The following is a 57,671-nucleotide window of genomic DNA, read 5'->3' on the forward strand; positions in this document are numbered from 1 at the left end:
CCGGAGTTGGGCTGCATCGAGACCTTGTCGTAACCGGTCACCTCGACCAGCATCGCTTCGAGCTCGTCGATCAGCTGCATGTAGCCCTGGACCTGATCGCGCGGCGCGAACGGGTGAATATTGGCGAACTGGGGCCAGCTCAGCGGAATCATCTGGGCGCTGGCGTTCAGTTTCATGGTGCACGAACCCAGCGGAATCATGCCGTGGGTCAGACTGAAGTCTTTGTTCTCCAGACGCTTCAGGTAACGCAGCATCTCGGTTTCGGAGTGGTAGCTGTTGAATACCGGGTGAGTCAGGAACTCGGAGGTACGACGCAGCTCGGCTGGGATGCCGTCCTGCTGGCCTTGGCTGATCGTCAGGTCAATCGCATCCAGATCCTGACCATGATCCGCCCCCAACAGCAGTTCCCACAGCTGCTCGACATCTGCTGCCGTGGTGGTCTCATCCAGGCTGATGCCGATCTGATCATCACCTACCGGGCGTAGATTGACACCGGCGGCATAGCCACGTTGTAGAATCCTCTGCTGATCGGAGGTTTTTAGCGCCAGAGTATCGAACCAGCTGTTATTCACCAGTTCAGCACCCGCCGCCTGCAGACCGGAAGCCAGAATACTGGCGAGACGATGAACCCGGTCGGCGATCCGTTTCAGGCCTTCCGGACCGTGGTAGATGGCATAGAAACCGGCCATGTTGGCCAGCAGTGCCTGGGCGGTACAGATGTTGGAGGTCGCTTTCTCGCGGCGGATGTGCTGCTCACGGGTCTGCATCGCCATCCGCAGGGCCTGATTGCCGCGGCTGTCGATCGACACACCGATCATCCGCCCAGGAATCGCACGCTTCTGTTTTTCGGTGGTGGCAAAGAAGGCGGCATGGGGACCACCAAAGCCCATCGGCACACCAAAACGCTGGGCCGAGCCGAATACCACATCGGCGCCCAGCTCACCGGGAGCCTTCAGAGATACCAGCGCCAGCAGGTCGGTCGCGACACAGCTCATCGCCTTCTGGGCTTTAGCCTTAGCGATCAACGCCTCGATATCGCAGATCGCACCGGTTGTTCCCGGGTACTGCATCAAGACGCCGAACGCCTCCTGTTGATCCAGCAAACTGTCCAGATCACCCACCATCACCTCGAAACCGAAATACTCGGCCCGGGTCTTAACCACATCGATGGTTTGCGGATGAACCTGGTCGTCGACCAGGAACAGATTGCTTTTCTTGCGGTTAGCACGCTTACACAGCGCCATCGCTTCAGCCGCCGCGGTCGCTTCGTCCAGCAGAGAGGCATTGGCCAGATCCATGCCGGTGAGGTCCATCACCATCTGCTGGAAGTTCAACAGCGCTTCCAGACGGCCCTGGGCGATCTCCGGCTGATATGGCGTATAGGCGGTGTACCAGCCAGGGTTCTCCAGCACGTTGCGCAGAATTACATTGGGAACACGGCAGTTGTAATAGCCGCTACCGATATAGGACTTGTTGACCTGGTTCTTCGACGCAACCTCACCCAGGTATTCCAACACCTGCGCTTCACTCTTGCCGTCGGCCAAGGCTAGCGGCTGGCTCAAGCGGATCGACTCCGGCACGGTTTGATCGATCAACTGAGCCAGATGCTGGAGCCCCAAGGCCTCCAGCATCTGATTTTGTTGAGGGAGGTCGGGGCCAAGATGGCGCTCAGTGAACTCGCTGGCGTTTTGCAAAACCGACAGCGGAATATGATCAGAAGGAGTCATACCTGAATACCTATTCATCAAAATGTCGCAGGGATACGACATAAAGTAAGGGTCAAAAAGTCGCTTGGCGCCACTTCTTTTCTCACGGCACTGAGATACAGCTTCACTGCACTAATAAAGCGCTCAGGATACAAAAAGTTCCCTTTTCAGTGCCCATAACAGGGCGTGAACTGTAGCAAAAAAGTCATCCCGAAGGGAGCCGGCACGACACCTGATCGAACAGTCTCCTTCGCCGCGGAACAGACTGTCACCAAAAGTGGCGCCACAGGCGCCACAGGCGCCACGCCTTCAGGAATGTGAATATTTTCAACAAAAAGCGATAACTAATTGATTTAAATTACTTTTACGACCGTGTTCCAGAAATTTAACAGCAGCAAAATGGCGCACAGAGATGCTAATAAAGCACCTATTAAGCTCTACTAGCATCAAGTAGCGATATTGTTGGACCTAAAACCATCTGCTTCAATCAAATCGCTAGGCGAGCAGTTGTCGTTCACCCTACCGTTTTTATGTGAATTTCAAGACGATAGACGTCTTTAGATGAGCAACAAAATGGTAATTATTTTGAACAGGTGGCATAACGCTTGCATTATCGGGAATTACAACAACACGACCCGTTAGCTTTATCCAACCTCTTAATAAATAAGGTGGATAACCTGACAACAGAAGGAACAATTATGAAAAAAATCACTTCTCTTGCAGCCGTTTCAGCCATTGCAATGGGCATGGCATCAGGCGCACAAGCCGCAAGCGCCACCCTTGATGCCGTCAAGGAGAAAGGTTTTGTCCAATGCGGTGTTTCTACCGGTCTTCCGGGTTTCTCGAATCCCGATGAAAAAGGTAACTGGCAAGGTATGGACGTTGACGTCTGCCGTGCCGTTGCTGCCGCCACCCTGGGGGACGCCTCCAAAGTTAAATATATCCCGCTGACCGCCAAAGAGCGCTTTACTGCACTGCAGTCCGGTGAGATCGACGTACTGTCTCGTAACACCACCTGGACTCAAACCCGTGACACCACCCTGGGCCTGAACTTCGCCGGCGTAAACTACTACGACGGTCAGGGTTTCATGATCAGCAAAAACCTAGGCGTTAAAAGCGCCCTGGAACTGGACGGTGCAGCTGTTTGTATCCAGTCCGGTACCACCACCGAACTGAACCTGTCCGATTATTTCCGCGAGCACAAAATGAGCTTCTCGCCGGTGGTATTCGATACTTCCGACCAAACCGTTAAAGGTTTCGAAGCCGGCCGTTGTGACGTACTGACTTCCGACCAATCACAGCTGTACGCACTGCGTATCAAGCTGGCCAATCCGGACAGCGCTATGGTTCTGCCGGAAGTTATCTCCAAAGAGCCGCTGGGCCCGGTAGTACGCCAGGGTGACGACCTATGGTTCAACATCGTCAAGTGGTCTCTGAATGCGATGATCAACGCCGAAGAGCTGGGTCTGACCTCCGCCAATATCGACAAGATGAAGGAGAGTTCCAACCCGGGCGTGCGTCGTTTCGTAGGCATGGAAGGTCCGAAAGGTTCCGGTATGGAACTGAGCGATGACTGGGCCTACCAGATCGTCAAGCAGGTTGGCAGCTACGGTGAAGCTTTCGAGCGTAACGTCGGCTCCGGCTCTCCGCTGCAGATCGATCGTGGTGTTAACGCACTTTGGAGCAAAGGCGGCTTCCTGTACGCCCCGCCGATGCGCTAATTCTTTAGCCCTTCTAAACGGCCGGTTAGGGAGTCCCCACCGGCCGTTTCCATGACTCGCTGCCGTCGTCTCTACTCAGCAGCATCGACCCGGATGTCGATTATCTTTGTCTAATCAGAGAGTTGCTTAACGGCAAGGATCGACCCTCGGCAAGGTTTAACAGCAAGCGAAGTTAAAGCTGGCTGCTAGACTTTATGAACCTAATAACAACAAACCGGAGACCTTTCCATGCCCACTGATGTGAAAAACGGCGTGGCACCCTCCTCGAAACCCAAGTTCTGGAACGACCCTGAGAAACGGGCATTGCTGTTCCAGATACTGATGATTCTTACGATTCTGGGTTTCTTTGCCTACATCATCTCAAACGCACTTTTTAATCTTGAGAAACGCGGTATCACCACCGGTTTTGACTTCCTTGGTCAAGCCGCCGGTTTTGAGATACTGCTGACCTTAATCCCTTTTGATGCCACCTACAGTTTTGGCCGAACCTTTATCATCGGCCTGCTCAATACACTGTTGGTTTCGGTGCTGGGGATTATTCTAGCCACCGTAATCGGTTTTATTATGGGGATCGCCAGGCTGTCGCAGAACTGGTTGATCAACAAGGTGGCGACCGCCTATATCGAGATCTTCCGGAACATTCCGCTGCTACTGCAGATCTTTTTCTGGTACTTCGCCGTACTACAACCCCTGCCCTCACCCAGGCAGAGTATCGAAATCGGCAGTGCCTTCCTCAACAACCGGGGTTTCTATATCCCCTGGCCCGAATTCCATCCGGCCTTCATGTTCGTCACGATCGCCTTCGCGATTGCCGTCGTCGCCGTGATCTTTCTGGTCAAGTGGAACCATAAACGCCAGGACGAAACCGGCCAGACTTTCCCGGTTTTCCGGGCTGCGCTGGCGCTGCTGATCGGCCTGCCGTTGATCGTCTACTTCCTGGCCGGCTCACCGATGACCTGGGACTACCCGGCCCTTAAAGGCTTCAACTTCCGCGGTGGTGCCACCATCATTCCGGAATTGATGGCACTGCTGATCGCCCTGTCGGTCTACACCGGTACCTTTATCGCCGAGATTGTCCGCTCCGGTATTCTGGCGGTGAGCAAAGGTCAGAGCGAAGCGGCCCATGCCTTGGGTCTGAACAACAGCCGTACCCTGCGCCTGATCGTCGTTCCCCAGGCGATGCGGGTCATCATTCCACCACTGACCAGCCAATACCTGAATCTGATCAAGAACTCCTCACTGGCCACCGCAATCGGTTACCCGGATCTGGTCTCCGTGTTCATGGGTACCACCCTGAACCAGACTGGCCAGGCGATCGAGATCATCTTCATGACGATGGCGGTCTATCTCACCATCAACCTGTTGGTGTCGCTGTTTATGAACTGGTACAACAAGCGCATGTCGCTGGTGGAGCGTTAATATGATCGTCAACGACAAGAAATTACCCGATCTTCCACCTCCCGCCAGCACCGTCGGTTTGGTTGGCTGGATGCGGACCAATCTGTTCTCAAGCCCGACCTATACCGTACTGACGTTGATCGTGGCCTACCTGCTTTGGATCACGGTGATACCAGCAATTCAGTGGGCCTTTATCAATGCCGATTGGGCCGGTGACAGCCGGGATGCCTGTACCAGCGGCGGTGCCTGTTGGGTCTTTATCGGCGCCCGATTCAACCAGTTTATCTACGGTTTCTACCCTGAAACCGAGTACTGGCGAATCGATGTGCTGTTCGTGATGCTGGCGATTCTGATCGCCGCGCTGGTATACGAAGGCACACCCAAGCGGGGCTGGATCAGCGCTTTCACCCTGATCGTGTTTCCGATCATCGCCTTCTTCCTGCTCTATGGCGGCTCCTTCGGCCTCGAGGTGGTCGAGACCCATAAATGGGGAGGCTTGAGCCTGACCCTGGTTCTGGCGCTGGTGGGGATTGTGGCCTCGCTACCGATCGGGGTGCTGCTGGCCTTGGGTCGGCGGTCCGAAATGCCGGTGGTACGCAGTTTCTGTACGGTCTTTATCGAGATGTGGCGTGGTGTTCCGCTGATCACCATCCTGTTCATGGCTTCGGTCATGCTGCCGCTGTTCGCGCCGGAGGAGATCGACTTCGACAAACTGTTACGGGCCCTGATCGGTATCACCCTGTTCCAGTCCGCCTACATGGCCGAGGTTATCCGTGGGGGCCTGCAGGCGATTCCGAAAGGCCAGTACGAAGCGGCCGATGCGTTGGGTCTTAGTTACTGGAAGAAGATGGGACTGATCGTCCTGCCGCAGGCACTGAAGATCATGATCCCGGGTATCGTTAACACCTTTATCGCGCTGTTCAAGGACACCTCGCTGGTACTGATCATCGGTCTGTTCGACCTGCTGGCAATCGTCCAGGCGGCACTGTCCGATCCGAAATGGCTGGGTTACTCCATCGAAGGCTATACCTTTGTTGCCTTCGTTTTCTGGGTCTTCTGCTTCGGCATGTCCCGCTACAGCCAATTCCTCGAGCGCAAACTGCACACCGGTCACGGTGCCCGCTAACGGGCACCGTCAGAAGTAAAAGAATTCAAGGAGTCTGCAATGTCAGAACAACAAAGCCAGGCCAGCATGAACGTCTCCGACGAGGTGATGATTCAACTTAATAACGTCAACAAGTGGTACGGTGAGTTTCATGTCCTGAAAGACATCAACTTGACCGTTCGCAAGGGCGAGCGGATCGTAATCTGCGGTCCCTCCGGTTCAGGCAAGTCAACCATGATCCGCTGCCTGAACCGTCTCGAGGAGCATCAGGCCGGCGACATCATTGTCGGCGAGACCACCCTCAACAACGATCTGAAAAATATCGAAACCATCCGACGCGAAGTCGGCATGGTATTCCAGCACTTCAACCTGTTCCCACACCTGACCGTGTTGGAGAACTGTTGCCTGGCACCGATCTGGGTCCGCAAGACCCCCCGAGAGGAAGCCGAAGCGATCGCGATGAAGTACCTGGAGCGGGTAAAGATTCCGGATCAAGCCTATAAGTATCCGGGGCAGCTATCCGGCGGTCAGCAGCAGCGGGTAGCGATCGCCCGAAGCCTATGTATGAACCCGGAGGTGATGTTGTTCGACGAGCCGACTTCGGCGCTTGACCCGGAGATGATCAAGGAAGTACTCGACGTTATGATCGAGCTGGCGAAGGAAGGCATGACGATGCTTTGTGTGACCCACGAGATGGGTTTCGCCAAGACCGTTGCGAACCGCGTTATCTTTATGGATGGCGGCCAGATCATCGAAGAGAATGAGCCGGAAGAGTTCTTCCACAATCCGCAGTCCGAACGGACCCAGCTGTTCTTGAGTCAGATCCTGCAACACTGATCATACTCACTGCCAAGAAAAGGGAGCCCATGCGGCTCCCTTTTTTTATCTTCAACCGGTACGGCGAACCGGGGATCAACCAATTTGAACAGTATTTGGCGTGTTCAGTAACGGCCTGCTCCATAGCGGCTACACTGATTGCAACCGTTCAATACTGAGGTTCACCATGCCGAGACCAAGCCGATTGATCGCCCCGCTCGTTCTGACCCTAATCGGCTCAGCAACAACGCCTATTGCCTTTGCCGGTTTTGGAGACCTGCTCAAGCAGGTAGAGGAGCAAACCCCACAGCTGCTGCAACAGAGTACAAACAGCGATGGCGCTTCCCACTCATCCTTGGACACAGACACCCTGATTCGGGGCCTTAAACAGGCGCTGGAAGTCGGCACCCAGCGAGCCGTCGACCAGGTCTCCCAAACCGATGGGTATCTGGGTAATCCGAGTATTCGAATCCCGTTGCCATCGGTTATCGACAAAGGCGCCAAGCTGGTCGGGAAGTTCGGCGGCCAGTCGTTGGTGGACGATTTCGAGCTGAGCATCAACCGTGCCGCGGAAAAAGCGGCGCCGCTGGCGGCAGAGCCTTTCCTGACAACCCTTAAAGGGATGAGTTTTGAGGATGCCAGACGGATCTACGAAGGTTCCGACGACGCCGCAACCCGCTATTTTCAGGACGAAACCAGCGAGGAGCTGAAGACCGCCTTTGCACCCATCATCCGTGACAGCATGGAACAGGTCGGGGTCACCAGTTATTACCAGGCGTTGGTAAAGCAGGCATCGCAATATCCATTGGTCGGCAACATGAATCTGGATCTGGAAAGCTATGTTACCGATCAGGCTTTGGTGGGGCTCTTTACGGTCTTGGCCGAGGAGGAGAAGCGAATCCGTGAAGAACCCCTGGCCCGCTCGACGGAATTGCTAAAACAGGTCTTTGGAAACTAAACCACCGAAACCACTTTAAGACCCGCAATCACGTGACAGCAGTTTAGCCGTTCAGATGCATCTGTAGCAGGAACAGCCGCTCATTACCGAAAAACAACCGCTCACCGGCAAAACAGCTCGGAACACCGAAGGCGCCGCGCTCATAGGCCTCTCGAGTATTTTCGTTGAGCCGCTGCCTGGCTTCATCACTGTCACTTTGCTGCCACAGAGAATCGCCCAGTAGCGCCAGCAGACAGTCGGGATCGGCGATATTCTCACCTCGGTCCCAGATCGCACTGAACAGCTCGTTCGCCAACTCCTGTTGCGCGCCACCCTCCAACAGCGCTAACGCCGCCATCGCCCGAGAGCTATTGACCGGCCACTGCTCGGGCCACTCCATCGGAATACCGTAATAGCGTCCCAGCGCATCCAGGTCCCGACGCATGTAGTCCCGTTTAGATTCCAACTCCGCCGGATGTTGATTACCGCTCAATACCAACAGCTCGGGCAAGGAGACGGGACGGGGAACCACCACCGCCGCCGATCGCTTGGCCACCCCGGGCAGTCGCCAGTTCGCCAGATGGCTGTAGGGGCTCATCAGGTCGTAGAAAAATTCAATGGTGCGGCTCATGGTAGGACTCGATGGTTTCAAACAGGAAGCCATCCCAGAGTATCCTTTGCCGCCCTCAGCCCGCAAGCTGTGTTATCGTTATTCGACAATCACATTTTGGCGTGGTACCGGTAGACTCAAATGCCGGTCGATAACAATCCATGGAAACCAACGTTAAGTTGTAAGGTGTTGATTAAATGAGCATTCAGGAAAACATTCACAACTACTATGAAAAGCTTGTCGCCGATACCCTGGCCGAACTGCAACGACAAGCACCTCGCGATGCCGAAGAGATAGAGGATATCGCCTGTGTGGCCCTGAACCGGCTGCCGCCGCGCTACTTCCGCCATGAGATCGATATGGCGTTCTACCTGTCTCCGACCGAACAGCAGGAGATGAAAGACAAGGTCGATGATGCCATCGCCGAAGCGATCACCTACGTCGAGAAAAGCCACCGAGATAAAGACTAGTTATCGACCACCATCAAGCGCCGCGCCAAGGTTTGGCTGCGGCACTTACCGGCTCATCCCCACCTATCTTCTGCCTTCAACCGATCGACCTGATCCATCAGTTGCGGAAAGAATCTCAGAAAATCCTGCTCTAGCTCCACATATAGCCCCAGAAACTCCTCTCCCGACCCCAGCATCCTGTCCGGTCGTCGCAATCGCCTGGCAACCCGATCCAGTATCAGTGGAATCTGACTGGTTTCGGCATAACTGCTGAGCCAATCCTGCTGAATCATCTTGGATACCGGCAAACGCATCGACTCCGGCATAAAGCCGGAATAACGGCCTAACAACTGATAGCCGTGGGAGATGAATTGATCCAAGGGTTGATCAGAGTAACGGTCCCAGTGCCGGCTAAGGTAATGATCAAAACAGATATCCAGTATCACCCCGGCAAATCGCCGCCGAGCAGGGCTCAGACGCGCCGCTGCTTGTAGAAACAGCGGGTGAGAGTCGGTAAATGCATCGATTTTCCGGTGCAGCATCACTCCGGGACGCAATGTCGGGTACCAATCGGCAGACAGCGGGCCCTTGACATAGTCCCCCATCAAATTGGCCATCATCGATTCGGAGGTCGGTTCGGCAAAATAAAGATGCGCCAGATAGTTCATCTTTTCTCATCCTCGATCAGCCCGGAGAGAGACTCGGGGCGCCTGTCAGGATAACCAGCAGGATGTTGAAATACCGATAAAAACCGCAGCAAAATCGTCATCAATTGCACATTGTTTCGAAACAGGGCTTGGGTTAACCTGCCTGTGTATTTGTTAACCGATGGCACCAGTCGCCGACGGTCAGAAGTACAAAACAACAATAAAATACCATGCAGAAACCCCTGGAGTTGAACACGCATGTCAGAAGTGATGAACGGAACCGTTAAATGGTTCAACGACGAGAAAGGCTTCGGATTTATCGCTCAGGAGAGCGGCCCGGATATTTTTGTACACTACAGCGCTATCAATGGCAGCGGCCGACGCAGCCTTAGCGATGGCCAGGCGGTCTCTTTTGAAGTGACCGACGGCCAGAAAGGCCCACAGGCAACCAACGTTAATCCGCTCTGATCGAGCCGGTCGTTGAAGAAATGACAGCCAAAGGCTGTCATTTTTTTTGCCCGCAGGTCAGGACCGCTTACGCCTGATGGTTCCTGGCTTGGCGGAGGCCTTCCCCTTGTTAGCGGAATTACCGGTGCCCTTCTTTATTCCCCCCTGCGCACGAGTGGACTGGCCCGACTTGGCGCTGGCCTGAGTACCATCCCGCTTGAGGCTCTGCTGCCGTTTTGGCTTCTTACGCCGAGCCTGATAGTCACCCTGGGTCAGTGCCGGCCGTCCTTTCGAAGGCGAACGCACGGGTTTACGCCCCTCCGGCGGCACCAGTGCATCAGGGTGACGACCGATCAGATCGCTACGCCCGATCCGCTTCAGGGTTTCACGGATCAACGGCCAGTTATCCGGGTCGTGATAGCGAAGAATTGCTTTGTGGGTTCGCCGCTGCCGCCCCCCCTTGGGAACCACCACCGGGTCTTTGTCATTACGACGAACCTTCTTCAGCGGATTGCGGTTGCTGTGATACATGGTGGTCGCGTTGCACATCGGCGACGGAATAAAGTTCTGCACCTGATCGAGCTTGAAATCGTTCTGCTTCAGCCACAGCGCCAGATTGACCATATCCTCATCCCGGGTCCCCGGATGGGCCGAGATGAAATAGGGGATCAGGTACTGCTTCTTGCCGGCCTCCCTGGACACCTTCTCGAACAACTTCTTAAAGCGGTAATAGGTTCCCATCCCCGGTTTCATCATCAACGACAGCGGCCCGTCTTCGGTGTGCTCCGGAGCTATTTTCAGATAACCGCCGACATGGTGGGTAACCAGCTCGCGCAGGTACTCCGGATCTTCTACCGCCAGGTCGTAGCGTAAGCCGGATGCGATAAGAATCCGTTTCACTCCCGGGATCTTGCGGGCCTTGCGGTATAGCTGGGTCAGGTGGCGGTGATCGGTCTTCATGTTGACGCAGATCCCCGGGTGCACGCAGGACAACCGCCGACACGCGGCCTCGATCTTCTCATCCTTGCAGGCCAACCGGTACATGTTGGCGGTCGGTCCACCCAGATCGGAGATGGTACCGGTAAAGCCGGGTACCTTGTCACGGATCGCCTCGATCTCACCCAGAATCGACGCTTCCGAGCGGTTCTGGATGATCCGGCCCTCGTGCTCGGTGATCGAGCAGAAACTGCAACCGCCGAAGCAGCCGCGCATGATATTGATCGAGAAGCGGATCATCTCGTAGGCCGGTATCCGCAGATCACCGTAGTCCGGATGGGGTAAACGGTTGTAGGGTAGATCGAACACCGCGTCGATCTCGCGGGTCGATAATGGCACCGGCGGCGGGTTGACCCAAAGATCACGGTTTCCATGTCGCTGCACCAGCGCCCGGGCGTTGCCCGGATTGGTCTCCAGGTGCATTACCCGTGACGCGTGGGCATACATCACCGGATCCTTGCTGACGACTTCGTAGGCCGGCAGCCGGATATAACTGCGATCCCGCTCGGGCTTGAATTTGCTCTGCTTCAGATCCACCAGTTTTAACGGCTGCGGTTCCACCTCAACCGGCTGGGCCGCGATTTGCTGGGCCTGTTGCTCCCTTGCCTGATTGGTTTCACAGTCCGGCTGCTCCTGATAAGGATTCTGCGGCGGCACCACCAGTCCGGGTTGATCCACATCGGTGGAGTCGATCAGGGTCCAGTCACCTGGTAGCTGCGAGCGCATCACCGCCGTGCCGCGGATATCGGTCAGCTCCGAAACCGGTTCTCCCTGGTCCAGTCGCTCGGCCACTTCCAGCAAAGCCCGTTCGGCGTTGCCGTAGAGCAGCAGGTCGGCCTTGGCATCGGGCAGCACCGAGCGGCGGACTTTATCCGACCAGTAATCGTAGTGGGCGATTCGGCGCAAACTGGCTTCGATCCCCCCCAGCACCAGAGGCACGCCCTTGTAGGCTTCCCGACAACGCTGAGCATAGGCCACCACCGCCCGGTCCGGTCGTTTGCCTCCTTCGCCACCGGCGGTGTAGGCATCGTCATGACGAAGCCGTCGCTCGGCGGTGTAACGGTTGATCATCGAGTCCATGTTGCCAGCGGTCACGCCGAAGAACAGCCGCGGCCGCCCGAGCTGCATAAAGTCGTCTTTGGAGTGCCAATCCGGCTGCGAAATAATCCCGACCCGATAACCGGCCCGTTCCAGAACCCGGCCGATCACGGCCATGCCGAAACTGGGGTGATCTACATAGGCATCACCGGTGACCAAAATCACATCACAGGCATCCCAGCCCAGCTGTTTCATCTCAGCACGAGACATCGGCAGCACCGGCGCAGCGGGCGATACTTTGGCGGGTAGATAGGAGAGTAGCGAGCGGACAGCGGTCATAACGGATACATCAGTAGAGGGGCTGACCGATTATAACGGAAAGCGTCCTCTCGGGCAGCTATGAACCCATTTCAGCGGGTCTGGCTAGCACAGCAACCCCGCACCGAAATCAGCCCCCATCCAATGCCAAGGCCGTGCCAGGCAGACCCCAATGTGTCGCCAGCAGGACCGCTAGTTGGGGGCATAGAGGCCGCAAGCCAACGGCTGGTGTCGGCACCACTCGATAAAGCGCTGCGCTTGCAACGGTTCGGTAAAGTAGTAACCCTGTAACAGGTCACAGCCGAGCGCCTGCAGGTAGGTCAACTGTTCACGATTTTCAACACCTTCGGCCACCAGCCTCAACCCCAGACTCTTGGCCATCGAGATGATTGCTTTGACCAACATCCCGTTATCCCGATTAACCGGCAGCCCCGTGACAAAGCTGCGGTCGATTTTCAAGGTATCGAACGGCAGGTGCTGTAGATAACTCAACGACGAGTAACCGGTTCCAAAATCATCCAGCGATAGACGAACCCCCAGCTGCCCCAACCGCTCCAACTGCCGGGCGGCTTGATCTCGGTTGTTGAGCAGCACCCCCTCGGTAATTTCGAGTTCCAAGGCAGCGGCAGGCAACTGCTGTTGCGCCAACGCAGCCTTTACCTGATCGACAAAATCTTCGTGACAAAGCTGCCGCGGTGACACGTTGACGGCAACAAAGTCCGGCGCGCTGGGTTCGTCCAGCCAACGTTTAGCCTGCGCACAGGCTTGCTCCAACCCCCAGGCGCCGATCTGGTGGATCACCTCAATCGACTCGGCCAATGCCACAAACTGATCCGGCAATACCTGCCCCAGACTAGGGCTGTTCCAGCGCATCACGGCCTCAGCTCCAACCACCCGACAGTCGAGACTGATCAGCGGCTGGTAGTGGATTTCCAACTCGTTTTTCTGCAGCGCATAGCGCAGCTCGGCCTCCAGCTGCTGCAGCTCCAACGCTTGCTGCTCCAGTGCCGGCTCAAAGCGGGCGATCCGATTACGGCCCAGCTTCTTGGCCCTATACAACGCCGTATCGGCGTGCTGAAGCAGCTGAACCGGATCCTGTCCATCATCGGGGAAACAGGCCAGGCCGATACTCAGCCCGACAAATAGCCGCTGGCCCTCGATCATGATCGGTTCGTTAAAATCATTCTGGATCGACTGTGCCAACTCATAGGCAGTCGGAGCCTTCCTATCCAAGCGAGTCAGCAGCATAAACTGATCGCCGCCCAGCCGGCAGAGCTCATCGGCACCCCGTTTACGCTGTTTGAGGCGCTGCGCCACCGCCACCAACAGCTCATCGGCCCGTTGGTGACCCAGGCTTTCGTTGAACTGTTTGAAACGGTAGATATCGATGCTTAACAACAGGATGCGCTGATCATCGTCGACATTCTGCTCGACCATCTGGCGCAGCCGCTGCTCCACCTGGGAGCGGGTCGGCAAACCGGTCAGCGCATCGAGACTGCAGCTCGGTGACAACCACTGCTCGTACTCAAGCCGCTCGAGCAGCGCTTCCATCATCACCAGGGTGTGGGTATGGCCAGCCGGCCCCTTGAAAGGTGACAGGTGAACCCGCAACCAGACCGGCTTACCGCTAGCTCGACGGCAACAGAGTTCACCACTCCAGCCCACCCCCCGAGCCAGCGTACGCCGGATCGACGGATACAGACTATCGGGAGTCAGGTCTGATCGCAGCACGTTTACCGGTTGCCCCAGCAGCTGCTCCGCCGCAAACCCGGTACAGCGACAGCAGGCCGGATTCAGATAGCGGATCAGCCCCTGATCATCGACCACCATCGCCGACAACGGGTTGTGGTCAAACAAGGCCGCCAACTGCTTAAGACTCTGCTCATCGTCGCTCACATTCGAGGAGGGGGTTGGGGGATGATCCAGCGCGGGCATCCGAATCTCCAGCTTGGCTCAGGACACGAAGCCGCCAGTCGACCTCGGTAGTTTCTATTTCGTTAACTATAGACGTCCCAAACGGCAAAATATCAGTGAGATCAAGCATCAATCATCGACGGGCAGCAAGTTAGAGTTGCTAGCGATGGCAAGCTCTTCTACAGTGTCAGGGTGTTTAATATTTTGAGATGTTGCACTATGTCTAGCTACCCCACCCTGACCGAAATGGGTATCCCGTCAGTCGATGAGATCTACAAGTACAGCCTACGCCAAGAAGGCGATGTCGATGTCTTGAAGGTCTATTTTCGCCGCGAGAAGGGCTCACTGCTGCCCCGTAGTAAGAAGTTCAAGTTTGGTCGCTCTCACAAGACGGTGCGGGTAGACAGTAGTCACGACAAATATCAGGAGATCTCCGAGATGTCGGCGTTCCTGATGAAAGCGATCGACGAACTGCACGAACTGGTTCAACACGAACATGAAGTTCAGGATATCCGCGAGCGCCTGCACGCCGATATCGATCATCTGGAGAAGGTGGTCAGCAACAAGCTGGCGGATATTCGTCGAGATATCGACAAGATCAAATAAGCCCGCACGCTATAGCAAGTCACTAAAAAGGAGGCAAGTGCCTCCTTTTTGCATTGATGGCCGGTAACTCTACCGGTTACCGAAGCAATCTTACTGCAGCTGATAAACCGCCGTGGAACCGGACACTTCGTAGCCGACAATCAGCAAGGGCTTGCCGGTCGGGCTCTGCTCGGCTGAGACGAACTTCATCCCTTCCGGCGCCAAGTCACCGGCATCACTCAGATCCTTTTTCGGGTCCGCCTCGAAGTTTCGGTTGATCACATAATCGTGACAGACCACCCCATAGGGGTTGGTGATGTCGTAGATCATGAAGCCACCGGTGCGCTCCAGACCGACGAAGGCATAGGTGCGCCCATTTACCTGACCAACCGCCAGCGCTTCGGGTTCGGCCCCTTTGTCGTCACTGCGGTTATCACCCTTGTTCTTATTGTCGGTGTTGTTGAAGTGTTTACCCAGGCGCGCCGCGGTCACCTTCTCGATATCGGCTTGAGAATCGAACACCAGCTCAGCCTGCTCGTTCCAGATACTGAACGAGCGGGCACCGTAGGTGTAGATCAGCGAATCATCACCGTAGCCGTAGCGGGTGGTTTTCATCCGACCCAGGGATTTCTTATCGGCGGCCTGGTCGGCACTGGGGTGCGTCGCGGGGATGTCGAGCTTAGCGATACGGGTCTCCTCGGAGAACGCCAGACAGCCATCGTCTACATCGAACTCCTGACCACCGGCTGCCAGGCAACCGGCCTCATCGGCCGCATCGAACCAGTAATCCCGGGCATCTCCTTCGTTGGCAGTCACCACATAGTTGTGACCCTCAGCACGGTACGCGGCAATGGTATCTGGCTGATACATGCCCACAACCCCCAGACGAGTACGGATATCGATCTTCTTGTCCTTGTCGGAGACATCTAACTCATTACCAGGACGACCGTAATCCTTCAGCCCCAGATCCACCACCTGGCTGATCCGCATCGTCTTCAGGTCGATCACCGCCAAGGCATTATTCTCCTGCAGGCTGACCCAGGCGGTGTTGGAGTCATCGGAAACGGCGATGTACTCAGGCTCCAGGTCCTTGGCAAAGTCGGCGCCGGGACCGAAGGTCCGGATCGCTTCGGATGCATGCTGATCAAAGCGCAGCTCGGTCGCCACATCCGCGGGCCGGCCGTTACGAATCTGAATCACCGAAATCGTGCCCACCGGGTCAACCCGGTAGTCTTTGCTCGGCTCCCCCTCATTGGCTACCAACAGCTTGCTGTTATCCGGCGTGAACGTCAGCATGTCGGGCAGCGCACCGACCCGTACCGCCTTCAAGAATTTCAGGCTACGGGCATCGTAGAACGCCACCACCCCAGGTCCCTGTTTCTTGTTGCCGGCAATATCCGCAGCCTCCACCGCCACCGCGACCAGATTGCCGCCGACCGCGACGCTGTTGGCGGCACCGAAACGCTGTGATTTCAGATCGGCGCCGATATCGAGGCGACCGACCCGCGCCAGGTTACTGTCACGTAGTGGATCGGCCAGCGGCTTAGCGTCCAGTTTCGACAGGTCGATCACATCGATCTGCTTCGCTTCGGCATTGACGACAAAAGCGCGTTTGCTGCGCGGGTGGTAGGAAACGATCTCCGCTGCGCTCTGATCGTAAATCCCGGTGGTGTGACGGCCGATCAGCGATGCACTCAGGCGTTGCTCCAACTTACTCTGCTTGGCCACCAGTTTCGGCATGATCGGCAGCACGCTGATCTGGGTCGGTTTGCCGTCAATACCGAAATCGTTATCGTTGATCAGCGCAACATGTTGATCGTCCAGCAGCGCGATACCTTCGATCTTGGTAGCCAATGTCATGCCCTCGGGTAGATCGGTCAGGCTGTTGAACACCAGCGCTTTTACCAACGGCATCGCCCCGACGGCGCCCGGATCGTAGATCTGCTCCAGGGTCTGTTTGGAGTCGCTGTCACGAACCGCCACCGCACCGCGGCTCAGTTCGGTATTCAGGATGCTGTCACCGGAACTCAACTGGACCCGATACAGCTTAGTAACTTTGCTGATCCGCTCCAGAATGATCAGGTCGTCGTTACCGACCGCCACCATCTCTGAGATTTTGACGTCGCTCTGCTTTCGAATCTTGCCCTTCTTCAGGTCGCCCTTGCCGCTGGGAAGGTCTGCAAACATCGCCGGGGTATCGATCTGATAGACCCACTCGCCCTGTGGCCTGCCCAGCTCGCCGTTGTTCAATCCAAACTTTATCAGCCGCACATTGCGCGAGTTCTTGTAAGCCGCCGCATTGGGGTTGGCCAACGGGCTTTGCATGATGAAGTAGAGCGAACGTTCGTCCGGCGACACCGCCACCGACTCCATCCCCCGGTTGAGCTTACGCTTGGCATAGACCGCCGGCAGCTTACCACTGACCGGGTAACCCGCATCGGCCAGATCGGCCTCCATGCCGGCGGGTACCACCCGCTCCAGAACGGTGCCATCGGGAGCCACATGGAGCAGGCTGGGGCCGTACTCATCGGCCAGCCAAAAGCTGCCGTCAGACAGCTTGACCAACGCTTCGGTATCGACACCTTCATTGTCGAACGCCCGCTGCTCGCCGGTATTGGCGTAGGATTTTTCGGTATTGGTGACCTTAAGATCGTTACTCAATCCGCTGATCTTTTCCCCGGCACGGTTACGAAGCGGAATCCGTTGGATCACCTTGACGCCGTCAGTACCGATCTCAAACTTACTGATCATCGGTGTATAAGCAGGCATCGGGAAGATCTTATGCGCGCCTTCACCGGCACCACAGAAATCGGCAATACCGACCAGCTTGGCACTGTCTTTACACTTGATGTTCGGCCCACGGTCGGTGACGGCATAAAACTGGTTGGCAGGGTCTTTGTGATAATGAAACGCGCCACTACCGAAACCGACGCTGATCTCCAGCGACTTGCCCACCTCGCCCGCCGCGGAAAAATCCGCTCTACCCAGCGATTCATCCAGCGTGTATTGCGCCGGCTTCAAGCCATGGCTTTGATGGGATTGATGATTCTGTGCCTGCACCAGAGCAGCCTGACTCCCCATGGCGGCCGTAACTGCCACGGCTAATGCCAACATCGATTTTTTCATGTTGATTCCTAGATCCGTTCGGGAATAGATGGGATGAGAGAGATCAACCTAGGTCAAAACGATGACGTTAACGTGATAGAAAGGTGTCAGTCCGGCGATAGAATCATGACGATTCAGATAGCGGCAACGCTCAAAGTGCCAGTCGGCGCAGCTGCACACGCAAGCGCTGCAGTTGAGGATCCCGTTCATTGGCCGAAGGGGCGTATAGACAGAGTTCAAACTGTCTGGCGATTCGCTGCAGTGCCACCGCCTGATCTGGCAGGGACTCAGCTGCGCGCCTGACGAAGCTGGCCGGTGCCTCACCGACCTCGGGTTGCAAGCCTTTACGCGCCAAGCGCCGACAGAGCTTACGGTAGAGTTTCAACAACGGGTCGGGACGGCTTCGCAACCCGCTCTGACGGAAAATCCACCAACTCAAACCCAGCAACAGAGCAGCTATGGTACTCAGCAACAAGGTCGCCAGCAGCTTCAGATCAACCCGGTCGAACAGTCGGCTGAGTAACTCTCGCTGGGCTTTGGCGTCATAACCGAGCATCACTCGATACCAACCGTAGTTGAGGTAGTCCCAGCTCAAACGCAGCTGGGTAATCCAGGCTGAACCCCGATAGCGAAGCGGCGACAACGGACTGTCCTCCAGAAAGCTACCCTCCTGGGCCATCGCCTGTTCCAATCCCTGCTCCACCCGCTCCGGCGACACCCAGGCGGTGGGGTCAAAGCGCACCCAGCCTTGCTGCGGTAACCACACTTCGACCCAGGCGTGGGCATCAAACTGGTGTACCAACAGGTAACCGCCCAAGGGATTCAGTTCGCCGCCCTGGTAGCCGGCCACGATACGCGCCGGCAGCCCCACCGCCCGCATCAAAAACACAAAGGCGCCGGCATAATGGCTGCAAAAACCACGGCGGCTTTCGAACAGGAATTGATCGACTCGATCACCACTGAGTAACGGCGGTCGCAGGGTATAGCTGAAATCCTGCTGATTGAAATAGCGCAACACTCGATGGACATAGTCCGCCGCGCTGCTGCTGTCGCGCCTTAACCGCTGCGCCAAGTCCCGAGTGAGCGGGTCGGTGTCGGGCAGCTGCAGGTTGGCCCGGTGCAGCCAGGCCGGTAATCCGGCCGCATCCAGCGTGTAACCGATGGTCGAACTGACCCGATAACGAAACGGACGAGCTACCGGTTTATCCAGCAGCAAGCGGAAGTCACGGGTGGCTCCCACCCCGCGGGTATCGCTGCGAGCCCAAGCCAGCCCAAACAACCAAGGTTGGTCGGTCGGTTCCATCATGACTTGATAGTCATAGCGGCTCAGCGGCGTCGGTGAACCTGACAGCGGCGGTGTTAGCCAGCGATTACCATTGTTTTGCCAGTCGACCTGCTCGCGTTGATCCAGATCCAACCCCCGGGTCCAACGATGGCCGTCATAGTTATCCAACACCAAGGCTCGCCAGTATCTCTCGGACGCGGGCGGCACCTTGCTGCCTGGGTCGAACTCGACCCGAAACGCCAGCTCGGAGGATTGGCTCAACTGAGCGATGTCGCCAGCCGAGATGGTTTCGCTCAAACCGGTCTTGGCCCGATTCTGCCCCAGATCCAGCGACCAGATCGGCCCAATCCGCGGCACCAGCACAAAAAGAACCAGCATCATCGGCAGGCTATAACCCATGATCCGCAGGCTGATCCGCAAGGTTCTGCGTGGCCGGGTATGTAGCACCGACTGGTTCAGGCCCAGCAGCGCGGCCGTTACCATCACGCACACCAACGCCAGGTAAAGGGTCAACAGGATCGACTGATCGAAGAAGAAACTGACCGCCACCACAAAGTAGCCCAGGATCACCACAATAAAGGCGTCACGTCGGGTACGGCTTTCGATCAGCTTGAAACAGAACCCCAGAATCAACAACGCACTGCCGGCATCGGGTCCGGCCAGGGTACCGTAGTGGGCGAACACCGCCGCACCTCCGCCGAATACCAGTAGTGCTCTGATCGGGCGGTTGGGCCCATGCCAACGACCGCGATAAACCATCAGTTTCCAAACACCGCAAAGTAGGCAGATCAGGGTTACCCAGACCGGTAGCCGCAGCATGTGGGGCAACAAGGCCCCAAACATCGCCGCCAGCAACCAGGCCAAGCCGTTGCGGGGGATCTGATAATCCGGCTCGTTCATCCGCGTCCCTCCGCCGCCACGGCCGACAGATCGGCAACCGAATCCTCAGCAAGGGCAGTGGCCGGCTCCGGGCTCAGCCCATAGAGTGCCAGCAAACTCAGGCAACGCTGAAGATGTAGATCACCCTGCCCCGGTGCCACTTCAGCTCCCGGCAGACGTAACCCGAAGCGAAGCCCCTGCTGGTGGTACTGAATGACCCAATGACAGAGGCGACTCAGCCGTGCCTCCACCCCCATGCCACTGTAGGCCTCCCACTCCAGCCAGCGGGCCTGTTGCTGATAACCGGCAAAGCGTTTGCTGTGCAAGCGTCCATCCCGGGCATAGTTTTTCCAGGCAATCTGGCGCGGGTTATCACCGCCCTGGTAGGGTCGCAGACCATCAAAATCATCGCTGCCCTCATGGCTCAACCGCTGTCCTCGGCCGCTACCGCTTTCGAGCCGTTGCGGATACGGCTCGGCGATCGGTTTCGGGTAAACCAACGCCCGACTATCCAGCTCCAGCCAACTCCAGGCCCGCAGCAGCCCCAGCGGATAACGGGACTCAATTTTTAGCCGTGGTAACTGCAGCCGACCCCGTTGCTTGGCATCCAGCAATAGCGGCTGCTGCTGCCGACGCTGCTCGATCAGATCGAGCTTGACGCCAGCAACCCCGGGCGCTCCGATGGCGATCGACTCATGCTCGCGTTCACTCTCCAACAGCAGACCAAACGCCACCTGCTGACCGACAAAACCGGGTTGGTTGCTGCCTCGGCTCAGGCGCAATCCGGCCAGATTCGCATAGGTAAGCAGGATGGAACTCATAAACAGCGACACCAAAAACAACGCAACCAGCAAGATCAAGCCGTTACCGTAATTGATCCCCCCGATAAACAGCGCCAACGTCATAACCAGAAAATAGAGCCCATGAAGGGTCGGCAGGATAAAGATTCGCCGCTGGTTCAGCGTCGTCGCTCGGGTACGGGGAAGTCGCTTTCGCAGCCAGGCGTCAGACCAGTGTCGCCAGCGGCGACGTAACCCGGCCAGGGGAGAGAATCCAGCCGGCACCGGATTACTCCAGAACCTCGACCGAATCGAGCAGCAGCCGGGTCAGACTGACCCCTTTGTGGCCGGTACAATCATAATCACCACGCAGGCGATGCTCGGCCACCGACGGCAACACCGCCTGAACATCCTCGGGCACGACATAGTCACGTTGTTCGATCAGCGCCCAAGCCTTGGCTGCCTGTACCAGCGCCAGCGCACCGCGTGGCGATAGTCCATAATCGCAGTCATCGCTGCAGCGACTAAATTCCACCAGCCGCTGAATGTAATCGAGCAAGGGATCCGACAGATGTAACGATTCGGCCTGCTGTTGCAATCGTTGCAGCCGCGGTAACGGCAAGCAGCACCTTAGCTGTTCCAGCCGTCGACGAGGGTTTCGGCCGCTCAATAACGCCCGCTCGGCCGTGCGATCCGGATAACCCAACTCGATCCGCATCAGAAAACGGTCCAGCTGCGATTCAGGCAACGCGAAGGTACCCAATTGATGCTGCGGGTTCTGGGTTGCGATGACAAAGAACGGTTCGGGTAGCTCGCGACTCTGACCATCGACGGTAACCTGACGCTCCTCCATCGCCTCGAGCAGCGCGCTCTGTGCCTTGGGCGTGGCGCGGTTGATCTCATCGGCCAGCAGCAACTGGGTAAACACCGGCCCCGGCTGAAACTCGAACTGGTGTTCTTTGGCATTGAAGATCGATGCGCCGACCACATCGGCCGGCAACAGATCGGAAGTAAACTGGATCCGATTGAATTCGAACCCCAGCACCCGGGCCAATGCCTGCGCCAGAGTGGTTTTTCCCATCCCGGGCAGGTCTTCGATCAGCAGATGCCCCTGCCCGATCAGGCAGGCCATGGCCAGGCGAATCTGACGAGACTTACCCAATACCACGGTTTCAATCTCCGCCAACGCCTGATGCAATAACTGTTGATCATCGGCGACGGACTGGGGCTCTAGCTTTTCTAGGCTCATGGAGTACTCCTGAATGGGGATGTCGCCAGTATAGAGGCTTTGGTCAACTCACCAAGCCAGCTTCGCCGGTTCTTTGACCAGAATCACGTCCAGCAACTGGTCTCGACCACGTAAGGGCAGCTGGCGCTGCTCCAGCGTCTCCAAGGCCAATCCGGCGACTTCGGCGCTATGACGTGACAGCAGTAGCGGCACCCCCAAATGTTTAGTCTGACCTTCAAGGCGGGCGGCGGTATTGACCGTGTCACCCAGTGCCGACCGGATCGGCGCACTCGGCGGTCCCATGGTGCCAACGATCGCTTCACCGCTGTGGATACCGATACCGACCCGCAAGGGCTGTTGCAGCTCTTTTTCCAACCGCTGGTTGATGCCGTCCAACCGGTGCAGCATTCGTTGAGCGCCGCGAATCGCTTGGCGCGCGCCCTGCTCAAAATCGCCGTCGAGCCCGTACAGAGCCATCAAACCATCGCCGTTAAACTGGGCATAGTGGCCGTCGGTCTCCTCCAATGCGCTAGCCATCTCGGCAAAAAATTGGTTCAGGATGAATACCACGTCGTACGGTAGTCTCGCCTCGGCCAGAGCGGTGGAACCCCGTAGGTCGATAAACAGCACCGTCACCTGCTGCTCGATCCCCTCGACCCCACCGGGTTTACGCAGATAAGAAAAGCGCTGCTGATAGGGAATCAGTGGCACCACCGACAGATCGCTTGTCAGCCGTAACTGGCACGCCAGTCTGACATCATCGTCGGCCTGCACGCCTTCGAGTGCCTGGCGCTCGGTGTCATCGGCTGGAGGCAACTGGTCCAGTCCCTCCATGATCCGAACTCGGCAAGTGGTACAGCGTCCACGGCCACCGCAAACCGACGAGTGCTCAATCCCGGCTTCACGTAGAGCTTCCAGCAGTGTCTGCCCTTGGCGGGCCCTGAGCTGATTCTGAGCCGGCAAACGTACCCGCACCCGGGCCCGGCGAGCAGACCAGCCCAACCGAGCACCACGCAACACCAACGTCAGCGTCAACGAACCCCAGAACACCAGTGGCATGGTGTTACGAACCCAATCCAGCGTTTGATCGACCTCGGTCTTTGTCGATTTGGAAACCACAGCTCCCGACGGATAGCCATCTTCGTAACCACCATAGTCGTCATAGCCGCCAGCCGCCGGGCTCGTGGAGTCATCGATCCCAGTCTCATAGCCCGATGCTGCGGCTGGTTCGACAGCCTGATCGGCCAGGGTCAAACCAACCCGGTAGAACCCCATCAGTGCCAGCAACGGCACCAACGTCGCCAGCAACTGCCAAAACGCGATCCAACGGCGGTAATCCGGCTTAAGCCGGAGCCAATAGTGCAACCCCAACATCAGATGGATCCAAACCACCAACACCAAAGAGGTCTGACGCAATACGCCATATTCACTGTTCCATATCGCCTGAACCGTTGCCTCGTAAGTTGCCGTCGTACCCAGCAGCTCATGGGATAGTCGGGCTCCAATCACATGGGCCAGAATCAAGGGGGGAATGGATAAGCCAAGAACCAACTGCGACAGCTGCCAGAACGGCATTCGTAGGGTGGTGCGATGGTAGAGAGACCAAAGAGCCAACAGGAAATGGGTTAATACCGACCCATACAACATCAGGGTCGCAACCGGGTGGTGCCAGAACCCGATAAAATATTCCAGCGCGGCCTCCATCCAGGTCAAGGAGATCAGCCCGACACTGTGATTGAGCAGATGAGGAATCACGAAGGCGGCGATGATCAGGCCGGTGTATAAACGAGTCTGCTGTAGCATCGTCGTGCAATATCCTTTTGTTAGATCGGCAGCCAACAACGCCGACAGTCTCTAAGGGACCTGTGAACAAGCCTCTGTGACTTCTGCAAGGACCTATTCGCAGGTTCCCTAACCGGTCGAGCAGAGCCTTCGCCCAATTTACTTAGTATGGTCCTATTCATCCTGTCGGACGAACTCAAACCTCCCCCTTTGGTAACTTCGCCTCAGGCGGGCCTGATAAGACGATCATTCCTATACACCAATGTTCCTTTAACCAAACAAACAAGCTATATTAGCAACCGCTTGTGCGGCCAATGGCCGATTCAGCCGATAACTAGCTTCATCTACACTCCATTTCACAGATCGATCAATCAGGCGATCTAACCGGTTGTTGCAAAGGACGTTGCTATGTCAGACGAACTCTATCGTTACCTTGAGATCATGGTTGACCGCGAAGGAGCGGATCTGTTCCTTTCCACCAACGCCAAACCCAGTTCAAAAATTCACGGCAAGCTGCTCCCGATCGCCGACAAGGTCATGGCACGAGGGGAGATCAAAGAGATCGCCTACGCCATCATGTCGCAGGACCAGATCGACGAATTCGAACAGCGTCCGGAGATGAACCTGGCACTGTCAAAGCCTGGTCTGGGCCGATTCCGGGTCAATATTTTCCGCCAGCGCCACGAATACTCGATGGTCATTCGTTCCATCTCGACCGACATTCCCGATATCAACAAGCTTGGCCTGCCTCAGGTTCTACCCAAGCTGATTATGGAAAAACGTGGCCTGATCCTGTTTGTTGGCGGTACCGGATCTGGCAAATCCACCTCACTGGCCTCGCTGATCGATCATCGCAATAGCAACAGCGCCGGTCATATCATCACCATCGAAGACCCGGTCGAGTTCATCCACCATCACAAGAAATCGATCATCAATCAGCGCGAGGTCGGGGTCGACACTCTGAGTTATCAGGATGCGCTGGAGAACACTCTTCGCCAGGCCCCGGATGTGATCCTGATCGGCGAGATCCGCAGTGCCGAAACCATGGAGCACGCGCTGGCGTTTGCCGAAACCGGCCACCTCTGCCTGTCGACGCTACACGCCAACAATGCCAACCAGGCCCTGGGACGGATCATCAACTTCTTCCCGGAAGAGCGACACAAACAGTTGCTGCTGGATATCTCTTTGAATATGAAAGGGATCATTTCGCAACGTCTGCTCCCGACCAACGACGGTAAACGCGCTGCCGCGATCGAGGTGCTGCTCGGCTCACCCCGCATCGCCGAGCTGATCAAGAACGGACATATCGATGACATCAAAGAGGTGATGGAGAAATCCGCCGCTTCTGGGATGCAGACTTTCGATATGGCGCTGTTCAACCTCTGGAAAGCCGGCCGGATCAGCGCCGAAGAGGCGTTGCGCAACGCCGACTCGAAGAACAACCTGGCATTGAAGATGCGCTTGGTGACCAAAGGCAAGGCTAACGCCAAACAGAGCGATCAGCCGGCCTCGGGCAACGAGTCGGAATCGAAATCCTCAACCAAGAGTGCTGGCGGCTTTTCGCTAGAGCTGGAGCCCGGCCATGAAGAGGAAAGCGATCCTCTGGATGACAATCCTTTCAGCAAGCCATAACGGCAATCGCTAATAGGCCATGTTCGTTGGCAGGCGGCTAGTTTGCCGCCTGTCCCGGCTAGCGCTCCCGCCATGACTTAGCGTGTAGCCCCTGCGGATCAAGCTCCTGCCACTCCATCTGTGTGATACCGCCAACCCTGGAGCGATTACTCCAACCCGACATCGGTACTTTTACCCCGGTCAGGGTCCAGCTATTGGCCAATTTTTCCGCGTCTTTCAGTAGCTGAAAACACTGCTCGGCACGACCAGCCTGGGGGTAGTGAAGCTCAAACTCGATTCGATGTCCGCTATACCGATCCCCTTCATACTGCACTGCCTTTGGCTCGACACTGAGCTCTCGACGAACAATATTCAGCAACACCTGCGCGTTTTTCTCACTTTTGGCGTTGGTAAACAGACTCCAGCGTAATATCATCGACGACCTTAATGCTCCAAAAATTCATATAAAACAAATTGTTATTAGCTAATATAACAACAATAATGGCATACTGATGCAACAGATATCCGCCCAAATAGGATCCGACAGTGGCCAACAGGATGATTGGTAGCAAACAATAACCTTGGATGCCATTTGAGTTCGCGTTCCCTGACGAGCGTTTGGTAATGCGCTAAAATCAAAGGTACTGATTTTTAGGTATTCCCCCCCTATGATCGATCGCAACAGCTGGTTATTAGACGCAGATGAGCTGCCGATTTCTCTGGATAAATGGCAACAGAATGTCGGCCTGATCGCCAACCTATTTCATGCTCCCTCAGTCTGTATCTTCCAGACCAATGCCCAAGGCTCTCTGGTTATCGAATCCAACCGCAACGAGAGCAACCCCTACCAACCGGGCTGCTTTGTTCCCCGTGATGCGGAACTGTTCAGTCATGTGCTGGCAGAACTCAAGCGGGAGCTATACGTGCCGGACGCCAGTGCCGATCTGCGCTGGTTGACCCACCAAGAGGTGGCCGAAAGCGGCTTTGTTTCCTACCTCGGCGTACCGCTGCGCTGGCCCAGCGGTCAGTTATTCGGTTCATTGTGCATCCTCGATCGGGTTCCGACCGACTACCGTCCCCAGTACTTCGAACTGCTGAAAACCTTCCGCGCCCTGATCGAGTCCGACTTGAGCCTGATGGTTCAGAGCCAGATGCTCAATCAGATGACATTGACCGACGAGCTGACCGGGATTTACAACCGCCAGGGTTTTCGCACTCTGGCCGAACACAAGCTCAGTGTCGCCAAACGTTATGGTCACACCTACGGACTGATCTACTTCGATCTGGACAACCTGCACAGCATCAACGAGCAGCTGGGCCCCGATACCGGTGACAATGCCCTGCAGGCACTGGCCCAGGCGATGAGCAGTGAGTTGCGCGACTCGGACATCGCCGCCAGGATCGGCAGCGATGAGTTTGCCGCGCTGGTGTTTGTCCGCCAGCAGGAAGATATGGAAAATCTGGCGATCCGGATTCAGCGCAAGCTCAACCTGATCAAACAGCAACGCGACAGCATGCCGCCCTTGACCACCAGTGTTGGAGCCAAATGCTATCAAGCCAACTCGGATACCAATGTCGACAAGATGCTCGAAGAAGTCGACCGAATGGTCTACAACCTGAAGCAGAAAAAACGTCTGGCCACCGTGGGGGTCGACTACAGTTCACACCACTGATTTTTAACTTTATTGAACCGGCGCCCCAGCTTCTCAGGATGAGAATCGACGGTGCCTGATACCTCCCAACGCATTCAGATGACAAGGACTGTCCGATGCAACGCAACCTCCTACACTCTAGTGTTATCCGCTCGATACTGTTCAGCCTGCTGCTTGTGCTACCACTGGATACGGCTGTCGCCTCGGAGCAGGCCGACCTGAAGCAGTGCCAGCGTTATCGCGACCTGCAGCAGCAGTACACCGAAAAGCGCCGTCGTGGCGGCAGCAAGACTCAGATGCGCCGCTGGCAACAGCAACGCAACCATTACAGCCGGCTCTATTCGCGTCACAACTGCCGAGTGCACCGACGCTACCTGAAGTGATCTGGCTGCTGCTTGCCTGTAACAACCTCCTCCGAAGGCGGTCCAATAGGTGATTGATCGACTACGCTGTTCTCAATCGGAACCTGTGCCACCTATCCGGACATAACCAGAGTCACTGCTCATGCTCGTCACCGTCGCCCGTTATACCTTCCCCTACGAAGCCCAGATCAGTTGGTCCAAACTGGATGCGGCGGGAATTCCGGCCTATATCGGCGATGAGCATACGATCAATATGGACTGGCTCTATTCCAACGCCCTGGGTGGCGTACGTATACAGGTGCCGAGACAATTTGAACAGATGGCTCGCGAACTGCTGGAGACGGATTTAGAGCCCGAACTGATCGAGCAGCAGGGCTGCGATTCAATCCGTTGTCCAAAGTGCCAGAGCAGCGACACCGAATACCACCAGTTTGGTAAACGGTTCGCTTTTCTGGTGTTTCTGGGGATCGATTTCCCACTCTACCCGGTCAAGGAGGGGATACGCTGCCGTCAATGCGGCGCCAAGACGCCACTTGAGCCCGTTGATCAACCAAACCTTACCCATGGCGCTGAGTAAAGACTTCCGGCACCACCAACTCATCTCAAACCACGGATACCCGACCATGATAAAAAAAACCTGCCTGGTTCTTGCGGCAGCAATGCTGTCCAACGTTGCTCTGGCAGCCGATGGGATCGTCTCGATCGAGAGCCCCTACTCGGTTAAAGAAACCGCCGATCGGTTCGAATCGATCTTGAACAACAAGGGCTTGACGGTCTTCACCCGGATCAATCACAGTCAAAACGCTGCCAAGGTTGAGCTGGAACTAGCCCCGACCGAGGTGGTTATTTTCGGCAACCCCAAGGTCGGCACACCGCTGATGCAGTGCGGCTCAACCGCCGCCATCGATCTGCCGCAAAAGGCCCTGTTCTGGCAGGACGATCAAGGCAAGGTATGGCTCTCCTATAACGATCCCGCCTATCTGAAAAGCCGCCATCAACTTCGTGATTGCGATGCAGTGATCGAGAAGGTCTCCGGCGTATTGGGTAAGTTAAGCAAGGCGGCAACCAGCCGGTAATAGATTACCGATGCCGTTTCCCATGCACCGATCGGAGTCGGTGCATGGCGTTCCAATCACCGCAGTGTTACGGGCTCAACCAGCGAGCGCTCAGACATGGACAGCGCTGACACAGGATCGATCGACGCCTGATTCGGCTGAACCTGTTGTCGCAGCCATTGCCCCGGCGAACAGCCGGTCTTCTTACGAAAAGCCCGCGCCAATCCCGAAGCATGCTCGTAGCCGACCTCGTTGGCGATCCAGTTTAACGGCCGCCCCTGTTGCAGGAGTTTCTGGGCACAGCTGACGCGCCACTCCATCAGGTAATCCCCCGGCGACTTGCCCAGTGTCAGCTTAAAGCGCTCGGCAAACACGGTTCGGGACATGGCGGCTTGTTCGGCCAAACTGGTCAGTGTCCAGGGGGCACCGGGGTGCTGGTGGATCGCCGCCATCGCCTTCGAAAGCTGGGGATCACAGAGCCCCGCCAACATGCCTTGACGGGTGTAGCCCTGCTCCAGCAGATAACGCAGCAACTGGATGATGAACAGCTCCATCAACCGATTAACAACCGCCTCGCGTCCCTGCCTTTCGTGGAAGGCTTCCTCGAATAAAATGTCGATCACCTGACTGAGCTGCGCGACCGAGCTTAACGGCACGATCAGCGGCGATGGCATCGACCGAGCCAGCAGGTTATCGGGCCCGGTGGCAAACTGCACCGTCGCGCAAACCAGTTCGGCCCGACTCGATTGCTGTCCCAGCAGTCGGTGAGGAGTTGGACTGGGATAGAACAACAGAGTGGGCTCATCGATCATCAATGAGGGTTCGGAGCCATGCTGAACCCGCAGCTGGCCGCTACGCAAAACATGGATATGCCCCACCTGGCAATCGGGCTCTTCGAAGCGGGACAGGCTGCACAGATGGCCGTGATAAAACACACCGGCGCTGACAGTAAAACGGTTAAGTACTTCGGAGAGACGATCCATCGCTGATCTCGGACGTTTGGGTTCAAGTTACGGACGATCTAAAGACCCTGCCAGACCCGCCTTCGTTACAGTGGTTTACGTAATCCACGACACGTTTAACCGCTCACTAGGTAAACCACCATGAAAAACCGCAAACCCTTAACTAGCACATTAGCCGCCCTGAGCCTGGGAGTTAGCTTGAGCCTGGTCCAACCGCTGAGTGCTGCCGAGTTCAGCCCGGCAGTAGACAGCCAGGGTAATATCTCACTGCCGGCCGATTTCCGGGCTAATCAGGTCCATTTGGGGTCCTGGTTTGTCCCCGAAGGCCCTGCCAGCGGATTCCATGATGTCTACGCAGATAAAGCGGCAGTTGAAGCCTTCCGTCGCGATGGAAAATTTCCCGACGGCGCAGTACTGATCAAAGAGCTTCGTGCCTCTAAGTCAGGCGACTACAGCACCGGCAAAGGAGTTCACTACGCCACCTCTGACGGTACTAAACAGCATTTTGTGATGGTCAAAGATAGTCAGAATCGTTTCCAGAACAACGGTAGCTGGGGCGACGGTTGGGGCTGGGCACTATTCAAAGAGGGACCGGGCAGCAGTAACGTCAGCGCCGATTACAAGCAGGACTGCTTGGGTTGTCATGTACCGGCCAAAGACAAGGACTGGGTCTACACCGAAGCCTACCCAACGCTTGCCAAGCCCTAAGCTATCCCTTCCATCTTGTCCGGGAGCCTCCTTCGGGGACTCTCGGCCTGCTCCCTCGCGACCCGCAGCCTCCAACCAACCGGAGGAGGCCATGTAGCCTTAACTTATTGTTTCAACTTTATTAGCACTGGCGTGATATTGATCAATTCCAGAAAATTGATAAATTCGGGAATAACGCATTCCGTAATAAAATCTCCATTTTAATTGGTAAAACTACGGACGCTAGGATCAATCATCGGGTAAGCCAATTGCTCAGATTCGTAGCGCATCAACACACGGTCTTGTTGTAATGTTTGAAGGTTAAATAACATGAAGATCAATCTGCCGGTCACCAACAAAGAAGTTCGTCTACGCGAAGATCAGACGATCATCTCAATGACCGATCTGAAAGGCGCGGTCACCTACGTCAACCAAGACTTCATTGACATCAGCGGCTTCAGCGAAGCAGAGCTGATGGGCGTTAACCACAACATTGTCCGACACCCGGATATGCCACCGGCAGCCTATAAGAACCTCTGGGACACCATCAAAGCCGGCCAGGCTTGGCGAGGGATCGTCAAGAATCGCTGTAAAAACGGCGATCACTACTGGGTCGAAGCGTTCGTGACGCCGGTAATGAAAAACAACCAGGTGATCGGTTATCAATCGGTAAGAAGTAAACCGTCCCAACAACAGATCGATTCGGCCAGTGCGCTGTACAAAAAGATCAACGATCAAAAACTGACCGAACTCCCCCAAACCCGAAGCTTTAAGCTCAGAATCAGCCAACAGTTCAGCATCATCCAATCCCTATGGTTTGCCTTGCTGTTGCTGGCCACCGCCTCACAGCTGTTCTTCAATATCGATAGTGCCAGTCTCCTCTATGGATTGATCGGCGCCGGTGCCCTGCTCTATCTGGCCGGTTTCGCCTGGGTTCGGACCCAGGTGATCTCACCGTTGCGCTCGTTGGCCAGATCCACCAAGGACCTGGCCAACGGCAATCTCAACACTCGGATCACGGTCGACAAACCGGGCGCCCTGGGAGAAAGCCAACTGGGTTTGGATATGATCCGTGCCCGTCTGAAGACGGTGATCGGCAGAATTCAGGAATCCAGCTCCGGCATGGTGGTCTCCACCGAGCAACTGTCCGCCATGTGCAGCGAATCCGATCAACGGATGCAGATCCAGATGATGGAGACCGAACAGCTGGCCACGGCGATGCACGAGATGACCGCGACCGTAGCCGAAGTGGCAACCAGTACCACGGTGGCCGCCGAGTCCGCGCAGGATGCCATGAGCAGGTCCAACAGCGGCTCAGCGGTGGTCGACACGGTCAAGAGCACCATCTCGTCGCTATCGGGTGATATCGAGCGGATCGAAGAAGAGATCAACGAACTGCACCAGGATAGCCAAAACATCGGTTCCATTCTGGAAGTGATCCGTGGCGTGGCCGAACAGACCAACCTGCTGGCTCTTAACGCGGCCATCGAAGCCGCCCGAGCCGGCGAGCAGGGTCGAGGCTTTGCCGTGGTCGCCGACGAGGTTCGTGGACTGGCCCAACGGGTACAGGACTCCACCAACGATATCGACCAGATGATCAGTCAGCTGCAGGACAAGACCAAACGCTCGGTTGAGATGATGACCCACAGCCGCGAGCGGGCGGCCCTGTCGGTTGACCACGCCAACGACGCCGAAGACGCACTCGAGGGGATTCGCCACTCGATCACCATGATTCACGATCTGAGCACCCAGATCGCCACTGCCGCCGAAGAGCAGGCGGCGGTATCCGAAGAGATGAATCGCAATGTGATCAAGATTAAAGATCAGTCGATCGAAACCAATTCCGCAACCCAGCAGGCCTCCAGCGGTTGCGCTGAACTGTTCGAAACCAGCAAGCGACTGGATCTGCTATCCCGCGATTACGATGTCTAACACAGGTCCTGCCGGCGGGTAAGGCATAGAAAGCTTACCCGCCAACCAGTATCGCTTAATCCAGCGACCAGCAACTCAGATCCTGGGCAAAGCCTACCTTACCGCTGTAGTTGCTACCGATCTGAGCCCCGATCTCAGCCTCGCGATTCAGACTACGGTTCATGAAATGGGACAACACCAACTGACCTGTTTCGGTCTGGTCGGCGATCTCGCCGATCCGGGACGGTTTCATATGCAGAAACTGTCCGGCACCCTGGGTCTGTTCGTTGATTGCAGCATGAGCGATCAGTAGATCGGTGCCCTTAGCCAGTCGAATCAACTGCTCGGTCTGACCGTTCATATCACCGCTGATGGTGACCGATTTATCGCCCACATCGATCCGCCAGGCCAACGCGGGTAGAAAGCCATGGGCAACGGCCGCGGCGCTGATTTGGAGTTCACCGTAATCTTTAACCGGGATGACTTTGCCAAAGGTCAGCGGCACCCGATGCGGAATGAAATGATAGGGGGAGTGAGAGTCGGGATTAAAGGGGGCGTTCAGATAACGGTAGGCCCCCTTCTCAGCGCCAAACAGGCTGTCGATAAAATCAATAAAATCGGCCAAGCGTTCGCCGCCTTCCGGGCCATAGAGATCGATATCGTGATTCAGATCGGTAAAGAAAGCACTCTTTACATAAATGGGCAGATCGGCACTGTGGTCAACGTGCAGGTGGGTAAACAGCATCGCGGTCAGATCCTCCATCCGCGCGCCGGACTGCTCGAAGCGCCAGGCACTGCCGCTACCAGCATCGATCAACACCCGAGCTTTACCATCCACCCACAACAGGTAACTGGTGGAACTACGTCCGTCGTTGATCTCCGGCCCTCCCGAGCCCAGCACCTGCAGATAATGTCCCTGGTCCGGACACTGGTGCTGCGATTGCGCGGTCTGAGCAGAAACACCGAACGAAGCGGTGGTTAGAGCCACGGCGCCGACAAGGCCTCGCAATAGATTACGGTAGGGAGACTTGGGTTGGGGTTGGGGTTGGGGTTGGGGTTGGGGTTGGATCACGTTCTGCAGTTTCGACATCAAGTTTTCCTATGAGCGGTTGGACTGAAACTAACGACTACTTTCTAGTGTGCGCATGGTCTGGATCAGACCCCTGGTTACCGGTTTCGTTACAGCAGCGGCATGAGTCATACCCACGATCAGTCCCATCAACAGTTGCAGCGGGCTCCGCCTTCGTTATACAAACCCTCTATTACTGAACCCAATATGAATCCAATCGATGAATCCCTGGTTTGCGCTGGCCGGCGCCATCATTCTGGAAGTCTCCGGCACCATCTCGATGAAACTATCCGACGGTTTCACCAAGCTGGTCCCCTCCGTATTAATTTTCGTCTTCTACGCCGCATCGTTCGCCATTCTGACCCTGGCTTTAAAGAAGATCGATATCGGTATCGCCTACGCGATCTGGGCGGGAGTCGGGACAGCGCTGATTGCCGTTATCGGTGTGCTGTACTTTAAAGAGCCCTATTCGATCATGAAGGGGGTCAGCATCTTCCTGATCATTGCCGGTGTTGTCGGCCTCAACCTGAGTGGTCTGAAGCACTGATTCGAAGGAGCTCGCATGAATGTTGTTCAACTCGATCACCTGGTTCTCACGGTCAGCAATATCGATAGCAGCGTCGAGTTTTATGGCCAGATACTGGGCATGGAAAAGGTGACTTTCGGCGAAGGCCGGATCGCATTGGCATTCGGCCAACAAAAGATCAACCTGCACCAGCACGGAAACGAATTTGAGCCCAAGGCGGACACTCCCTGCCCCGGCAGCGCGGACCTCTGTTTTATCATCGATCAACCGCTAGACCAGGCGATCGCACATCTTAACGCCAACAACGTGGCGATTATCGAAGGCCCGGTGGAGCGAACCGGCGCCAGCGGTAAAATTCTCTCGATCTATTTCCGAGATCCGGACGGTAATCTGATCGAGGTGTCCAATCAGCTAGAGGCGGATTGAGCGCTGCCAAGCGAAGCACTCATCCTAGTTGCCACAAAAAAGCCCGCAGATGCGGGCTTTTGTTTTTTAATTTCTACTCGACCGTTAAGCAATCAGATATTGGCGATCCGGTTCAAGCCGGCGATCGCCGCCACCCGGTAGGCTTCAGCCATGGTCGGATAGTTGAAGGTGGTGTTGACGAAATACTTCAGCGTATTGGCCTCACCCTCCTGGGTCATGATCGCCTGGCCGATATGGATGATCTCGGAAGCGTGGCCACCGAAGCAGTGAATGCCGAGTATCTCCAGGGTTTCGCGATGGAACAGGATCTTCAGCATGCCGACCTGCTCGCCGTAGATCTGCGCCCGCGCCATATCCTTGAAGAACGCCTGGCCCACTTCGTAGGGCACCTTGGCGGCAGTCAGCTCCATCTCGGTTTGACCGATCGAGCTGATCTCAGGAATGGTATAGATACCGGTCGGCACCTCGTCGATATAACGGAAGTCATCGGCGTTGAGCATATCGGCGCTGGCGGCACGACCCTGGTCGATCGCAGCTGACGCCAGACTCGGCCAACCCACCACATCACCGGCGGCGTAGACACCTTCAACATCGGTGCGGTAGTGATCATCCACCTTGATCTGGCCCCGACCATCGGCTTCCAGGCCGATATTCTCGAGCCCCAGATTGTCGGTATTGCCGGTACGACCGTTACACCACATGAAGGCGTCGGAACGGATCTTCTTACCGGATTTGAGCGTCAGCACAACCCCGCGGTCATCCGCTTCAACCGACTCATACTCTTCGTTATGGCGGATGGTGCAACCGTTGTTGCGCAGGTGATAGCCCAGCGCGTCGGAGATCTCATCGTCCAGGAACGACAGCAGACGATCACGGGTATCGATCAGGTCAACCCGAACCCCCAGACCGGCAAAGATCGAGGCGTATTCACAACCGATAACACCGGCGCCATAGACGATCAGGGTCCGCGGGGTGTATTCCAACTCAAGAATGCTGTCGGAGTTGTAGATTCGCGGATGGGTAAAGTCGATATCATCGGGCTTGTAGGGGCGCGAACCGGTAGCGATCACCACATTCTTAGCCCGCAACAGGTCATCACCGCGCTGATCATGCTTGATTCGAACCGTATTGGCATCCTCGAACTGCGCCTGACCAAAATAGACGTCGACACGGTTGCGGGCATAGAAGCTGGTCCGCATCATCACCTGCTGGGAGATGACCTTTTCAGCGCGCTTAAGCACCTTTTGGAACGAAAACCAGCGTGGCTCACCGATATCCCGGAACATCGGGTTGGTGTTGAATTCGATGATCTGCTTGACCGAGTGACGCAGCGCCTTGGAAGGAATCGTACCGACATGGGTACAGTTGCCCCCCAGTTGGTCACGAATCTCCACCACCGCCACTTTGCGGCCTTTCTTGGCGGCGCTCATTGCCGCGCCCTCACCGGCCGGTCCGGACCCTATGATTACGACGTCATAATCGTATACAGCCATGAATATCCCCTTCTATCACCGAATTCAGCGCCACGCTGAACGGTTATTTATTTTTTTGTCGCCAACTCGTAACCCAGCTCTTCAGGGGCAGCGGCCTTGGCAGCTTCCGCTTCCTGCTCTTTCTCGCACTTGTTCGGGTCGTCACCACAAACCGGGCAGATATAATCTTTCTCGCCCAGGACCGCACCAACGCCACCACAGGAACCTTTAATCGGCTTGCGCCCCATCATCACACCGACCGAGGTCAGTCCGATTACCGCGACAAAGGTCACAAACACCACTAACGCTACCCAAATCATTTCCATCACTAGTTACCTCTTGATTGAACGGCCGGCCCTGGCTGGTTCAGCAGTCCGGTTCAGTTCGGCGACTTGATAAAGCGCTCGAACCCCGGGGTATGCTTTTCAACAAAACCTTCATCGCTCTTGACGATAAAGAACACGTTCAAGCCCAGCTCGGTTGCTAAAGCCAGGCCTTTTTCATCACCCAACACCATCATTGCCGTGGCAAAGGCATCGGCGCGGGCACAGGATGGGTCGACCACGGTCACCGATGCCAGCCGGTGGCGGATCGGCCGACCGGTCTTGGGGTCGATGGTATGGGAAAAACGAACCCCATCCTGTTCGAAATAGTTGCGGTAATCCCCTGAAGTCGCGATCGCATTGTCGCCCACTTCGATCACCTGCTGTAGTTTACGGCTGCCGACATCGGGACGCTCTATCGCGATTCGCCAGGGTTTGTCACCGGGCTTGTTCCCGTGCAGCCTAAGTTCCCCGCCCACTTCGACCATAAAACCGTCGAATTCGTTCGCCAGCAGTTCGGCTAGCTGATCCACCGCATAACCCTTGGCGATCGCCGACAGGTCCAAACTACGGGATTGCTGTTTGCTCAAACTTGGGGGTTGCTGACGTACCTGTACGGCTTGATAGCCGATCTGTTGCATGCGCTCGTCGATCAAGGCTGAATCGGGGGCGTTATGAATTCGCGGATCGGGTCCGAAACCCCACAGATTGACCAAAGGACCAACCGTGGCATCGAAAGCACCCTGAGTTTGATCGCTGATTGTTTGAGCCAGACTGACTACCGCAGCGGTCTCGTCCGAAACGTCAAACCAGTCCTGACCTTGCAGACGGTTAAACCGGCTTAACTCGGAGTCTTCCCGGTAGGTCGACATCCGCGCCTCAATTCGATCCAGCACCGCTTGGATACGTTGCTGGAGATTCGCCTTATCGAGCTCCTCGGATGCAACCACCTTGATATGGTAGCTGGTTCCCATGGTCTGACCCGATAAAGCATGAACGGCGACCCGAGGGTCGCCGTCCGTGCAGCCGGTGAGCAGCACGGCGGCCAGGGCCAACAGTGCTGCAATCCGGTATCTGATGTGAAACATCATCATTCGCAGGCTGACTTAGCCCCCGAAGTCGTCGAGCAGGATGTTCTCGCGCTCAACGCCCAGATCTTCCAGCATCTTGATAACCGCAGAGGTCATCATGGGCGGTCCACACATATAGAACTCACAATCTTCAGGCGCTTCGTGGTCCTTCAGATAGTTATCGTACAGTACGTTGTGGATGAAGCCGGTGTAGCCTGACCAATTATCTTCTTCCAACGGATCGGACAGGGCCAGATGCCACTCGAAGTTTTCGTTCTCTTCGGCCAGCTGGTCGAACTCTTCGCCGTAGAAGGCTTCACGCATGGAGCGTGCACCGTACCAGTAAGAGATCTTACGGGTGGAGTTCAGACGCTTGAGCTGATCGAAGATGTGGGAGCGCATCGGCGCCATACCGGCACCACCACCGACGAATACCATCTCTGCATCGGTATCCTTGGCGAAGAACTCACCGAACGGACCGTAAACGGTAACCTTGTCACCCGGCTTCAGGCTGAAGACGTAGGAAGACATCTTGCCCGGAGGCAGGTCGTCACGTCCCGGAGGCGGCGTTGCAACACGGATGTTGAACTTAACCACGCCCTTCTCTTCCGGGTAGTTAGCCATGGAGTAAGCACGGATAACGGTTTCGTCGACCTTGGAGACGTAGCGCCAGATGTCGAACTTGTCCCAGTCCTCGTGGTATTCCTCTTCGATGTCGAAGTCTTTGTAGGCAGCAACGTGCGGCGGGCACTCCAGCTGCACATAACCACCGGCGCGGAAGTCAACATTTTCACCTTCAGGCAGACGCAGGGTCAGTTCCTTGATGAAGGTTGCAACGTTCGGGTTGGAGTCAACGGTACACTCCCACTTCTTAACGCCGAAGACGTCGTCTTCAACTTCGATCTTCATGTCCTGCTTAACAGCAACCTGACAGGACAGACGCCAGCCCTCGCGGGCCTCGCCCTTAGTGAAGTGACCTTCTTCGGTCGGCAGCATCTCGCCACCGCCCTCTTCGACGATACACTTACACTGTGCACAGGTACCACCACCACCACAGGCAGAGGACAGGAAGATGCCCTGACCCGCCAGGGTGCCCAGCAGCTTATCGCCCGCCGGTGCGTGGATGGTTTTTTCGGGATCACCATTGATCTCGATCTTCACGTCGCCGCTGGAAACCAGCTTGGAGCGGGCGAACAGAATCACCGCTACCAACACCAGTACCACGACCGTGAACATGATTACACCGAGTATAATTTGTTCCATGTTCGTTTAACCTTTTCTAAATTCGCACTCTGTCGTCAAAGTGGTACAGCCTTACAGCTGTACCCCTGAGAAGGACATGAAGCCTAGGGACATCAGACCTACAGTGATGAAGGTGATGCCCAGACCACGCAGGCCGTGCGGTACATCTGAGTACTTCAACTTTTCACGAATACCTGCCAGTGCAGTGATCGCGAACGCCCAACCGGTACCGGCGCCGATGCCGTATACCACTGACTCACCGAAGTTGTAGTCACGCTCTACCATGAACAGCGCACCGGCCATGATGGCGCAGTTAACGGTGATCAGCGGCAGGAATACACCCAGCGCGTTGTAGAGGGGCGGGAAGTACTTATCCAAGGTCATTTCAAGGATCTGAACCATCGCTGCAATTACGCCGATGTAGGAGATCAGGCCCAGGAAGCTCAGATCAACATTCGGCAGACCGGCCCAAGCCAGGGCACCGTCAGCAAGCAGGTAGGTGTAGATCAGGTTGTTAACCGGAACGGTGATACCCAGTACCACGATAACGGCAACACCCAGACCGATGGCAGTCTGCACCTTCTTGGAGATGGCGATAAAGGTACACATCCCCAGGAAGAAGGAGAGCGCCATGTTCTCGATGAAGATCGATTTAACGAACAGGCTAATATAATGTTCCATGTCTCTCTTCTCCTGTTACTTGGTGTTCGGCGCGATGGTGAAATCGGGCGCTTCCACTTGGTTGCTCTTCCAAGCACGCAGACCCCAGATCATCAGACCGATCACGAAGAAGGCAGACGGCGGCAACAGCATCAGGCCGTTAGCCACGTACCAGCCACCGTTGTTGACCAGCGAGAAGATCTCGATGCCAAACAGGGAGCCGGAGCCGAACAGTTCACGGATGAAGCCGACGAACATCAGTACCGCACCGTAACCCAGGCCGTTACCAATACCGTCCATGAAGCTGATTCCCGGAGGATTCTTCATCGCGAAGGCTTCGGCGCGACCCATGATGATGCAGTTGGTGATGATCAGACCAACGAATACGGACAGCTGCTTGGACAGATCGTAAACGAACGCCTTCAGCACCTGATCGACCACGATTACCAGCGAGGCAATGATGGTCATCTGTACGATGATCCGGATGTTGTTCGGAATATGGTTCCGAATCAGCGAGACGAACAGGTTTGAGAAAGAACAAACCGCGATTACCGCCAAGCTCATTACGAACGCAACATTCAGCGAGCTGGTTACAGCCAGTGCCGAACAGATACCAAGGATCTGCAGTGCGATCGGGTTGTTTTCGAAGACTGGAGTAGTCAGTACTTCTTTAGTGGTTTGTTTAGCCATGATTACACCTCACCCGCACGCAGCTTAGCCAGGAAGGGAGCATAACCGTTCTCGCTCAGCCAGAACTTGAACAAGTTGGTTACACCGACGGAGGTCAGGGTCGCACCGGCCAGACCATCGATCTGGTACTCGGAACCAGCGGCGGAGCGATCCACCTTACCCTTGATCAGAGCAACAGCAGCGCTGTCGAAGTCGCCATCGGCATAGATCTTCTTGCCGGGCCACTGAGCTTTCCAGCTCGGGTTATCGACTTCACCGCCCAGACCGGGAGTTTCGCCGTGGGCGAAGAAGGTCATACCAACAACAGTGTTCAGGTCACCTTCCAGTGCCATGAAACCGTACATGGTGGACCACAGACCCTTACCGTGTACCGGCAGGATCAACTTCTCGATCTTGTCGCCGTTCTTGACCATGTACAGGGTCTTGTAACGGGCGTGTTGGCGAATGCCTGCCAGATCCTGCTCAGCGCTCAGCTTGACCGCTTGCTTAGGATCTTTGGCAGCTTTCATTTCGTCGTAAGAAGCCGGATCAATATCATCGGCCCAGGTGTTGGTCTCTAGGTCCAGTACCCGTGCTTCGATACTCTCGTCGAACAGCGCGAAGACATCTTTACCTTCGGTTTCGATGTTAGCTGCCGCAAGAATGTTGGTTTGCTTGTCCAGCACCTTGTTGGCCTCTTGCATAGGCTTGAGGCCAACCGCCGCTGCCGATACGAATACTGCGCAAACTACACACAGTGAGACCGTAACGATCAGCGTCTTCTTGATAGTGTCGTTATTAGCTGACATTGCGTAGCATCCTCCGCTTGATGTTGGCCTGCACCACGAAGTAGTCGATCAGCGGTGCAAACAGGTTGGCAAACAGGATTGCCAGCATCATGCCTTCTGGGAAGGCCGGGTTGACCACACGGATCAGAACAACCATGAAGCCGATCAGCGCACCGAAGTACAACTTACCGGTATTGGTCATGGAAGCAGAAACCGGGTCGGTCGCCATGAACATCATGCCGAAGGCAAAACCACCCAAGACCAGGTGCCAGTAGAACGGCAGGCTGAACATCGGGTTGGTGTCGGAGCCGATCAGGTTGAACAGCAGCGAGGTGCCGATCATACCGATCAGAACGCCGGCAACGATACGCCAGGCAGCGATCTTGAAGAACATCAGTGCACAACCACCGATCAGGATAGCCAGGGTGCTAACCTCACCGACAGAACCCTGGATGTTACCGATAAAGGCATCGGCCCAGGTGATGTTGTTGGCCAGGATGTTCTGAACACCGCCTTCAGCCGCCAGGCCCAGCGGAGTCGCGCCAGCGAAGCCGTCAACGGCGGTCCAGACAGCGTCACCAGACATCTGCGCTGGGTAGGCGAAGAACAGGAACGCACGACCGGTCAGTGCCGGGTTGAGGAAGTTCTTACCGGTACCACCGAAGACTTCCTTACCGATCACCACACCGAAGCTGATACCCAGAGCCACTTCCCACAGCGGGATAGTCGGCGGCAGGATCAGCGAGAACAGAATGGAGGTAACAAAGAAACCTTCGTTAACTTCGTGGCCACGCTTCATCGCGAACAAGACTTCCCAGAAGCCGCCCACAATAAAGGTGGTGATGTAGATCGGCAGCCAGTAGACGAAGCCGTAGATAAAGTTATCCCAAACGCTGTCCGGGCTGTTACCAGCCAGAGCACCGATCAGAGCACCACGCCAACCTTCCATCTGCAGACCGTGCTCGGCAATCGCCGTGTTGGCTTGCAGACCCAGGAAGTAGGCACCGGCGAACACGGCCGGGAAGGTGCACATCCAAACCAGGATCATCATCCGCTTCAGGTCGACCATGTCACGTACGTGAGAGGCGGTCTTGGTTACCTGACCCGGGGTGTAGAAAATGGTATCGGCTGCTTCATAGAGCGCGTACCAGTTTTCGTACTTGCCGCCTTTATGGAAGTGCGGCTCCATTTTGTCGAGAATATTTCTGATGCTCACGGATTAGCCCTCTTTCTCGATACGCGTCAGGTTATCGCGAAGGATCGGACCGTATTCATACTTGCCCGCACACGCGTAGGTGCACAGCGCCAAGTCTTCTTCGTCCAATTCCAACGCGCCCAGCGCGATAGCTGAATCCATATCCCCAACAACCAGTGCACGCAGCAGCTGGGTCGGCAGGATATCCATCGGCATCAGCTCTTCAAACTGTCCTACCGGCACCATGGCACGCTCGGAGCCGTTGGTGGTGGTAGTAAAGTTGAACAGTTTGTTGGCTTTAAATTTACCGGTCACGATGTTCAGCATGGAGTGCTTCTCGGCACCCGGTGCAACCCAACCCATAAAGTCGCGTGAACGACCTTCGAGCAGCACGCTGACCTGAGTGCTGTAGCGACCCAGGAAGGCAAACGGACCTTCAGCGGTACGACCGTTGAAGATCGAACCGGAGATAACGCGGTTATCAGCGTCTTTAACGCGGCTAGCAACCAGCTCATCGGTGTTGGCGCCCACGCGGGTACGCAGCAGGATGGGCTGAGGAACCTGAGGACCACCCAGCGCGACAACGCGCTCGGTCCACAGCTTGCCGGTTTCAAACAGCTTGCCGACAGCGATCACGTCTTGGTAGCCGATGCTCCAGACGGTTTTCTTTTCGCTGACCGGATCCAGGAAGTGGATATGAGTACCGGCGTTACCCGCCGGGTGCTTACCACTGAACTCCTGCACGGTGGACTCAGCAGCAGCCGGAATATCGGCACCTTCTGCTTTGCACAGGAACAGCTTACCCTGAACCAGCTTGGACAGGATCTGCTGACCCGCCAAGAAAGCTTCTTTCTGCTCGGCAACAACCACGGCCGGATCGGCGCTTAGCGGGTTGGTATCGATGGCAGTAATGAAAATGGAGTTCGGGGTGCTTTCAGGCGCAGGAACCTTACTGTACGGACGGGTCCGCAGAGCAGTCCAAAGGCCGGACTCTACAAGGTTTTCAACGACCTGCTCGCGCGTTACCTGCGCGGCATCGTACTTGGCAAACTCAACAGCTTCGTCACCTTGAACATCGATAACGACAGACTGTAGAGCACGCTTTTCACCACGGTTAATCGCAGACACGACCCCGCTGGCGGGGGCGGTGTATTTGACACCGGGTGTTTTTTTATCGGAAAAAATCACCTGGCCGAGCTTCACTTGGTCACCGACCCGAACTGACATAGTCGGCTTCATGCCAACATAATCAGATCCGAGGACAGCAACCGAGCTTACCTGCGCACCATCTTCGATGGCTTGTCGCGGAGCTCCGGCAATAGGTAGATCCAGACCCTTAGTGATCCTGATCATGCGCCTCACCCAATCTAAACTTGATATTTCAGGTCCCAACCACAGACTCGGACAATCACCCCTTCTTTGGGGGTTTGTTCTCCGCGCCCAGAGACCCATCTAAAAAACCGCGTAATTATAAAGACCCACCCTCTGAATTACCACTCGCCTTAAGGGTAAGCTGAGCCTAAACCAAGCCTTTTTGGTCATCAGCTTGCTTAATACTGTCAATTGCTGATAAATCGCACTCCATCAAGCCTAGATAGCCGAAAATTCCACCACAAAACACCCAAGACAAACCGATCAAAAAACCAACAAAATATTTAATCAGGCACAAAAAAACCGCCCGAAGGCGGTTTTTTAAGGCTCGAAGACTTAGCCTTCAATCGGGTAGGCAGGCAGCGCAGATTTAGTCATCTGCTGAAGCAGACGGACCACCTGACAGCTGTAGCCGAACTCGTTGTCGTACCAGACGTACAGCACGCAGGAGTCACCCTCACCGCTGACAATGGTCGCCAGCCCGTCAACAACGCCAGCGGCGCGTGAGCCAACAAAGTCAGTAGACACTGCTTCCGGAGAGTTGCTGTAAGCAACCTGCTTTTGCAGGTTAGAGTGCAGCGCCGTGTCACGCAGGAAGTCGTTGATCTCTTCAACGTTAGTGGCTTTATCCAGGTTCAGGTTCAGGATCGCCATGGAAACGTTCGGAGTCGGAACCCGGATCGCGTTACCGGTCAGCTTACCTTCCATCTCAGGCATCGCCTTGGAAACCGCTTTCGCCGCACCGGTTTCGGTCAGAACCATATTCAGTGCTGCAGAACGACCGCGACGATCACCTTTGTGGTAGTTGTCGATCAGGTTCTGGTCATTGGTGTAGGCATGAACAGTTTCAACGTGACCATTCTTCACGCCAAACTTGTCGTGAACCGCCTTCAGTACCGGCGTAATCGCGTTGGTGGTACAGGAGGCCGCAGACAGGATGGTGTCTTCGGCATCGATATCACCGTTGTTAACACCCATTACGATGTTCTTAACACCTTTACCCGGCGCAGTCAGGATGACGCGTGAAGCACCAGTGGCACGCAGGTGCAGCGACAGACCGTCGTGATCACGCCACTTACCGGTGTTGTCGATGATAACGGCGTTGCTGATACCGTAGGCGGTGTAATCGATAGTGTCCGGCGCATCGGCGTAGATCACCTTGATCACGTTACCGTTGGCGGTGATGGTGTTGTTCTCTTCATCAACGCTGATGGTACCCAGGAAAGAACCATGAACGGAGTCACGACGCAGCAGGTTAGCACGCTTCTCCAGATCGCCGCCTTGACCGCGAACCACGATGGCACGCAGACGCAGGCTGTGACCACCGCCGGTCTTGTCGATCAGCAGACGCGCCAGCAGACGACCGATACGACCGAATCCGTACAGAACAACATCGGTCGGCTGAGCTTCATCACCGTTTGACAGTGCACCAGCCAGCTCCTGCTTCAGGAATGCTTCGATCGACTGACCGTTGCCTTCCTTGCGATATTTGACCGCCAGCTTGCCGATATCGATATGGGCACGGCCCAGATCCATATTGTCCATCGCCTGCAGGATCGGGAAGGTGTCGTGTACGGACAGCTCTTCGCCTTCAACCTGACGCACATATTTGTGGGCTTTCAGGATGTTGATCACAGAACGGTTAACAATGATCTTACCGTAGATGGAAGACTGAACTTCACGGTCACGGTACAGGCGACCGACAACCGGGATCATCGATTCTGCAACGGCCTCACGCTCTTTCCAATCGGCGAAAACTTGCTCTTGACTCACGGGTTCACTCCAATGTCGTCAGGATGAAAAATTTGGAGGCGGTATTATGCGCTTTTCTCCCCCACCGGGCAAACCGGTCGATGCAGTACTTTAGCCGTGCCCTTCTGCCTACAGCCCCGTGATCTCGGGCCATTCATCCTGAAAATAACGAACATAGATGTGCAGAAGTTTTTCCACGCCTTCAAGGACTACGATTCCAGCCCCTTATCCTTTGAGTTCTCTCCGAAATCACCTCCCATCCCGTACTCGAGATTCATTCTCTAAGTGGAAGATAGATATCCGTCAACAACGCCTCCGGTGCGACTTCACGCGGATTGTTCAGATAGTCCTCGAAGCAAGGCTGATCCCCAAGCTCCTCCCCGGACTGGGGTAACCAAACACTAAACAACCAGTGATAAGCCTGCTGCAGTCCGGCGTAAGGCCCCTTAAACCGGAGCACTGCGTAGCGGCCAGCAGCCACCTCCAACTGCTCTACCTCATCCGGGATCGCCAACCCATGATCAGGTTTAAGAACGGCACAAGCATGGGATCGCAAATCCTGCGGTGCAACACAGGTGGGATCATCATGGTAAATCCCGATAACCGTCTTCAAATAGCGCCAGGCATCTACCTGCATCAACCAGGCATTCAATTTCTCAAAGGCCTTTCCAATCTCAATATAGGGCCCCTGATGCCGCACCCCCACAATGGGGATCGGCTGTTCAATCTGCTCAATCCTTACATCCATCATCGCTTCTTCTACCATCGCCTCGTTCTCCTTGGCCGCTATGGCTAACACAAACTTTGAATGACTCCCCTCGGCGCGAAAGCGTGCCGGTGGCAGTCCATAGGCTTGACTGAACGCACGATTGAAAGACGGCAGAGCACTATATCCAGATGATCTGGCGATCTGCTCCACGCTCAGCTCGGTATTGATCAGCCGTGCCGCAGCCTGGTGCAGTCGCAATCGTTTTACGGTCGCCGCCAGCGTCTCACCACAGATTGCTTGATAGACTCGATGCCAATGGGTTGGCGACATGTGGGCAATATCAGCCAAACTATTCAGATCGAGCGGCTCGTCAAGATGCTCGTAGATATAATCAACAACCCGCTGGAAACGAGCCTGGTAGTGGTAGCGATCAACCATAGATTCTGTTCTCTTTGTATTCCTCTGATGAGAAAGCTAGCACGGCTCTATTTAACAATTCTTGCGCTATTGATACCCGAACAGGTGCCCCCTACTTCTCAGCCCAGATTCGACCTGTCCGTTATCTGCAATGGCGGGCAATCTGAATTGCGGATTCGCACGATCTGGCTACAATGCCTTGCTCTGCCATCACTCGTTAGTTTTCAAGACAATCCATGCCTTTGCTCCTTAGCTCCAGCCTGCCTGCCGTCACGGCCTCTAAAACCCGTTACATTGATAACCTGAGCGGAAGTTCCGCCGGCCTGCTGCTGGCCGAACTGGCTGATCAACACCCCGGATTAACGCTGGTCGTCAGCCGTAACGTCGAATCAGCCATTGCGCTGGAAGCCGCACTTGGCTTTTTCCGCCCGGAGCTGGAACTGTTGGGTTTTCCCGATTGGGAAACACTGCCGTACGATAATTTCTCTCCTCACCAAGACATCACCTCGCAGCGGCTCACCTGCCTGAACCGACTGCCCCAGCTGAAAAAAGCCGTGCTGATCGTGCCGGCCACGGCATTAATGCAGCGTTTGCCGCCGCGCAGTTTTATTGCGGCCCACTCACTGGTGATGGACAAAGGTCAGATCCTGGATCTCGAGCAACTGCGGCATGACCTGGCCGAAAACGGCTACCGCGCCGTGGATACCGTCTACGAACATGGCGAGTTTGCCGTACGTGGCTCGATCCTGGATATCTTCCCGATGGGCTCTCGCCTGCCCTACCGGATCGACCTGTTCGACGACGAGATCGACAGCCTGCGCACCTTCGACCCGGAAAACCAACGCTCCATCGAACAGGTCGACTCCGCCAGGCTGTTACCGGCGCGCGAATTCCCGCTGGATAAAGCCTCTATCGCCCGCTTCCGCCAACAGTGGCGCGAGCGCTTTGATGTCGACCCGCGTCACTGCCCGGTGTATCAGGACATCAGCAACGCCATCGCTCCGGCCGGCATCGAGTATTACCAACCGCTGTTCTTTGAGCAGACCGCCAGCCTGCTCGACTTCCTACCACCCCAGTGCCAACTGCTCACCGAGCAGGGACTCGAGGAGGGGCTGCAAGAGTTCTGGGGCGAGATCGAAAGCCGCTACGAGAGCCGACGCTACGATATCGAGCGCCCTATCCTGCCCCCCCACGAGGCCTTTATCCCTCAGGAATTGGTCTTCGCCGGTCTCAAAACGCTACCGCGCAGCGATTTCAGCCTAAAGCCTGATGCCCGCAAACACGGTCACCAGCCGCCGCTACAAGCGCCACCCGAGCTGCCCGTCAACGCCAAAGCCGAGCAACCACTGAGCAAATTGCAGCTGCACCTGAAGCAATCCGGTCACCGTACCCTGCTGCTGGCCGAATCAGCCGGTCGCCGCGAAGCCCTGCTGGAGCTGCTGCAGCGCTATAACCTGACGCCCGAGCCGATCGACAGCTGGCAGCAATTTGTCGAGACGAATCCAACGCTGGCCATCCTGGTCGGCCCACTGCAACAGGGTCTGGTACTGCCGCAAGCCCAGCTGGAGATCATCACCGAGAGCCAGCTGTTCGGCCAACGGGTGATGCAGAGCCGGCGGCGTCAAAAAGCCTCCGACAATGCGGACCTGATCTTCCGCAACCTGACCGAACTGCAGATCGGTGCCCCCGTGGTTCACGATCAGCACGGCATCGGTCGCTACCTCGGCCTACAGACCCTGGAACTGGAAGGACAGGCCAACGAATTCCTGACCCTGGAGTACGCCGACGGCGCCAAGCTCTACGTGCCGGTCTCCTCGCTGCACCTGATCTCCCGCTACTCCGGCGCCTCCGACACCCTGGCGCCGCTGCATAAGCTGGGAACCGAGCAGTGGAGCAAGGCCAAGCGCAAGGCCGAGGAGAAGATCCGCGACACCGCCGCCGAACTGCTCGATATCTACGCCCGCCGCGCCGCTCGAGAAGGCAAGCAGTTCAAACTCAGCGACACCGACTACCGCATCTTTGCCGACGATTTCCCGTTTGAAGAAACGCCGGATCAGGAGCTGGCGATCGACGCAGTGATCCGCGATATGACCGCACCGACCCCGATGGATCGCTTGGTTTGCGGTGACGTTGGCTTTGGCAAGACCGAAGTAGCGCTACGGGCGGCCTTCGTGGCGGTTCAGAACGGATTCCAGGTCGCGATTCTTGCCCCGACCACGCTACTTGCCCAACAGCATTACCAGACCTTTGCCGATCGCTTTGCCGACTGGCCGGTCAATGTGGAAGTGTTGTCACGATTCCGCACCGGCTCCCAGACCAATAAAACGATCCAGGGACTCAACGAGGGCCGGGTCGATATCGTCGTCGGCACCCACAAACTGCTTTCCAGCCAGATCGACTTCAAAGCACTGGGGCTGCTGATTATCGACGAGGAACATCGTTTCGGCGTCGGCCAGAAAGAGAAGATCAAACAACTGCGGGCCAGTGTCGACATCCTGACTCTGACCGCCACCCCGATCCCCCGAACCCTGAACATGTCGATGTCGGGCATTCGGGATCTGTCGATCATCGCCACCCCGCCAGCCAAACGCTTGTCGGTCAAAACCTTTGTGCGGGAGAAAGATCGCGCCCTGTCCAAGGAGGCAATCCTGCGGGAGCTACTGCGCGGCGGCCAGGTCTACTACCTCCATAACGAGGTTAAAACAATCGACAATGTCGCTCGGGAGCTGGCCGAACTGGTACCCGAAGCCCGGATCGCCATCGGTCATGGTCAGATGCGCGAGCGTGAGCTTGAGCAGGTGATGTCGGATTTCTACCACAAGCGTTTCAATGTACTGGTCTGTACCACCATCATCGAAACCGGTATCGACATCCCCAATGCCAACACCATCATCATCGAGCGCGCCGACAAGTTCGGCCTGGCTCAGCTACACCAGTTGCGCGGCCGTGTCGGTCGCTCCCACCATCAGGCTTACGCCTACCTGCTGACGCCCCATAAGAAAGCAATGACCGGCGACGCCCTCAAACGTCTGGAGGCGATCGAGGCGGCCGACACCCTCGGTGCCGGCTTCACCCTGGCAACCCACGACCTGGAGATCCGCGGTGCCGGCGAGCTGCTCGGGGACGAACAGAGCGGCCAGATGGAAGGGATCGGTTATTCGCTCTATATGGAGCTGCTTGAAGAGGCGATCGAGTCGATCAAGGCCGGCAAGACTCCGGGAATGGAACGCCCGCTGCGTCACGGCGCCGAAGTCAATCTACGCCTGCCGGCACTGATCCCGGACGACTACCTGCCCGACGTGCATAACCGACTGGTGCTGTACAAACGGATCTCCGGTGCCAAAACTGGTGACGAACTCAAAGAGCTGCAGGTTGAGATGATCGACCGCTTCGGCATGCTGCCGGAACCGCTGAAAAACCTGTTCCGCCAAACCCGACTCAAGCTCAAGGCCCAGCCACTAGGGATCACCAAGATCGATGCCGGTGCCGACAGCGGTCGGTTCGAATTCGCCGCCGAAACTTCGGTAGACCCGCTGGTGCTGGTCAAACTGGTACAGACCCAACCACAAACTTATGGACTGGACGGCGGCAACCGGCTTAAATTCAAGCTCGATATGGGCAACGCCGAGCAGCGTTTCCAAGCACTTGAGCGATTAGTACAGCAGATAAGCCCGCGCTAGGGCAGCAGGAACGGTATGAACAGCACCTTTTTTGGCCATCCCAGCCAGACCGGATTCCACTTTACCGCCAAGCTGGCCAGGCTCGCCAAAACGAGCCTGCTGATCGGCGGGCTGAGCCTGTTCGGAACCACTGTCCAGGCCCAGGGAACAGAGCTTGCCGCCAAAAAAGTCTATTGGTACCAGGTTGAACTGCTGGTCTTCACCCAACCCGCTGACTCCCTGCAGGCCGAATACTGGGACGAACAGTTGCAGCCCAGCTTCGACACCAACGCGATCCAACTGCTCAGCACGAAACAGTTGCGCCAGCTTCCAAACCGAACCGAGTCAGGACCCTCGTCGACCGACGGTCGTCCGACTCCGCTACGGCAGGAATACAGCGACGGAGCTTTCGTGCTGTTGTCAGCCAGCCAGCGTCTGAAAATCAACGACGATGAGGAACCGATTGCTCCAATCAGCCGCAAACGTCTACGCCAAGGTGGCCACCGCATCCTGCTAGACGCTACCTGGAACCAGCCGGTCCACGATCCAGGCAAGAACCGAGCCATCGCGATACGTGGTGGTGACCGACTCGAGAACGGCCTGTTCGAGCTCGAGGGCGAGTTCACCTTATCACTGGCACGCTTTCTCCATTTGCGCCCCAACCTGTTTTTGAGCCGCCCGCTTCCTGCCGACTGGCAGCCACGCCACCCTGAAGCCCTGTCGCAGGACTCGACTGATCCGGAACCAGCAACAATTGACACCGACGCTATCGGCGCAGACAGCGACGAAGCCATCAACAGCCTGAGCGCCCTGCCGGCACCCTCCGTCCAAGCAAAGATCAACCACGACGGCTACCTGACCACCCGACTGGACCAACCCCGCCGGATGCGCCGTAATGAGCTTCACTATCTGGACCACCCCCAGTTCGGCCTGCTGATCCGCCTGACCCCGATCGACCCACCTTCCCGCCAAGCCAGCATCGAAACAGCGACCGAGCCAAACGTACCAGCCGTGGCAGAGCAGCCGGTCCCTAATACCGAGCCCCCTTCAGCAGCAGCAAGCAACTCTTAACCGGTTGCGCCAACGCCTGAAATCGGCAACTCCTGCCGTAAAGCGGCCGTTGCCGCATGCGTCCTTGCTGCCAACAGTAAGCAACTGGCAACCAATCTCAGCACCGACCCAGGTCAGGGCTTGGTTGCCGCCTCTGCTACACCCCTCCCCCAGCTGCAGCAACAATCCGGTTAACAATTTTCATCGACTTTGGTTTTAACCCGCGGTTATCCCGACCCGGCCAGTCCCGGCCACGCCATAAAGAGCTAGCCACTATCGGGTCAAAACAACTTACAAGCCCTCATCAGCCAAACTTCTTAGATTAGTTTTTTTCACCTATTGTCTGAAAATCCGTCGTTTGCCAAGATTGCTGGGCAGGCCTAATATGCCTCCATCGCTGATCGACAAGGGAAACCTTTAGATCGGTTTCAGTTGAATCGATTTGTTATCCGTGCAATTTGATTCAACTGAGACCCTTCGGTCTTCAGCGTACACATCTGCGCAAGCAATTGTGTGATGTTTATCCTCATCATTCTTTAGACGATCTTTTGCGTCCAAGCCCCGGTCCCCCGGGGCTTTTTGTTTTCTCACCCCAGCCCGACTCCCTGCGCTGCTAATCACTGCTCATCGTTAAGCCTTGCCTCAGGCTTTGTTTCAAGTAATTTTGCTGCCGTTATCAAAACCGAACCCCTCGTCGATTTCGTAACCAAGCTCCTTGCCAAGCGCTTTGCTACTGCCCTGCACCGCTGGAGCACGACATTTATCTCCATCAGCCAATAACAGCACGCTTCTGACAAACGAATGACTATTCTTTAATCAAGCAGGATTAATAATCCCTTTAGATTAATCTGTTAACGGAACTCAGTGAGGCATTCAGGCTCGAATCACCTACGACTTGTTTGATAAGCTCAGACGCTCCGTTTGCATATTTTCCGGATCGAAGTCACGGATAAGGATCCCAGGCATGGTTGCCCCGATAAAAACTGCTCTGTTGAGCCTTGCACTGCTTGTTTCCACCCCGATCGCGCTGGTACAGGCCGACGAACCACGGCCTCAACATGCCATCGCCATGCATGGAACCCCCAAGTACTCGGCCGGCTTTGATCACTTCGAATACACCAATCCCGAGGCCCCTAAGGGCGGCACCGTACGCCGCTGGGCACTGGGCACCTTTGACAGCTTCAACCCCTTTATCATCAAAGGCACACCGGCCGCAGGGGTTGGACAGATTTACGATAGCCTGATGGTCAAATCGCAAGACGAGCCCTTCAGCCAATACGGACTACTGGCCGAGTCGGTGGTAATGCCGGAGGACCGTAGTTGGATCCGGTTTAAAATCCGGCAGGAAGCCCAGTTCAGTGACGGCAAGCCGGTGACCAGCGACGATGTCATCTACAGCTTTAAGCTGCTACGCGAGCAGGGCAATCCGTTCTACCGTGCTTACTACGCCGATATCGAGACGATCGAAGCGATCGACGATCGGACCGTCGAATTTCGCTTCAAACCAAGCCAGAACCGTGAGCTGCCGCTGATCGTCGGGGAAGTAGCCATCCTGCCGAAACATTACTGGCAGGGTCGAGATTTCAGCAGCCCCGGCCTGGATATCCCCGTGGGATCCGGCCCTTACCTGATCGACAGTTACGATCCCGGCCGCTCGCTGACTTACCGTCTGCGCACAGATTACTGGGGCCAAGATCTACCGGTTAACCGCGGTCGCCATAACTATGGCCAGATCCGCTATGACTACTACCGTGACACCACCGTAGCCCTGGAGGCTTTTAAAGCTGGCGAGTACGACTTCCGTCAGGAGACCTCGTCGAAGAACTGGGCAACCAGCTATAACGGTCCGATGTTCGACAACGGCGAAATCCTGCGCGACGAGATCCGCCACAGCAACCCAACCGGCATGCAGGCCTTTGTCCTGAATTCGCGTCGACCGCTGTTTACCGACAGCCGGGTACGCCAGGCCCTGGCTTATGCGTTTGATTTCGAGTGGACCAACAAAAATATCTTCTACAACGCCTACACCCGCACCCACAGCTATTTCTCCAATTCGGAGATGGCCGCCACCGAATTGCCCGATGCCAAGGAGTTGAAGATCCTCGAGCCGATTCGTGATCAACTACCGGCCGAGGTGTTTAATCAGGTTTACCGCGCACCCAACACCGACGGCAGCGGCAAACTACGGCAGCAGTTGCGCCAGGGGCTGCGGCTGCTGAAGCAGGCCGGCTGGCAGATTAAGCAGGGCAAACTGACCAACGCCCAGGGCCAGGTGTTCAGCTTCGAGCTACTGCTGGTGCAAAAAGAGTTTGAGCGGGTCGTCGCCCCCTTTATCCGCAATCTGAACAAGATGGGGATCGACGTACGTATCCGGATCGTCGATGTCTCCCAATATATCAATCGCCTGCGCAGCTTCGACTACGACATGATGGTCTACAGCTACGGCCAGTCCAATTCGCCGGGCAACGAACAGCGCGAGTTCTGGCACTCCGCCATGGCCGATATTCAGGGCAGTCGAAACCTGATGGGGATTAAAAACCCGGCCATCGATTACCTGGTAGACCAAGTAATCAGCGCGCCCAGCCGCGAGCAACTGGTACTGCGTACCCGTGCTCTGGACCGGGCGCTGCAATGGAACCATTACCTGATTCCACAGTATCACATCAACAGCTACCGAATCGCCTACTGGGACAAGTTCGGCATGCCGGACACCCGCCCACTGTACGCGCTCGGCTTCGATACCTGGTGGATGAAGTCCGGCACAGATAACAACGAGGGCAGCCAACCCTGATGGCTGCCTATATTTTTCGTCGCCTGCTGCTGATCATTCCAACGCTGCTGGGCATCCTCACGATCAACTTCTTGATCATCCAGGCGGCACCGGGCGGACCGGTCGAGCAAACCATCGCCCACCTGCAGGGGCTCAACACCGATGCCACCAGCCGAATCGGCAGTTCGGTCCAGAGCGACCTGAGTCAGGGCAGCAACAGCCAGAGCCTCAATGGCGAAAGCTCCGGTTACCGTGGTGCTCAAGGCCTGGATCCCAAGCTGATTGCCGAGATCGAGGAACTCTACGGCTTCGACAAACCGCCGCTGGAACGCTTCGGCCAGATGCTGAAGAACTACCTAATGTTCGATTTCGGCCGCAGTTTCTACAGCGACAAAGGGGTGGTCGATCTGATTATCGAGAAACTGCCGGTATCGATCTCGCTGGGCCTCTGGGCCACCCTGATCACCTATCTGGTATCGATTCCTCTGGGGATCAAGAAGGCAGTCCGCGACGGCACGCCGTTCGACGTCTGGACCAGCTCGGCCATCATCGTCGGCTACGCGATTCCTAACTTCCTGTTTGCGATCCTGCTGATCGTGCTGTTTGCCGGCGGGACCTATTTCGACTGGTTCCCGCTGCGAGGACTGACCTCACCCAACTTTGATGAGCTGAGTCTGCTGGGCAAGATCGGCGATTACTTCTGGCATATCACCCTGCCGGTGCTGGCGTCGGTGATCTCCAGCTTCGCCACCCTGACGATGCTGACCAAGAACAGCTTTCTGGACGAGATCAGCAAGCAATATGTGCTGACCGCTCGGGCCAAGGGCTTGACCGAGAATCAGGTGCTCTACGGCCACGTGTTCCGTAACGCCATGCTGCTGATCATCGCTGGAATGCCCGCCGCCCTGGTCAGCATCTTTTTTACCGGTTCGATGCTGATCGAAGTGATCTTCTCCCTCGATGGCCTCGGCCTGCTGGGCTACGAGGCGGTGATCAATCGCGATTACCCGGTAATCTTCGGCACCCTGTATATCTTTACCCTGATCGGTCTGTTGCTGAAACTGGTGTCGGATATCTGCTACGTCATCGTCGATCCGCGAATCGATTTCGAAAGCAGGGAGGGCTGACCGCTGAAACCGCTCAACCCGATCAATCAACGCCGGTTGGCACGATTCAGACAGAACCGTCGCGGCTACTGGTCGCTATGGCTGCTCAGCAGCCTGTTTATCCTCAGCCTCGGTGCTGAGCTGATTGCCAATGAGAAACCGCTGCTGATCAGCTACCAGCAACAGCTCTATTACCCACTGTGGAACGATTATGCCGAGACCCGCTTCGGTGGCGAATTCGACTCCAGCGCAGACTACAAAGACCCCTATGTTCAGGAACTGATTGAACAACAGGGCAGCGGATGGATGCTGTGGCCGCCGATCCGCTTCAGCTACAACACCATCAATTATGATCTGCCGGTACCGGCGCCCTCCCCGCCCACCGGCGAGAACTGGCTCGGCACCGATGACCAGGGGCGTGATGTACTAGCCAGGGTGATTTACGGTTTTCGGATTTCGATGCTGTTTGCGCTGATTCTGACCGCTGCCAGCTCGGTGATCGGTGTGATCGCCGGTGCGGTCCAGGGCTATTACGGCGGCAAGGTCGACCTGCTGTTCCAACGATTTATCGAGATCTGGTCCGGCTTGCCGGTGCTGTTCCTTCTAATCATCCTGGCCAGTATTGTGGAGCCGAATTTCTGGTGGCTGCTCGGGATTATGCTGCTGTTCTCCTGGATGCAACTGGTCGATGTGGTGCGAGCCGAATTCCTGCGTGGCCGCAATCTCGAATACGTTCGCGCCGCCAGGGCACTGGGGCTCGGCAGTCGCCTGATCATGTTCCGCCACATCCTCCCCAACGCCATGGTCGCGACCCTGACCTTTATGCCGTTTATCTTCAATGGATCGGTGGTCACCCTGACCGCGCTGGACTTTCTCGGTTTTGGGCTGCCCCCCGGCTCTCCGTCACTGGGTGAGCTGGTAGCCCAGGGAAAAGCCAACCTGCACGCCCCCTGGCTGGGCTTGAGTGCGTTTATCGTACTGTCGGTGATGCTGACGCTGCTGATCTTTATCGGTGAAGCGGTACGGGACGCCTTTGACCCGAGGAAAGAGCTGTGAGCGATACGATCACCGAACCCTTAGTCAAAATCCGGGATCTGCGGGTGCGGTTCCATCAGCAGGGCCAGGCCACCGATGCCGTTAAAGGGGTCAGCTTCGACATCCAAGCGGGACAAACCCTGGCGCTGGTAGGCGAGTCCGGCTCCGGCAAGTCGGTCACCGCACTATCGATTCTTAAGCTGCTGCGCCAGGCCGAACACCCGGGCGGCACGATCCACTATCGTGGTCAGGATCTGCTGCAGGCAGGCGAAGCCAGTATGCGGCAGCTGCGCGGCGACCGGATCAGCATCATCTTCCAAGAACCGATGACCTCGCTGAATCCGCTGCATACCTTGGAAAAGCAGATCGGCGAAACCCTGCTCCTCCACAAGGGCATGACCGGCCCTGATGCGCGCAAGCGGATTCTGGAGCTGCTGACACTGGTTGGAATCCGCGACCCTGAAAGCCGACTGAACAGCTATCCTCACGAACTTTCCGGTGGCCAACGGCAACGGGTGATGATCGCCATGGCACTGGCCAACGAACCGGAGTTGCTGATCGCCGATGAACCCACCACCGCACTGGATGTGACCATCGCCCAACAGATCCTGCAACTGTTGCGCGAACTTCAACAACAGCTGGGGATGGCGATCCTGCTGATCAGCCACGATCTAAATATCGTGCGCCGCTATGCGGATCGCGTCTGCGTCATGCACCAGGGCTTGCTGGTCGAGCACAATGACACCGCCGCGTTGTTTTCAAACCCGCAGCATGACTACACCCGAATGCTGCTCGACGCCGAACCGACCGGCTCACCCAAGCCGCTAAACGGCGATGAAAGCCCACTGTTGAGCACGGAACAACTAAGAGTCTGGTTCCCGATCAAGCGGGGACTGCTCAAGCGTACCGTCGATCACGTCAAAGCGGTCAACGGTGTCGATATCGAACTAAGACCCGGGGAAACGCTAGGTATTGTCGGGGAGTCCGGTTCGGGTAAGACCACGCTGGGACTTGCGATCTTGCGACTACTGAGTAGCGACGGAGCTATGCAGTTCGACGGTCAGAGCATCGATCAGCTGAACCAGAAACAGTTCAAGCCGATACGGCGCCAGCTCCAGGTGGTATTTCAGGACCCCTACGGCAGCCTGAGCCCGCGGATGACCATCGAACAGATCATCAGCGAAGGTTTGGAGATCCACGCAATCGGGGATCCGATAACTCGACCTCAGATGGTGATCGACGTATTGCGAGAGGTTGGACTGGATGCGGATGCTTGCCAGCGCTACCCCCACGAATTTTCCGGAGGCCAACGCCAGCGAATCGCCATTGCCCGCGCCCTGGTATTGAAACCCAAGCTGATTATTCTGGACGAGCCAACCTCCGCGCTGGATCGCACCGTGCAGTCGCAGATTATCGAGTTGTTGCGTGAATTACAGGCTCGCCACGGACTGAGCTACCTGTTTATCAGCCATGATCTGGCGGTGGTAAAAGCGCTGAGTCACCAATTGCTGGTAATGCGAGCCGGTGACGTAGTGGAACAGGGGCCGGCGAAGCAGCTGTTCGAAGCTCCAACCCACGCCTACACCCGTGAGCTGCTGCAGGCCGCCTTTACGGCGTAATCGTTAAAAACTCAGCCCCGATCGCAGCCAGGGTCCCGTCTGCCTGCATCCCCGCCAACGTACTCTCCATTGCCTGGCGCAATGGCTCCGGGGTTTGACGACTGACCAGAATCCACTGCGGCACGGTTCTAAAGCGGCTGGGCACCACCTGGATTGGCAGGTTCTTATGACTGACCAGGGCGTAATTTAGCCCCAAATCATGATAATAAAAGAATCGCACCCGCGGGTTTTCTGCCACCGCTTTGATGGCACGATTGATCTCATTAAACAGAGCCCCAGGCTCAACCCCCTGTCGCTGTAAAAAGCGCCCCGAAGAGGTGCCATCGATGATGGCAACCGCATGATCGATAGTGGCGAGATCGGCGAAAGTCTGTGGCATCAGCGGTTCATCCCGATGTGCCAGCACGACGTTGCTGACCTCATAAACCGGTGTGCTGAGGTAATAGAATTTCGCTTCGCGCTCGGCGTTGCGACCGGCCCCACAGAAAAGATCGGCCGCGCCGTGTTCAATCTGTTTCAACAGACGTTTTATCGGAATAAAGGGTTTCTGAACTTGAAGCTGAATGCCTTCCTGACGCAGACGCTTCTGTAATTCGGCGTAGATCCGGTCACATAATCCCTGATGATGGGGGGCATTGAGGAAGTACTTTGGCTGCGAGTCCTGCTTCAGAGCCAATAGCACTGACGCATCACCTTCGGCATTGGCGGTTGCCGAGAGGCTGAGCAAGATAATGACTACCGAGACTACCGACCGGATT

Annotated in this window: 48 protein-coding genes (2 of these 48 running past the window's edge); 23 read left to right on the top strand and 25 right to left on the bottom strand. The window is 56.3% G+C overall.

Annotated elements, in window-relative coordinates; genetic code table 11:
- A protein-coding gene (gene gcvP, locus DV711_RS04840) for an aminomethyl-transferring glycine dehydrogenase (protein WP_114694502.1) crosses the window boundary here: on the bottom strand, positions 1-1,727 show its 5' portion. Its footprint begins 1,168 nt before the window's first position; only the first 1,727 of its 2,895 coding nucleotides appear in the window; its start codon is at positions 1,725-1,727; its stop codon lies beyond the left edge, outside the window.
- 677 nt (positions 1,728-2,404) lie between these two features.
- Between gcvP and DV711_RS04845 the strand changes: the two genes are divergently transcribed.
- From DV711_RS04845 to DV711_RS04865, 5 genes are all read left to right on the top strand, one after another.
- Complete coding sequence (locus tag DV711_RS04845) at positions 2,405-3,427, top strand: amino acid ABC transporter substrate-binding protein (RefSeq protein WP_207802532.1); 1,023 nt, start codon at positions 2,405-2,407, stop codon at positions 3,425-3,427.
- 228 nt (positions 3,428-3,655) lie between these two features.
- Positions 3,656-4,846: an amino acid ABC transporter permease gene (locus DV711_RS04850; protein ID WP_114694503.1), complete on the top strand. Its 1,191-nt coding sequence runs from the start codon at positions 3,656-3,658 to the stop codon at positions 4,844-4,846.
- Between the two features lies 1 nt (position 4,847).
- The gene (locus DV711_RS04855; RefSeq protein WP_114694504.1) at positions 4,848-5,951 is read left to right on the top strand and encodes an amino acid ABC transporter permease; all 1,104 of its coding nucleotides are present in this window, start codon (positions 4,848-4,850) and stop codon (positions 5,949-5,951) included.
- 66 nt (positions 5,952-6,017) lie between these two features.
- Positions 6,018-6,767, top strand: coding sequence for an amino acid ABC transporter ATP-binding protein (locus tag DV711_RS04860; RefSeq protein ID WP_114694920.1), 750 nt, complete (start codon positions 6,018-6,020; stop codon positions 6,765-6,767).
- Between the two features lie 166 nt (positions 6,768-6,933).
- Positions 6,934-7,704, top strand: a complete 771-nt coding sequence (locus tag DV711_RS04865; RefSeq protein WP_114694505.1) for a DUF4197 domain-containing protein — start codon at positions 6,934-6,936, stop codon at positions 7,702-7,704.
- Between the two features lie 43 nt (positions 7,705-7,747).
- On the opposite strand, the gene DV711_RS04870 is transcribed toward DV711_RS04865, so the two are convergent.
- Entirely contained in the window at positions 7,748-8,314 is a 567-nt protein-coding gene (locus DV711_RS04870) for a 2-hydroxychromene-2-carboxylate isomerase (RefSeq protein WP_165840004.1), read from the bottom strand.
- 176 nt (positions 8,315-8,490) lie between these two features.
- Between DV711_RS04870 and DV711_RS04875 the strand changes: the two genes are divergently transcribed.
- Entirely contained in the window at positions 8,491-8,763 is a 273-nt protein-coding gene (locus DV711_RS04875; protein ID WP_114694507.1) for a late competence development ComFB family protein, read from the top strand.
- Between the two features lie 53 nt (positions 8,764-8,816).
- Here the strand turns inward: DV711_RS04875 and DV711_RS04880 are convergent, their stop codons facing one another.
- Positions 8,817-9,410, bottom strand: coding sequence for an acyl carrier protein phosphodiesterase (locus tag DV711_RS04880; RefSeq protein WP_114694508.1), 594 nt, complete (start codon positions 9,408-9,410; stop codon positions 8,817-8,819).
- A gap of 237 nt (positions 9,411-9,647) precedes the next feature.
- Between DV711_RS04880 and DV711_RS04885 the strand changes: the two genes are divergently transcribed.
- Positions 9,648-9,857, top strand: a complete 210-nt coding sequence (locus DV711_RS04885; protein ID WP_114694509.1) for a cold-shock protein — start codon at positions 9,648-9,650, stop codon at positions 9,855-9,857.
- Positions 9,858-9,914: 57 nt separating this feature from the next.
- On the opposite strand, the gene DV711_RS04890 is transcribed toward DV711_RS04885, so the two are convergent.
- A complete protein-coding gene (locus DV711_RS04890) occupies positions 9,915-12,209 on the bottom strand; it encodes a YgiQ family radical SAM protein (protein ID WP_114694510.1) in 2,295 nt (764 codons plus the stop codon).
- 171 nt (positions 12,210-12,380) lie between these two features.
- Positions 12,381-14,123, bottom strand: coding sequence for a putative bifunctional diguanylate cyclase/phosphodiesterase (locus tag DV711_RS04895; protein WP_114694511.1), 1,743 nt, complete (start codon positions 14,121-14,123; stop codon positions 12,381-12,383).
- 198 nt (positions 14,124-14,321) lie between these two features.
- On the opposite strand from DV711_RS04895, the gene DV711_RS04900 reads away from it, so the two are divergent.
- The gene (locus DV711_RS04900; RefSeq protein ID WP_114694512.1) at positions 14,322-14,708 is read left to right on the top strand and encodes a DUF3461 family protein; all 387 of its coding nucleotides are present in this window, start codon (positions 14,322-14,324) and stop codon (positions 14,706-14,708) included.
- 90 nt (positions 14,709-14,798) lie between these two features.
- On the opposite strand, the gene DV711_RS04905 is transcribed toward DV711_RS04900, so the two are convergent.
- The 5 genes from DV711_RS04905 to DV711_RS04925 all read right to left on the bottom strand — a co-directional run bounded on the left by DV711_RS04905 (position 14,799) and on the right by DV711_RS04925 (position 23,766).
- Positions 14,799-17,813: a choice-of-anchor I family protein gene (locus DV711_RS04905; protein ID WP_114694513.1), complete on the bottom strand. Its 3,015-nt coding sequence runs from the start codon at positions 17,811-17,813 to the stop codon at positions 14,799-14,801.
- Positions 17,814-17,943: 130 nt separating this feature from the next.
- Complete coding sequence (locus DV711_RS04910) at positions 17,944-19,977, bottom strand: transglutaminase TgpA family protein (RefSeq protein WP_114694514.1); 2,034 nt, start codon at positions 19,975-19,977, stop codon at positions 17,944-17,946.
- A complete protein-coding gene (locus tag DV711_RS04915) occupies positions 19,974-21,020 on the bottom strand; it encodes a DUF58 domain-containing protein (protein ID WP_114694515.1) in 1,047 nt (348 codons plus the stop codon). The genes DV711_RS04910 and DV711_RS04915 overlap by 4 nt, the downstream gene beginning before the upstream one ends.
- A 4-nt stretch (positions 21,021-21,024) precedes the next feature.
- On the bottom strand, positions 21,025-21,984 hold the full coding sequence (locus DV711_RS04920; RefSeq protein WP_114694516.1) for an AAA family ATPase: 960 nt from the start codon (positions 21,982-21,984) through the stop codon (positions 21,025-21,027).
- A 48-nt stretch (positions 21,985-22,032) separates the two neighbouring features.
- Positions 22,033-23,766: an adenylate/guanylate cyclase domain-containing protein gene (locus DV711_RS04925; RefSeq protein WP_114694517.1), complete on the bottom strand. Its 1,734-nt coding sequence runs from the start codon at positions 23,764-23,766 to the stop codon at positions 22,033-22,035.
- Positions 23,767-24,153: 387 nt separating this feature from the next.
- On the opposite strand from DV711_RS04925, the gene DV711_RS04930 reads away from it, so the two are divergent.
- Complete coding sequence (locus DV711_RS04930; RefSeq protein WP_114694518.1) at positions 24,154-25,377, top strand: PilT/PilU family type 4a pilus ATPase; 1,224 nt, start codon at positions 24,154-24,156, stop codon at positions 25,375-25,377.
- Between the two features lie 58 nt (positions 25,378-25,435).
- Here DV711_RS04930 and DV711_RS04935 read toward each other — a convergent pair whose 3' ends face one another.
- Positions 25,436-25,792 carry a hypothetical protein gene (locus DV711_RS04935; RefSeq protein ID WP_114694519.1) on the bottom strand — a complete coding sequence of 119 codons (357 nt, stop codon included), beginning with the start codon at positions 25,790-25,792 and terminating at the stop codon, positions 25,436-25,438.
- 232 nt (positions 25,793-26,024) lie between these two features.
- On the opposite strand from DV711_RS04935, the gene DV711_RS04940 reads away from it, so the two are divergent.
- From DV711_RS04940 to DV711_RS04955, 4 genes are all read left to right on the top strand, one after another.
- Positions 26,025-27,029: a sensor domain-containing diguanylate cyclase gene (locus tag DV711_RS04940; protein WP_114694520.1), complete on the top strand. Its 1,005-nt coding sequence runs from the start codon at positions 26,025-26,027 to the stop codon at positions 27,027-27,029.
- Positions 27,030-27,124: 95 nt separating this feature from the next.
- Positions 27,125-27,391: a hypothetical protein gene (locus DV711_RS04945; protein ID WP_114694521.1), complete on the top strand. Its 267-nt coding sequence runs from the start codon at positions 27,125-27,127 to the stop codon at positions 27,389-27,391.
- A 121-nt stretch (positions 27,392-27,512) separates the two neighbouring features.
- A complete protein-coding gene (locus tag DV711_RS04950; RefSeq protein WP_114694522.1) occupies positions 27,513-27,947 on the top strand; it encodes a putative signal transducing protein in 435 nt (144 codons plus the stop codon).
- 46 nt (positions 27,948-27,993) lie between these two features.
- Positions 27,994-28,446 carry a DUF302 domain-containing protein gene (locus DV711_RS04955; protein ID WP_114694921.1) on the top strand — a complete coding sequence of 151 codons (453 nt, stop codon included), beginning with the start codon at positions 27,994-27,996 and terminating at the stop codon, positions 28,444-28,446.
- 56 nt (positions 28,447-28,502) lie between these two features.
- On the opposite strand, the gene DV711_RS04960 is transcribed toward DV711_RS04955, so the two are convergent.
- Complete coding sequence (locus DV711_RS04960) at positions 28,503-29,408, bottom strand: AraC family transcriptional regulator (protein ID WP_114694523.1); 906 nt, start codon at positions 29,406-29,408, stop codon at positions 28,503-28,505.
- A 120-nt stretch (positions 29,409-29,528) separates the two neighbouring features.
- Between DV711_RS04960 and DV711_RS04965 the strand changes: the two genes are divergently transcribed.
- Positions 29,529-30,095, top strand: a complete 567-nt coding sequence (locus DV711_RS04965) for a cytochrome P460 family protein (RefSeq protein WP_114694524.1) — start codon at positions 29,529-29,531, stop codon at positions 30,093-30,095.
- Between the two features lie 309 nt (positions 30,096-30,404).
- A complete protein-coding gene (locus DV711_RS04970; protein ID WP_114694525.1) occupies positions 30,405-32,006 on the top strand; it encodes a methyl-accepting chemotaxis protein in 1,602 nt (533 codons plus the stop codon).
- Between the two features lie 55 nt (positions 32,007-32,061).
- Here the strand turns inward: DV711_RS04970 and DV711_RS04975 are convergent, their stop codons facing one another.
- Positions 32,062-33,075 carry an MBL fold metallo-hydrolase gene (locus tag DV711_RS04975; protein WP_114694526.1) on the bottom strand — a complete coding sequence of 338 codons (1,014 nt, stop codon included), beginning with the start codon at positions 33,073-33,075 and terminating at the stop codon, positions 32,062-32,064.
- Positions 33,076-33,274: 199 nt separating this feature from the next.
- On the opposite strand from DV711_RS04975, the gene DV711_RS04980 reads away from it, so the two are divergent.
- Positions 33,275-33,601, top strand: coding sequence for a DMT family transporter (locus tag DV711_RS04980; protein ID WP_114694527.1), 327 nt, complete (start codon positions 33,275-33,277; stop codon positions 33,599-33,601).
- Between the two features lie 15 nt (positions 33,602-33,616).
- The gene (locus tag DV711_RS04985) at positions 33,617-34,006 is read left to right on the top strand and encodes a VOC family protein (protein WP_114694528.1); all 390 of its coding nucleotides are present in this window, start codon (positions 33,617-33,619) and stop codon (positions 34,004-34,006) included.
- A 92-nt stretch (positions 34,007-34,098) separates the two neighbouring features.
- On the opposite strand, the gene sthA is transcribed toward DV711_RS04985, so the two are convergent.
- The 11 genes from sthA to DV711_RS05040 form a co-directional block, all read right to left on the bottom strand.
- Entirely contained in the window at positions 34,099-35,499 is a 1,401-nt protein-coding gene (sthA, locus tag DV711_RS04990; protein WP_114694529.1) for a Si-specific NAD(P)(+) transhydrogenase, read from the bottom strand.
- Between the two features lie 47 nt (positions 35,500-35,546).
- The gene (gene nqrM, locus DV711_RS04995) at positions 35,547-35,804 is read right to left on the bottom strand and encodes a (Na+)-NQR maturation NqrM (RefSeq protein WP_341537584.1); all 258 of its coding nucleotides are present in this window, start codon (positions 35,802-35,804) and stop codon (positions 35,547-35,549) included.
- A 53-nt stretch (positions 35,805-35,857) separates the two neighbouring features.
- On the bottom strand, positions 35,858-36,889 hold the full coding sequence (locus tag DV711_RS05000) for an FAD:protein FMN transferase (RefSeq protein ID WP_243633732.1): 1,032 nt from the start codon (positions 36,887-36,889) through the stop codon (positions 35,858-35,860).
- Between the two features lie 18 nt (positions 36,890-36,907).
- Positions 36,908-38,134, bottom strand: a complete 1,227-nt coding sequence (gene nqrF, locus DV711_RS05005) for an NADH:ubiquinone reductase (Na(+)-transporting) subunit F (protein WP_114694530.1) — start codon at positions 38,132-38,134, stop codon at positions 36,908-36,910.
- 51 nt (positions 38,135-38,185) lie between these two features.
- The gene (nqrE, locus tag DV711_RS05010) at positions 38,186-38,794 is read right to left on the bottom strand and encodes an NADH:ubiquinone reductase (Na(+)-transporting) subunit E (protein WP_114694531.1); all 609 of its coding nucleotides are present in this window, start codon (positions 38,792-38,794) and stop codon (positions 38,186-38,188) included.
- 15 nt (positions 38,795-38,809) lie between these two features.
- Positions 38,810-39,463, bottom strand: coding sequence for an NADH:ubiquinone reductase (Na(+)-transporting) subunit D (locus tag DV711_RS05015; RefSeq protein ID WP_114694532.1), 654 nt, complete (start codon positions 39,461-39,463; stop codon positions 38,810-38,812).
- 2 nt (positions 39,464-39,465) lie between these two features.
- Entirely contained in the window at positions 39,466-40,251 is a 786-nt protein-coding gene (locus tag DV711_RS05020; RefSeq protein ID WP_114694533.1) for a Na(+)-translocating NADH-quinone reductase subunit C, read from the bottom strand.
- On the bottom strand, positions 40,241-41,446 hold the full coding sequence (locus DV711_RS05025; protein WP_114694534.1) for an NADH:ubiquinone reductase (Na(+)-transporting) subunit B: 1,206 nt from the start codon (positions 41,444-41,446) through the stop codon (positions 40,241-40,243). The genes DV711_RS05020 and DV711_RS05025 overlap by 11 nt, the downstream gene beginning before the upstream one ends.
- A 3-nt stretch (positions 41,447-41,449) precedes the next feature.
- Positions 41,450-42,778 carry a Na(+)-translocating NADH-quinone reductase subunit A gene (locus DV711_RS05030; RefSeq protein WP_114694535.1) on the bottom strand — a complete coding sequence of 443 codons (1,329 nt, stop codon included), beginning with the start codon at positions 42,776-42,778 and terminating at the stop codon, positions 41,450-41,452.
- Between the two features lie 354 nt (positions 42,779-43,132).
- Positions 43,133-44,569 carry a glyceraldehyde-3-phosphate dehydrogenase gene (locus DV711_RS05035; protein WP_114694536.1) on the bottom strand — a complete coding sequence of 479 codons (1,437 nt, stop codon included), beginning with the start codon at positions 44,567-44,569 and terminating at the stop codon, positions 43,133-43,135.
- 253 nt (positions 44,570-44,822) lie between these two features.
- Complete coding sequence (locus DV711_RS05040) at positions 44,823-45,695, bottom strand: AraC family transcriptional regulator (RefSeq protein ID WP_114694537.1); 873 nt, start codon at positions 45,693-45,695, stop codon at positions 44,823-44,825.
- A gap of 215 nt (positions 45,696-45,910) precedes the next feature.
- On the opposite strand from DV711_RS05040, the gene mfd reads away from it, so the two are divergent.
- The 6 genes from mfd to DV711_RS05070 all read left to right on the top strand — a co-directional run bounded on the left by mfd (position 45,911) and on the right by DV711_RS05070 (position 56,913).
- Positions 45,911-49,354 carry a transcription-repair coupling factor gene (gene mfd / locus DV711_RS05045; protein ID WP_114694538.1) on the top strand — a complete coding sequence of 1,148 codons (3,444 nt, stop codon included), beginning with the start codon at positions 45,911-45,913 and terminating at the stop codon, positions 49,352-49,354.
- A 15-nt stretch (positions 49,355-49,369) separates the two neighbouring features.
- Positions 49,370-50,404: a CsiV family protein gene (locus tag DV711_RS05050; protein WP_114694539.1), complete on the top strand. Its 1,035-nt coding sequence runs from the start codon at positions 49,370-49,372 to the stop codon at positions 50,402-50,404.
- 943 nt (positions 50,405-51,347) lie between these two features.
- Positions 51,348-53,174, top strand: coding sequence for an extracellular solute-binding protein (locus DV711_RS05055; protein ID WP_114694540.1), 1,827 nt, complete (start codon positions 51,348-51,350; stop codon positions 53,172-53,174).
- Positions 53,174-54,280, top strand: coding sequence for a microcin C ABC transporter permease YejB (locus DV711_RS05060; RefSeq protein ID WP_114694541.1), 1,107 nt, complete (start codon positions 53,174-53,176; stop codon positions 54,278-54,280). Before DV711_RS05055 ends, DV711_RS05060 begins: the two co-directional genes overlap by 1 nt.
- Positions 54,281-54,283: 3 nt before the next feature.
- Positions 54,284-55,315 carry an ABC transporter permease gene (locus DV711_RS05065; protein WP_114694542.1) on the top strand — a complete coding sequence of 344 codons (1,032 nt, stop codon included), beginning with the start codon at positions 54,284-54,286 and terminating at the stop codon, positions 55,313-55,315.
- An 8-nt stretch (positions 55,316-55,323) separates the two neighbouring features.
- Positions 55,324-56,913 carry an ABC transporter ATP-binding protein gene (locus DV711_RS05070; RefSeq protein WP_114694924.1) on the top strand — a complete coding sequence of 530 codons (1,590 nt, stop codon included), beginning with the start codon at positions 55,324-55,326 and terminating at the stop codon, positions 56,911-56,913.
- Here the strand turns inward: DV711_RS05070 and DV711_RS05075 are convergent.
- On the bottom strand, positions 56,903-57,671 hold the 3' portion of the coding sequence (locus tag DV711_RS05075; RefSeq protein ID WP_114694543.1) for a substrate-binding periplasmic protein. Its footprint extends 11 nt past the window's final position; only the last 769 of its 780 coding nucleotides appear in the window; its start codon lies off the right edge, out of view; its stop codon occupies positions 56,903-56,905. The two genes, DV711_RS05070 and DV711_RS05075, sit on opposite strands and share 11 nt — an antisense overlap.

The sequence above is a fragment of the Motiliproteus coralliicola genome (genome assembly GCF_003345655.1).
Taxonomy (GTDB): domain Bacteria; phylum Pseudomonadota; class Gammaproteobacteria; order Pseudomonadales; family Balneatricaceae; genus Motiliproteus; species Motiliproteus coralliicola.

Coding starts and splice junctions, on each gene's coding strand:
- DV711_RS04845 (WP_207802532.1), top strand. CDS start 2,405: ATGAAAAAAATCACTTCTCTTGCAGCCGTTTCAGCCATTGCAATGGGC.
- DV711_RS04850 (WP_114694503.1), top strand. CDS start 3,656: ATGCCCACTGATGTGAAAAACGGCGTGGCACCCTCCTCGAAACCCAAG.
- DV711_RS04855 (WP_114694504.1), top strand. CDS start 4,848: ATGATCGTCAACGACAAGAAATTACCCGATCTTCCACCTCCCGCCAGC.
- DV711_RS04860 (WP_114694920.1), top strand. CDS start 6,018: ATGAACGTCTCCGACGAGGTGATGATTCAACTTAATAACGTCAACAAG.
- DV711_RS04865 (WP_114694505.1), top strand. CDS start 6,934: ATGCCGAGACCAAGCCGATTGATCGCCCCGCTCGTTCTGACCCTAATC.
- DV711_RS04870 (WP_165840004.1), bottom strand. CDS start 8,314: ATGAGCCGCACCATTGAATTTTTCTACGACCTGATGAGCCCCTACAGC.
- DV711_RS04875 (WP_114694507.1), top strand. CDS start 8,491: ATGAGCATTCAGGAAAACATTCACAACTACTATGAAAAGCTTGTCGCC.
- DV711_RS04880 (WP_114694508.1), bottom strand. CDS start 9,410: ATGAACTATCTGGCGCATCTTTATTTTGCCGAACCGACCTCCGAATCG.
- DV711_RS04885 (WP_114694509.1), top strand. CDS start 9,648: ATGTCAGAAGTGATGAACGGAACCGTTAAATGGTTCAACGACGAGAAA.
- DV711_RS04890 (WP_114694510.1), bottom strand. CDS start 12,209: ATGACCGCTGTCCGCTCGCTACTCTCCTATCTACCCGCCAAAGTATCG.
- DV711_RS04895 (WP_114694511.1), bottom strand. CDS start 14,123: ATGCCCGCGCTGGATCATCCCCCAACCCCCTCCTCGAATGTGAGCGAC.
- DV711_RS04900 (WP_114694512.1), top strand. CDS start 14,322: ATGTCTAGCTACCCCACCCTGACCGAAATGGGTATCCCGTCAGTCGAT.
- DV711_RS04905 (WP_114694513.1), bottom strand. CDS start 17,813: ATGAAAAAATCGATGTTGGCATTAGCCGTGGCAGTTACGGCCGCCATG.
- DV711_RS04910 (WP_114694514.1), bottom strand. CDS start 19,977: ATGAACGAGCCGGATTATCAGATCCCCCGCAACGGCTTGGCCTGGTTG.
- DV711_RS04920 (WP_114694516.1), bottom strand. CDS start 21,984: ATGAGCCTAGAAAAGCTAGAGCCCCAGTCCGTCGCCGATGATCAACAG.
- DV711_RS04925 (WP_114694517.1), bottom strand. CDS start 23,766: ATGCTACAGCAGACTCGTTTATACACCGGCCTGATCATCGCCGCCTTC.
- DV711_RS04930 (WP_114694518.1), top strand. CDS start 24,154: ATGTCAGACGAACTCTATCGTTACCTTGAGATCATGGTTGACCGCGAA.
- DV711_RS04935 (WP_114694519.1), bottom strand. CDS start 25,792: ATGATATTACGCTGGAGTCTGTTTACCAACGCCAAAAGTGAGAAAAAC.
- DV711_RS04940 (WP_114694520.1), top strand. CDS start 26,025: ATGATCGATCGCAACAGCTGGTTATTAGACGCAGATGAGCTGCCGATT.
- DV711_RS04945 (WP_114694521.1), top strand. CDS start 27,125: ATGCAACGCAACCTCCTACACTCTAGTGTTATCCGCTCGATACTGTTC.
- DV711_RS04950 (WP_114694522.1), top strand. CDS start 27,513: ATGCTCGTCACCGTCGCCCGTTATACCTTCCCCTACGAAGCCCAGATC.
- DV711_RS04955 (WP_114694921.1), top strand. CDS start 27,994: ATGATAAAAAAAACCTGCCTGGTTCTTGCGGCAGCAATGCTGTCCAAC.
- DV711_RS04960 (WP_114694523.1), bottom strand. CDS start 29,408: ATGGATCGTCTCTCCGAAGTACTTAACCGTTTTACTGTCAGCGCCGGT.
- DV711_RS04965 (WP_114694524.1), top strand. CDS start 29,529: ATGAAAAACCGCAAACCCTTAACTAGCACATTAGCCGCCCTGAGCCTG.
- DV711_RS04970 (WP_114694525.1), top strand. CDS start 30,405: ATGAAGATCAATCTGCCGGTCACCAACAAAGAAGTTCGTCTACGCGAA.
- DV711_RS04975 (WP_114694526.1), bottom strand. CDS start 33,075: ATGTCGAAACTGCAGAACGTGATCCAACCCCAACCCCAACCCCAACCC.
- DV711_RS04980 (WP_114694527.1), top strand. CDS start 33,275: ATGAATCCCTGGTTTGCGCTGGCCGGCGCCATCATTCTGGAAGTCTCC.
- DV711_RS04985 (WP_114694528.1), top strand. CDS start 33,617: ATGAATGTTGTTCAACTCGATCACCTGGTTCTCACGGTCAGCAATATC.
- sthA (WP_114694529.1), bottom strand. CDS start 35,499: ATGGCTGTATACGATTATGACGTCGTAATCATAGGGTCCGGACCGGCC.
- nqrM (WP_341537584.1), bottom strand. CDS start 35,804: ATGGAAATGATTTGGGTAGCGTTAGTGGTGTTTGTGACCTTTGTCGCG.
- DV711_RS05000 (WP_243633732.1), bottom strand. CDS start 36,889: ATGTTTCACATCAGATACCGGATTGCAGCACTGTTGGCCCTGGCCGCC.
- nqrF (WP_114694530.1), bottom strand. CDS start 38,134: ATGGAACAAATTATACTCGGTGTAATCATGTTCACGGTCGTGGTACTG.
- nqrE (WP_114694531.1), bottom strand. CDS start 38,794: ATGGAACATTATATTAGCCTGTTCGTTAAATCGATCTTCATCGAGAAC.
- DV711_RS05015 (WP_114694532.1), bottom strand. CDS start 39,463: ATGGCTAAACAAACCACTAAAGAAGTACTGACTACTCCAGTCTTCGAA.
- DV711_RS05020 (WP_114694533.1), bottom strand. CDS start 40,251: ATGTCAGCTAATAACGACACTATCAAGAAGACGCTGATCGTTACGGTC.
- DV711_RS05030 (WP_114694535.1), bottom strand. CDS start 42,778: ATGATCAGGATCACTAAGGGTCTGGATCTACCTATTGCCGGAGCTCCG.
- DV711_RS05040 (WP_114694537.1), bottom strand. CDS start 45,695: ATGGTTGATCGCTACCACTACCAGGCTCGTTTCCAGCGGGTTGTTGAT.
- mfd (WP_114694538.1), top strand. CDS start 45,911: ATGCCTTTGCTCCTTAGCTCCAGCCTGCCTGCCGTCACGGCCTCTAAA.
- DV711_RS05050 (WP_114694539.1), top strand. CDS start 49,370: ATGAACAGCACCTTTTTTGGCCATCCCAGCCAGACCGGATTCCACTTT.
- DV711_RS05055 (WP_114694540.1), top strand. CDS start 51,348: ATGGTTGCCCCGATAAAAACTGCTCTGTTGAGCCTTGCACTGCTTGTT.
- DV711_RS05060 (WP_114694541.1), top strand. CDS start 53,174: ATGGCTGCCTATATTTTTCGTCGCCTGCTGCTGATCATTCCAACGCTG.